The following is a 57,671-nucleotide window of genomic DNA, read 5'->3' as shown; positions in this document are numbered from 1 at the left end:
CGGCCCACGGGATGTCGTTGATGCCCTTGCCGGCTGCGGCGGCATCGCGCTCCATCTGCTCGAAGCCCTTCTTGATGGCGTCCTGGTGGGAGCCGGAGAAGGCGGTGAAGACCAGGTCGCCACCGTAGGGCGAACGCTCCGGGACGGGCAGCTGGTTGCAGTATTCGACGGTCCTGCGGATCTCGTCCATGTCGGAGAAGTCGATCATCGGGTCGATGCCCTGGCCGAAGAGGTTCATCCCCAGGGTCACCAGGTCCACGTTGCCGGTGCGTTCCCCGTTGCCGAACAGGCATCCTTCGATCCGGTCGGCGCCGGCCATGTAGCCCAGTTCGGCGGCGGCGACCCCGGTCCCCCGGTCGTTGTGGGGGTGCAGCGAGAGGATGATCGAATCGCGGTGTTCCAGGTTGCGGTGCATCCACTCGATGGAGTCGGCGTAGACGTTGGGCGTCGCCATTTCCACCGTGGCCGGCAGGTTCAGGATCATCTTGTTCTCCGGCGAGGCCTCGAGGACCTCGGCCACGGCGTCGGAGATGCGCTGGGCGAATTCCAGTTCGGTGCCGGTGTAGGACTCGGGCGAGTACTCGTAGGTGATCCGGGTACCGGTGAGCTGTTCCTCGTACTTCTTGCACAGCCGGGCACCGGTGAGGGCGATGTCCACGATACCGTCCTGGTCCTGGTTGAACACGACGCGGCGCTGGAGCACCGACGTGGAGTTGTAGAGGTGGACGATCGCCTGCTTGGCGCCTTCGAGGGCCTCGTAGGTGCGCTCGATCAGGTGTTCGCGGGACTGCGTCAGGACCTGGATGGTGACGTCTTCGGGGATGCGGTCGCGTTCGATCAGCTGGCGGACGAAGTCGAAGTCCGTCTGGGAGGCCGAGGGGAAGCCGACCTCGATCTCCTTGAAGCCCATCCGCACCAGCAGGTCGAACATCTGGTGCTTGCGTTCGGGGCTCATCGGATCGATCAGGGCCTGGTTTCCGTCGCGCAGGTCCACGGCGCACCAGCGCGGTGCCTGGGTGATGACCTGGTCCGGCCACGTGCGGTCCGGCAGCTCGACGGTGATCTGGTCCTGGAACGGGACGTACTTGTTCACGGGCATTCCGGAGGTTTTTTGCATGTTCTGCATGGTTCTAGGGGGCCTTTTCAGTGGTCGTTGAAAATTCAGGCCGGCAGCACGAAACTCCGCAGCGGGGGGTCGGCCCTAGTGACTGGTGTCCAGATTCGTCCCGCCGCGGCTGCCTAGTAGAAGGATTCCCGCATGCATGGTCCTCACCCTAGCATTCCGCGGCGCGGGGTCCACCGGACGTGCTTAATGTTTCGCCGGACCCCACGGCACCGGTGATCTGGCACCCTGCCCCGGCTAGAATCCGAGCCGACCGAGCTGCTTGGGGTCGCGCTGCCACTCCTTGGCGATCTTCACGTGCAGGTCCAGGTAGACCCGGGTGCCCATGAGCGCCTCGATGCCCTTGCGGGCGTTGGTCCCGACCTCCCGCAGCCGGGCCCCGGCGCGGCCGATGACGATCGCCTTCTGCGAGGAACGCTCCACGAAGAGGTTCACGTGGATGTCCAGCAGGGGGTTGTCTTCCGGCCGGCCTTCACGCGGGATGATCTCCTCCACGACGACGGCCAACGAGTGCGGCAGCTCATCGCGCACCCCTTCCAGGGCTGCCTCGCGGATGAGCTCGGCGATCATGATCGCCTCGGGCTCGTCGGTGAGTTCACCGTCGGGATACAGCGGCGGCGACAGCGGCATGGCGGCGGCCAGCACATCGGACACTGCTTCGACCTGGAAGTCACCGGTCGCGGAAACCGGGACGACGGCGGCCCATCCCCCCTCGCCGAGGGTCTCGGCTCCCAGCTCCGTCACGGCGACCAGTTGCCGGGCCAACTCGGAGCGGTCCACCAGGTCGGCCTTGGTCACGATGGCGACGATCGGCTTGCGCCGCAATTGGGCCAATTGGGTGGCGATGAAGCGATCGCCGGGGCCGATCTTCTCGTTGGCCGGGATGCAGAAGCCGATCGCGTCGACTTCGGACAGCGTCTCGGCGACCAGGTCGTTCAACCGCTGCCCGAGCAGGGTGCGGGGTCGGTGCAACCCGGGGGTGTCGACCAGCACCAGCTGGGCGTCGTCGCGGTGGACGATCCCGCGGATGGTGTGGCGGGTGGTCTGTGGCTTGGCCGAGGTGATCGCGATCTTCTGGCCGACCAGGGCGTTGGTCAACGTGGATTTCCCCGCGTTGGGCCGGCCCACGAAGGAGGTGAAGCCGGCACGGAACGTGTCCGGCCATTCACGGGCCAGCGCGTTCCCGGTGCTGGACGGGCCCACCTGGGGCTCGCGCACCACGGAGTCGGAGGTATGGGCCTTCTTGCCTGCCGCCGATGCCGCCGGGGGACGCTGGCCCGCGCCGTGGCTATTCTTCGGTGCACGCCGTGCGGCTGCACCGGGCGCCTTCCCGGGCGTCTTGCCGGGCGCTTTGCCGCCCGGGCCGCGTCGTGGGGCGCCGTTGTTCCGGGGCTTCTGTTCTGCCATGGGTTCAGTCCTTGCTGTCGCGGGGGACGTCTTCTGCGGCCAGACGGCCCAACGATCCCTCATCATTGTCTGCGGCCTCGGGGTATTCGTCGACCCAGGCCAATACGTAGCCGATGCGGTTGCGGCGCCCGGCGAGCCGTTCGGCATGGATCCGGATGCCGTCGACGGTGACCTCGGAACCGACGATCGGCACGCGGCCCAGCGTCTTGGCCAGCAGGCCGCCGACACTATCCACCTCGTCGTCATCGATGCGGCGGTCGAAGAGTTCGGCGAAATCGTCGATGCCCATCCGGGCGCTGACCCGGAAGACACCGTCCTCGAGTTCCTCCGACTCCACGGAGGAGTCGTCGTACTCGTCGTCGATCTCGCCGACGATCTCCTCGATGAGGTCCTCGAGCGTGACCAGACCCGCGGTGCCGCCGTATTCGTCGATCACGATGGCCACGTGGGTGGACTCGCGCTGGAGTTCCTGGAGCAGTTCCGCAACTGACTTCGACTCCGGGACGTAGCGGACGTCGCGGCACACCTGCTCGACGGTGTGCTCATCCCCGGGGCGGGAATGCAGTCGGGCAGCGATGTCCTTGAGGTAGACGATGCCGACGATCTGGTCGGGGTTGTCCCGGATGACGGGAATGCGTGAGCACCCCGAACGCAGGAACAGGCTCATAGCCGCCGAAAGAGTGGTCCCGTAGTCAACGGTGACCATGTCGGTCCGCGGGACCATGACAGCACGGACCCGGGTATCCCCCAGTTCGAACACTGAGTGGATGAGGTCGGCTTCAACATCTTCGATGATGTCCGCCTCGTGCGCACGGTCGACCATGTCACGGAAGAGCTCCTCGGTGAAGAACGCCTCCTCCTGGACAGGAGCATCCTTCGCGACACTGCTACCGGCACGTACCAGCCATCCGGGGATCGGACCCAGCGCCATGCGCAGCACCCGGACCAGAGGTGCGGTCAACACGACGACGCTGCTGCTGCGTACGCGCCCGTACCGCCGCGGCGATACTCCAACGAGGACGAATCCGACGGCGGCCATGGTGACGGTGGCCAGGAGTCCCGCCAGCCAGATGTTCTCCAGCAGGTCGTGGTAGAGCAGGGCAATGGCCACCGCACCGGCGGTCTCGAACCAGATCCGCCAAAAGCGGACGGCGTGGGTGTGCGCGGTGGGCTCCGCCAGGATGGCCCGCAGGTTCTTGCGGGGCCGTTCGGCCAGCATGTCCTCGGCCTCTTGGCGCGGCAGGACCAGAAAGGCTGCCTCGGCGGCGGTCAGGATCGCTGCACAGCAGACGAAGGCCAGCGCCAGGATGAGGAGGAGCGCGGCGATCATTCGGTGGTCTCGCGCGGCGCGTCCCGACCGAGGAACGATTCCAGCAGGGCGCGCTGCAGCGAGAACATCTCTTCCTTCTCGTCGGGCTCCTCATGGTCGTAGCCGAGCAGGTGCAGCATTCCATGGGTGGCCAGCAGCAGGATCTCGTCGGCCGTGGAGTGTCCACCTCGCTTCGCCTGACCGGCGGCCACCTGCGGGCAGATGACGATGTCGCCGAGCATGCCGGCAGGGCTGGTCGAAGACGGACTACCGGGGCGCAACTCGTCCATGGGGAAGGACATCACATCGGTGGGACCCTCGAGGTCCATCCAGTCAATGTGCAGGCGTTCAATGGCTGCCTCGTCCACCAGGATGATCGAGGCTTCGGCCTGGGGATGGACATACAGGGCGTCCAGGATGTGCCGCCCGAGCCGCGAGAGCTCCTCGAGGTCGGCGTCCACGCCCGATTCGTTGTTGACTTCGATGCTCATGGACTCAGGACTCCGGATCCGTGGTGGGCTGCATGCCTGGTTGCGAGGCACGCTGGCGACGGGCTTCCATCCGCTCACGTGCAGCGACGTTGTTGGTCTTGGCTGCGCGTCGACGCGCCGCCTCGGGATTCGTTTCCGCCGCAGCAGACCAGCGCTCATAAGCGGTGACGATGTCGCCGACGAGCCGGTGGCGGACGACGTCGGTGGCGTCGAGCTGGCAGAAGGCGATGTCGTCGACGGAGTCGAGGATTTCCGAAACGACCTTCAAACCCGAGCGCGAACCGCCGGGGAGGTCCACCTGGGTCACGTCACCGGTGACGACGATCCGGGAGCCGAATCCCAGGCGGGTGAGGAACATCTTCATTTGTTCCGGCGTCGTGTTCTGTGCCTCGTCCAGGATGATGAACGCGTCGTTCAGTGTCCGCCCCCGCATGTAGGCCAGCGGGGCGACTTCGATGGTCCCGGCGGCAATGAGGCGCGGGATGGATTCGGGGTCGATCATGTCATGCAGGGCGTCGTAGAGCGGGCGCAGATAGGGGTCGATCTTGTCCGTGAGCGTGCCGGGCAGGAATCCCAACTTCTCCCCCGCCTCGACGGCCGGACGGGTGAGGATGATCCGGTTGACCTCCTTGGCCTGCAGCGCCTGGACGGCCTTGGCCATGGCCAGATAGGTCTTGCCGGTGCCGGCGGGGCCGATGCCGAAGATGACGGTGTTGGCGTCGATGGCATCGACGTAGGCTTTCTGGTTCACCGTCTTGGGCCGGATCTTCTTGCCTCGGCCGGAGAGGATGTTCAGCCCAAACGTTGCGGGGCCCGAGGACCGGACGGAACCTTCCGCATCGACCATGCGCACCAGTTGCTCGACGAGCTGGGCCGACACGCGAGTGCCCTTCGTGGCCAACCCGCGGGCCTCCTGGACGACGTGCTCGGCGCGCGAGGCTTGTCCGGGATCGCCGGTGATACGCAGTTCGTTGCCGCGCACATGCAGTTCGGCCAATGGGTAGATGCCTTGCAAGATGCGCAGCACCTCGTCGTTGGCGCCCAATGAGGCGACCATCTGCTCGGTGCTGGAAAACGTGATCACCGTGCCGTCGGTGGCATCCGGAGCGGTGTTGTTGTCCTCGTCGGTCATCCTGGTGGGCTGTCCTCCCGTTACCGTGGTGGTTTCGTGCGTCGGGGCCGATGATGGGTGGCCATCCGGCGCGTTACCATCCTACGGGACGTCCCCAGAGGGCTCCGTTATTCATGCAACTGTATATATCGGTCCTGCAACAGTCCGGCATTTGATGCCCCCGGGGGTGCCCACTGCCTGCCGGCGTGTGCCAAGCTAAATGGTCGGTCAGGTGCAAGCGCGCCCGAAAGCCGACCCCTGACTTCACCCACTCAAGGATTCCCGTGACCGTTCCACCCCTGAGCCAACGCACCAGAATGCGCCTGGCCATGTTGGCTGCGATGGCAACGCTCGGGACCTTGGCGGCCTGTGTTGGAGCGCCGGCGGGGTCCACCAGCAGCATGCCAGAGGCCTCCACCCAGGCCCCTGCAGTCTCCAGCCAGGGCAGGGCGGCACCCATGGAGACGCTCAGCGCCCCCCGGCTGTCACCGGTCTACTGGCTGGGCGAACGCGATTCGACCGTTTACCTGTACCGGCAGTACACCAAGCCCGAGGACCAGGGCGACCCGGTCACGACGGCCATCAAATACCTCACCGAAAAACAGCCCAGCGACCCGGACTACTTCAACCTGTGGAGCAAGGCCTCCCGCATCGGCACCTCCATCAGTTCGGGCAACGTGATCACGGTGGACATCTCGGCCGACGCCTTCTCGCGACGTGTCGACGCAGGGCTGGCTGAACGCGCGATCCAGCAGCTGGTCTACACGGCGACTGCGGCTGCGTCGTCCTCCGGGCTGTTGAGCCCGAATACGCCGGCCAGTGTGGAAATCCTGGTGGACGGGCATGCGGGCTACAACGCGTTTGGCCACGTGACGTTGTCTGGGCCCCTGCAACGCGATGCGTCCTTGCAGGCGCCCATCTGGATCATCGACCCGCAGCAGGATGCCGTGCTCACCGCGGGCAAGATCACGATCCACGGGGTCTCGGCAACTTTTCCGGGCGGTACCCGGTGGTTGCTCAAGAAAGAGGTCGCTGGCAAGGCAACCCGGGTCGACGGCGGTTCGTTGACTGTGGGCGCCGGCCAGCTCGCAGACAATGAATACCAGATGTCCACCGACCTGAAGCCCGGTACCTACACGCTGGCCGTGTGGGGGCAGAAACAGAACGATGCGAAGCGGCTGAGCCAGGACTCCAAGACCTTCACGGTCAAGTAGCGCCCCGCCGCGTCATCAGACGTCGAGGAGTCCGGCCAGATGGCGGGTGAGCACCAGTGCGGCAGGTCCAGCGGTGGAGGCGCGCAGGACATTGCGCCCCAACAGCGCCGTGCGGGCGCCGGCGGCAACCAACCGTTCGATCTCCCCGTCGGAGATGCCCCCTTCCGGGCCCACGATCAACAGGATCGACGGCTTCCGGGACGTCCCCACTCCCCTGGCGGACTGCGGGGATGCCCCATCCATGAAGGTGCGGACAACGTCGGGAAGCGATTGCGTCGCTGCCTCATGCAGGATGATCGCCTGCCGGACGTCGCCCTCCGCCGTGGGCCGCAGCAGTTGTTCGGCTAGTTGGGCAGTCGTGACGACACCCGAGACTTCGGGCAACCGGGTCCTACGGGACTGCTTCACGGCGGAGCGAACGGTGGAAGCCCACTTCTGCCGTCCCTTTTCCGCTTTCGCGGCTGGCCACCGAACCACGGAGCGGTCCGCCTGCCACGGGATGACGGCGTCGATACCCAGCTCAACAGCGGCCTCGACTGCCTGCAGGTCGCGGTCGCCCTTCGACAAAGCCTGGACCAACACAGTTTCCACCGCCGGGGCATCCTCGTGGGACACCCGGTCCACGCGGGCCGACAAACTGGCCTTGTCCGTGGAGAGGACCGTGCAGCTGGCACGGGTGCCCGCGCCGTCGAGCACATCGATCTGCTCGCCGGCGCGGACCCTTTTGACGGTCACCGCATGATGGCCCTCGGCGCCCTCGAGCACGAGGATGCCACCCGGCACGGGGTCCGGAGACAGCCCTTCGTCCATCAGGAACGCCTGGTTGCTCATCAGGCGCGGTGGCCCAGCTTGTCGCGGAGGCGGGAGAAGACGCCGCCCCGTTCGGCCAAGCGGCCCTCGGCCAATTCCTCGTCGCGCAGGCTGGCGAGGCGCTCGAGCAGCTCGCGCTGTTCGGCGTCGATCTTCGTGGGAGTCTCCACGTGGACATGCACGAGCAGGTCGCCACGGGAGCCGCCGCGCAGGCGCGGCACGCCGAGCTGAGGGAGCTTGACCGTGTCGGAGGACTGCGTGCCCGCTTCGATCCTGATCTCCTGCTCGCCGTCGAAGGTATCGAGCTTCAACTCGGTGCCCAATGCGGCAGCAGTCATCGGAATGCGCAGCGTCGCATGCAGGTCGTTGCCCTCGCGCTCGAAAACCGGGTGGCGCTTGACGTTGATCTCCACGTACAGGTCACCGGCGGGGCCGCCGCCGGGACCGGCCTCGCCCTGGTTCGCCAAGTGGATGCGCGTCCCGGTGGCGACACCGGAGGGGATCTTCAGCTGCTTGCTGACCCGTTCACGGACCCGCCCCTGACCCATGCACTCGTTGCAGGGGCTGGGCAATGTGGTGCCGAACCCGCGACAGGCGCTGCAGGTCTCCACCGTCATCATCTGGCCCAGGAAGGAGCGCACCGGGCGCTGGACTTGTCCGTGGCCCTGGCAAATCGTGCAGGTTTCCGGGGATGTGCCCGGTTGGCAGCAACTGCCATTGCACACGGTGCAGGTGACGGCTGTTTCGATATCCAGGGTGTAGACGGTGCCTTGGACCGCATCCTTGAGCTCGATGGATGCCGTCACCAGGGCGTCCCGGCCACGCTGGGTGCGCGATGCCGGTCCCTGGGCCTGTCCGCCGCCGAAGAACTGCTCGAAGATGTCGCCAAAGCCACCGAAACCGGCGCCGCCGCCGCCTCCGCCGCCTGCCGTCCCGTTCTCATTGCCCGTGGCGTCGTAGACCTGCCGCTTTTGCGGGTCGGAGAGCACCTCATAGGCATGGGTGACCGCCTTGAATTGTTCGGCGACATCCTCCCCCGGGTTCACATCCGGGTGGAGTTTGCGGGCCAGTTTCCGGTAGGCCTTCTTGATTTCCTCGGCGGAGGCGTCGCGCGCGACGCCGAGGGTTTCGTAGTGGCTGCTCACAGTGTGTGCTGTGTCCTTTCCGACATTCTGTACATGCTGTTTCCCCGTGCTCCCGGGCCGTTATCCGGCCAGGATGCGGGAAAGGTATCGGGCCACCGCGCGAACGGCGGCCATGCTGGTGGGATAGTCCATCCGCGTGGGACCCAGGACGCCGATCTTGGCGGAGGATCCGGGGCCGTAGCCGCTGGCGACCACCGAGGTCTCGGCCAGCCCTCCGTACGGGTTCTCGTGCCCAATCTGCACCGTGATGCCCCGGGCGTCCTGCTCCATCTCGGAGAAAAGCCGTAACAGGACGACTTGCTCTTCCAGGGCCTCCAAGACCGGGGTGATGGTCAGGGGGAAGTCGCCGGTGAATCGGGCCAGGTTCGCCGTCCCGGCCATAATGATCCGATCGATCACCGAGTTGTCCCCCAGGGACCCCAACGCCGCGGCAAGGATCCTGGCCGGCGCCCGCAGCGTCTGCGGCAGGTGCTCGCAAACGGTGGCGGAGAGCTCCCCGATGTTCTCCAGCCGCTGACCCGACGTGGCAGCCAGGAAGGCGGCCTTGAGACTGGCCAGCGCGTCGTCGGTGGTCTCCGGCGGAACCAGGACGACCCGCTGGTCGACTTTGCCGGTGTTGGTGATCAATACGGTGAGCACTTGCCCTGACCCCAGCCCGACCAGTTCGATATGCCGCACCGTGGCATCGCTGAACTGGGGAACCTGCAGGACCGCAACCTGGTTGGTCAGTTGGGCCAGCAGCCGAACGGTGCGCTCCAGGACCTCGTCGAGATCGTTGGTTCCCTCGAGCATCTGCTGGATGGCACGGCGCTCGGCACCCGAGAGCGGGCGGACCGCGTCGATCTGGTCGACGAAGTAGCGGTAGCCCTGTTCGGTGGGGATGCGGCCGGCGGAGGTGTGCGGGGCGATGATCAGCCCGTCCTCCTCCAGCGCGGCCATGTCATTGCGGATGGTTGCCGCCGACACCCCCAGCTGATGCCGTTCAACCAGCGCCTTGGAACCCACGGGCTCACGGGAGTGGACATAGTCCTCGACAATGGCCCGCAGGACCTCGAGGCGTCGTGGGACAGTCATGCGATCCTCCTGGCTCTGATCGTGGACGGATGTGAGGCACGTGTCGCTTAGCACTCGACACGCCTAAGTGCTAAGTCTAATACGATCCACCCCTTGTTAGCATGGTGGCCGCGCGCTCCGGTGCCTTCGGGCTGCCACAGCGACCGCCCGATCCCAGTGAAAGGCCGTGTCAGGAATTGAATATCCACCAGTGGGGTGCCCAGGATCTGTCGGCACCGAAACCGCGTGAACTGCGCCAGGTGCCCGCTTCCGTGGGAATGCTCCTGGAAGACGTCCAATCAGGTTGGGTCGGGGAGATCGTGCGGATCGAGCGTTCGGGCGGCATGCGTCTGGTCGTGCTGGAGGATCGGCGCGGGAAGACCCGTTCCTTCCCGACGGGCTTCGGGTTCCTGCTCGAAGGCGAACCGGTGGAAGTCACCGGACCCACGACGACGACGGCTCGGCCTTCGGGTGCACGAACTGCCTCCGGTTCGGTCAAGGTCCAGAACCTGAAGGCCCGTACTGCGGTGGCCAGCCGCATCTGGGTCGAGGGCAAACATGATGCAGAGCTTGTCGAAAAGGTATGGGGACACGACCTGAGGGTGGAGGGCATCGTCGTCGAGCCCCTGCACGGAGTCGACGACCTCGCCTCGGCGGTCAAGGAGTTCTCCCCCGGCCCCGGACGGAAACTGGGGATCCTGGTGGATCACCTGGTCCATGGCACCAAGGAGGAGCGGATTGCCAACGAGGCGATGCGTGTTCCGGGCGCCGCCTCCAACGTGCTCATCGTCGGCCACCCCTACGTGGATGTCTGGCAATCGATCCGGCCTCAGGTCTTGGGCATCGCGGCGTGGCCGGTGGTTCCGCGCGGAACCGATTGGAAGACGGGCATCCTGCGCGGTCTGGGATGGCCTCACGCCACGCAGGCGGACGTCGCCATGGGGTGGAAGCGGCTGCTCAGACAGGTCAACAGCTACGCAGACCTGGAAGCCAGCCTGCTGGGTCGCGTCGAGGAAGTCATCGATTTCCTGACCACGGGCCGACACTGAGCCGTCCGGCGACCTGACGCCGCGCCGCAGCTTTGCCGTTCGGCGATCCAAACCGCTACCGGCCTATAAACTATTGCTGTACACCACATCGGACGGGAGGAACGTCGGACCATGAACGGCATAGATCGCAACCCGCAGGACGGCCCGGCTGACGGTGGACGGTTTGAGGGCTCTTCGGCCGCACCACTGCCTCTGACCCCGTCGGAGGACCGGCAATGGGCAACGATCGCCCATTTCGGGGGAATCCTTGGATGCATCCCTTCCGGCATCATCTATCTGGTCTATCGCGACCGGGGTCCGTTTACGGCCCAGGAGTCCAAGGAAGCACTGAACTTCACCCTGCCCCTGACGGTTCTGGCACTGCTGTCGAACCTGCTCATGCTCATCCCGGTGATCGGCGGCATCTTCGCGATCATCGCCGTGGCCATCTGGGTCTACATCACGGTCAGTGGCGTGGTGGCTGGCATCGAGGTCAACCGGGGTCGGCCCTACAGGTATCCATTCAACCTGCGCCTGATCGCCTGATCCACCACTGACATCAAGCAAAAGGATCCCCGGGCCAATGTGTCCCGGGGATCCTTTTGTTGGCGCGGCGCCGCTCAGAAATCGAGCAGCCGCCTCACGATCGTATCGGCGAGCAAGCGGCCGCGCAGGGTCGGGATCACGGTTCCACGAACCGCTTCCGGTCCCTCGACCAGGCCGTCGGCAATGAGTCCTGCCACCGCCTGTCGCCCGGATGCCGGCAACTCGCTGGTGGGTAGCCCGTCGACGATCCGGGTCAGCAGCATGGTCCGCTCCAGCAACCGTGCCTGCTCATCCGGTGTCTCCCGGCCGGCGGCCGGGGAAACGCCCGCATCCACTCGCTGCTGGTACGCAGCAGGGTGCTTGACGTTCCACCAGCGCAGCCCCCCAACATGCGAATGCGCCCCCGGTCCGGCTCCCCACCAGTCGGCGCCCTTCCAATAGGCCATGTTGTGGCGGCACCGGGTGGCTTCGCTGCGGCTCCAATTGCTGACCTCGTACCACTGGAAGCCTGCGGCCGTGAGCAATTCGTCGGCCAGTAGGTATTTGTCTGCGTGGTCGTCGTCATCGATATCGGGCACTTCGCCCCGGCGGATCTGCGCGGCCAGGCGGGTGCCGTCCTCGATGATGAGTGCATAGGCCGAGATATGGTCCGGTTCATAGGAGAGTGCGGTCTCCAGGGAGGTGCGCCAGTCAGCCAGAGACTCCCCCGGTGTTCCATAAATCAGGTCGACGCTGACATCAAGGCCTGCCTCGCGGGCCCACTGGACGGCTTGACCCACCCGTTCGGGGCGGTGGGTCCGGTCGAGGGTCTTCAAGACGTGGGGAACCGCCGACTGCATGCCAAAGGAGACACGGGTGAAGCCCGCCTGGGCCAGTGTCGCCAACGATTCGGGGGTGACGGAATCCGGGTTGGCCTCAGTCGTGACCTCAGCGCCCTCCCGCAAGCCCCAGGTGGTGCGGATCGTCGACAACACGGCGACCAGGTCGGCGGCTGGAAGCAACGTTGGCGTGCCGCCGCCGAAGAACACCGTTGAGACTTCTCGTGGGGGAAGTCCGCTCGTTCGCAGGACACCTGCACCGAATTCCAACTCCGCCGACGCGGCTGCGGCATACGTGTCCTGGCTGGAACCGGAGCCGAGTTCGTGCGCGGTGTAGGTGTTGAAATCGCAGTAACCGCACCGCACCGCGCAGAAGGGGATGTGGACGTAGATGCAGAAGTCGCGCTCCGTTGCACCGTCAAGGGTGCTGGCAGGAAGCAGTCCATCGGCCGGAGCCGGGTCCCCGAGGGGTAATACAGAGGGCATGGACGCTACTTCTTGGCCTTGTCCTTGGACCCGTCGGACGACAGCGCCGCGATGAATGCCTCCTGGGGGACTTCGACACGTCCAACCATCTTCATGCGCTTCTTGCCCTCCTTCTGCTTCTCGAGCAGCTTGCGCTTACGTGAGATGTCACCGCCGTAGCACTTGGCGAGGACGTCCTTGCGGATGGCCCGGATGGACTCGCGCGCGATGATGCGCGATCCGATGGCCGCTTGGATGGGGACCTCGAACTGCTGGCGTGGGATGAGTTCGCGCAGCTTGCTGGTCATCAGCACCCCATAGGCGTAGGCCTTGTCTTTGTGCGTGATCGCACTGAAGGCGTCGACCTGCTCGCCCTGGAGGAGGATATCGACCTTGACCAGGTCTGCCACCTGTTCGCCATCCGCCTTCCAGTCGAGGGAGGCATAGCCGCGGGTCTTGGACTTCAGGATGTCGAAGAAATCGAACACGATTTCTGCCAGGGGAAGCCAGTACCGCAGTTCCACCCGGTCCTCGGAGAGGTAGTCCATGCCACGCATCTGCCCACGCCGGGTCTGGCAGAGCTCCATGACCGCACCCACGAATTCGTTCGGGGTGAGAATGGTCGCGGCAACCATCGGCTCACGGACCTCCATGATCTTGCCGGCCGGAAACTCGCTCGGGTTGGTCACAGTGACCATGGACTTGTCTTCGGTCATCACCTCGTAGACGACGTTGGGTGCCGTGGAGATCAAATCGAGGTTGAACTCGCTCTCGAGTCGCTCGCGGGTGATCTCCAGGTGCAGCAGGCCCAGGAAGCCGACGCGGAAGCCGAATCCCAGGGCGACAGAGGTCTCGGGCTCGAAGGTCAGTGCCGCGTCATTGAGCAGCAGCTTGTCCAAGGCGTCACGCAGAACCGGGTAGTCAGAGCCGTCAATCGGGTAGAGACCCGAGAACACCATGGGCTTGGGGTCCTCGTATCCACCCAGGGATTCCTGGGCAGGTTTGTTGAAGGTGGTGACGGTATCGCCGACCTTGGATAGGCGGACATCCTTGACGCCGGTGATCAGATAGCCGACTTCACCAACCCCAAGTCCCTTGCTGGGCGTCGGCTCCGGCGAGGACACACCGATCTCGAGCAGTTCATGGGTCGAACGAGTGGACATCATCTGGATCTTCTCGCGGGGCGAGAGGTGGCCGTCGACGACACGCACATAGGTGACGACGCCACGGTAGGTGTCGTAGACGGAGTCGAAGATCATGGCGCGCGCTGGTGCATCGACGTTGCCGACCGGCGGCGGAAGATCCCTCACGATCTTGTCCAAAAGGGCCTCAACGCCAACGCCGGTCTTGCCTGAGACCTGCAGGACATCCTCGGGCTTGCCGCCAATCAGGCCGGCGAGCTCCGCAGCATACTTCTCGGGCTGGGCGGCCGGCAGGTCGATCTTGTTCAGGACGGGAATGATCGTCAGGTCGTTTTCCATGGCGAGGTAGAGGTTGGCCAGGGTTTGTGCCTCGATGCCCTGGGCAGCGTCGACCAGCAGGATGGCGCCTTCGCAAGCGGCCAGGGAGCGGGATACCTCGTAGGTGAAGTCAACGTGGCCGGGAGTATCGATCATGTTCAGCGCGTAGGCCGACCCGTCGACCTCCCAGGGCATGCGCACGGCCTGCGACTTGATGGTGATGCCGCGCTCGCGCTCGATGTCCATGCGGTCGAGGTACTGTGCCTTCATGTCCCGATGGGAGACAATGCCCGTGGATTGCAGCATCCGATCGGCCAGGGTGGACTTCCCGTGGTCGATGTGGGCGATGATGCAGAAGTTCCTGATGATCGCCGGATCGGTGGCGGCAGGCACCGGGGCGGTGCGGGCCATGGGTGACACGTGGGTGACCTCGCTCTGGGGCTGTTGGATGTCGAACTGCTTGCGGATGGACCGCAAAACACCATTCTTCCATGATTCGGACGCACCGGATTCCGTCCTCGCGGGTGTGGCGTCCCGCTGTTACCGTGGCCCCATGCAGATCAATCCACGAATGATCAGCCGGTTGGTGCGACTGGGCACCAAGGCTTTCCGGTCCTACCAGTCCAGCCAGAAGCGCGATCAGGGGCCCTCCCAAGGCGGACAACCGCCTGCCGGCCCCACCGGTTCCGGACAAGGCAGCCCCGGCCAGAAGCCCAGTGGAGACGGCTCCGGCGGTTGAAGAGATCGGGCCTACCCGGGCGACTACACCGGCCCGGTCAGGCCCGTGTACGACCCCAAGCCCGACGGCCACCCCGATCCGGGAGAAATCGTGTGGGCCTGGGTCCCCTATGAAGAGGACCATTCCCAGGGGAAGGACCGCCCAGTGCTCCTGATCGGGCACGACGGCGGAACCCTGCTCGGATTGATGCTCACCTCCAAGGACCACGATCGTCCGGGACACCAGGACCAGGACTATGTGGACGTGGGTACCGGCCCCTGGGATCGGCAGCGGCGGCCCAGCGAGGCCAAGGTGGACAGGATCATCCGCATCGATCCCGAGGGGATCCGCCGGGAAGGCGCAGTCCTCGGACGTTCCGCCTTCGATCAGGTGGCCGCGGCCCTCTCCCGCTCCTGAGCGCAGGTCATCTTCGGCGGACCGTGGGCATCCGCCCGCGACCCGCCGGGTTGGTTCTCGAATCGCGGGGATCGGGCATCCCTGCTAAGATTGCTTGCTGTGTGTCCGCGCAGGTCGACGGGCACTTCTCCCGGGTCGCCATAGGTATCCCCACGCCGCTCAGTCGATGGCTCGGGAGGGATCCCTCACCGACCATTTTCCGCGATAGCAAGAGAGTTTATACAAGTGGCTAATATCAAGTCCCAGAAGAAGCGCATTCTCACCAACGAGAAGGCCCGCGCCCGCAACGCCGCCGTGCGTTCGGAGCTGAAGACCGCCATCCGCTCGGTCGACAAGGCCGTTGCAGCCTCCGACAAGGATGCAGCTTCGGCTGCCCTTGCCACCGCCGGCCGCAAGCTGGACAAGGCTGTCAGCAAGGGTGTCGTGCACAAGAACAACGCTGCCAACCGCAAGTCGGCCATCTCCAAGAAGGTCAACGCGCTCTAAGGCACGTCAAAGTTTGAACGGCTGAGGCCGCCACCAGATATCTGGTGGCGGCCTCAGCTGCTTAACCAGCGTCAATACTGACGCCCGCCTGGCCGGCGTGGGGGTTAGCGCCTGGCCGCTAGTGCAATACCGGTGACGGCTCGTTCCACGGCGTACTGCGGATCGCGTGAGGCGCCCTTGACCTGTGCATCGGCCTCGGCCACCAGGCGCAGGCACCGTACGAGGTCATCGTGGGAGAAGTACCGCGCCTGCTCTTGGGCCTGCTGCACTTGCCAGGGGGCCATTCCGAGTTCCTTGGCCAGCATTCCGGAGGACTTGCGCTGTCCGGCCACCTTCGCGACTTGACGCAACTTCATGGCCAGTGCCGCCACGATGGGAACCGGGTCGGTTCCGGTTGCCAGGGCATGCCGCAGGGTGCCCAAAGCCGTCGGACCGCGTCCCGAGAGAGCCGCATCCGCAACTTTGAAACCCGTTGCCTCGACACGTCCGCCAAAGTACCGGTCCACGGTTTCCTGGTCGACCTCACCGGTGGTGTCCTGCACCAATTGGGTGCAGGCGGCAGCGAGCTCCGCCAGGTCCGAACCCACCGCCGAGACGAGTGCACGAGTTGCGTCGGGGAGGATGCGGCGGCGGGCCACCTTGAATTCCTGCGAGACGAATTCGGCCTTCTCCGCGTCCTTCTTGAGTGGTTGGCAGTCGATGACGTGTGCACCGGCTGCCTTGAGTGCGTCGAGGACCTTCTTCCCGCGGTTGCCGCCGGAATGGTGCAGGACCATGACGACGTCGTCCGCCGGGGATGCGGCATACGCGAGGATGTCCTCGAGGAAGTCCTCGTTCATTGTCGCCAGTGCCGTCGCCTCGATCACCTTGGAATCACCGAAAAGTGAGGGGCTGGCTGCCAGGAGGAGTTCGCCGCGCTGGTAGGTCGAGGCGTCGAACGCGGTGACCTCGGCGCCGCCATCTCGTTCCTTGACCTGCTGGCGAATGGAGTCGAGGACCCGCCCCGCGACGTAGGCTTCCGGCCCCTGCAACAGGACTAGCGGTGCGGGGACGGCCTGGCGCCACTGTGTCCCGGGACCCGATCGGGCTCCCGAGGACCGAGAGCTGCCTGCAGGCTTGGTGGCCACCATGTTCCGCCTTCCGTTGGAGTCTGACATTGAATCCTATCGTCCCCTCAGCCTGCACTGTGCCCATGGACGACGAGTTGGCCAGTGGCCGTTTCCTGCAACCGGATGGTGCCGTGTAGGTCGGTGCGGAAAGCTTCGATTCCGGCGGTTCGCAGGGCCTGCAGGATACTGGGAGCGGGGTGCCCGTAGGTATTATCCGCTCCGACACCGATGAGAGCCACGCGGGCACCGCTGGCAGCAATGACTGCACTACCGCCGTTCTTCGCTCCGTGGTGGCTGACTTTCAGAACGTCAACATGGAGGTCCTCATGCGCCCGGAGCACTGCCCCCATCGCCTCGGATTCCATGTCGCCGGTGGCGAGCATCGTGAACGGACGCCCGACGTCGCCTTCAAGGGTGAAGACGACGACCAGGGAGGCATTGTTTTCTTCTTCTCCGACGGGGTCCTCAAGGGGGCCGAGGATCTCCCAGCTAACAGTTCCGGCAGTACCCCTGGTGCCGGCCGGCGGTTCACTGGTTTCGTGGTCCGGAGACAGACCAGGAAGCGTGGTGCGTTCCGTTCCCGTGGAAAAATACGCAGGTCCTACCGTCCGGTCGTTGACGGCTCCGGACAGTCCACCGGCGTGGTCCGCGTGCAGGTGGGTAATGAACAGCGCATCGATGTCCCGGATCCCCAGCTCCGTCAGGCAATTGTCGACCATGGCGGGATCGGGACCGGTATCCACCAGGACCGCGCTATGGGCACCAGAGCGCAGGACGAACGCATCGCCCTGGCCCACATCGCAGGCAGCAAGCTGCCACGGGCCCGAGGGTGCGGGCAACAGTGCGGTAGTCGGCATCGTCAGCCCGGCGAGGAGTCCCAGGCCGGCGGCCCCGACGCTGATCGCCGCGCCACGACGCCCCCAGCCAGACAGGTCGCCTGAGAGAGGCACCCTGTTTATCAGGGCACGAGTGCGCCTTCCGATGGTGCCCACGTCGCCCAGCCAACCGTGGGATGCGGCGTTCTCGTCCACGGGCGGCGTGGAAGCCAGCCACACCGCCATCAGCGCCAGGACGGAAACGAGGACTCCGGCTGCCCGCCCGGCTGGCCCCTCGGGCCAGGCCAGCGCTGATCCGGGCAACCCGGCGACCAGGTGGCCCAGGCTACCGATCCAGCTGGCCGGAACTCCTGCCACCCAGATGAATGGTTGGAGCCATGGGCCGGGCAGCCCTGCCAACAGCAGGGCTGCGGTCCCGGCAACGGTCACCACGGGTACCAGGGGTGCGGCGAGGACGTTGGCGGGGACGGAATAGGGGCTGAACGTGGAGCTCATGCCCAAAAGCACCGGCAAGCAGAACAATTGTGCGCTGGTGCTGATTCCAACACCGTCGGCGAGCCAGCCGGGCATGATGTGACGGCACAGCCCAGCCAGGCGCTGCCCCATCAGAACGATTCCGGCCGTTGCCAAGGCGGAGAGCTGGAAAGCTGGCTCGCGGGCGTACCAGGGGTCCCACGCCAGGATCAGGACTACACAGATGCAGAGCGTCGTCAGCGCCTGTTTTCCGCGCCCAGCGTAGACGGCCAATGCGCCGATGGCCCCCATGATTGCGGCACGGATGACGCTCGGTTCGGGATGCACCAGAATCACGAAGCCCACCAGCAGGAGCAGTGATAGGCCCAGTGACGGCCACCGCCTGATGCCAAAGAACCGGCAAGCGTAGAGGACGGTTCCGAGGATCATGGCGACGTTTGCTCCACTGACGGCTGTGAGGTGGGCCAGGCCTGTAGTTTTCATGTCGGCGGAAAGTTCCTCGGACTGGGCGGTTCGATCTCCCATAACCATCCCGGGAAGTAGCGCCGGTCCCTCCCCCGGAAGGATGGTGGCTGCGCCTGCGAGGCGTTCACGCCAGTCCTCCGTGGGTAGTCTCCGGCCTTCTCCGTCGACTGGGGCAAGAGTGGTGGAGGCCTGTAACCAATAGCCCTGCCTGTCACCAGGCTCGGCGCGAGCGAGGCGTCCCAGCCCGCTCACGGTTTGTCCGACAGTTGGCCTGCCGTCCTGCTGCCACTGCTCCGACCTCAGGACCAGGACGGCCTCCGCTGCCCCCGCGTGCCAATGGCCATCAGCGGTGTACCGGTCCACGCGGACGTCGACGAGCATCAGTGGTTCGCTGGCGTCCGAGGACGGTTCCGCACCGACGAGCGACTCCCCTGACACGTTGCCGTACGAGGACTGCATGGTTCGGGCATCACCAGTGACCGCGGCCGTGAAGCGAATAGTCGCCCCTGCATCGGCCAGCGCACCAAATGTCGGATCGCGTTGCGCCAAAACGTGGGTTGAAATCCCGGCGGCCACCAGGAAGGCCCCCACCGCGGCTGCGGCCACCGGGGCCCACCAATGATGGGACCACGCGATGATCCCGCGGTTTCGAAGTAGCAGCCAATACAACATCGCCAACATGGCACCCAAAATGGCCGTCAACAACAAAGAAACACCAGGGTCCATTTGCACGAGAACCCAGGCGGAAGTCCACGCCGTTGCCGCGATGGACAGGCTGCGCAGATCGAGTCGTCCGTCGCCCTCGGCCCCCTCTTGTCCCCCGGGGCGCGAGGTGAACGAACGGAGGATGGGCCGCAGGAGGAGAAGCAATGAGTGGATCCGACGTGACGATGGGACCGATCCGCCAGCTCTCATCTGGGGAACGATGCCCCGGTTGTCCCCGCGTGGTTCCGTGGTGGGCGCGGACGCACGATGATCTGGGCTCACCGGAACCTGACCAGAGGTTCGAGACGGGCCATCATCGCCGGTCCGATACCGGGCACGGCGTCGAGCTCCTCCAGGGATGAATAGGGACCGTTGGCGCTGCGGAATTCCACAATCCGCGCCGAAAGTGCCGGACCAATGCCGGGAAGCTGCTCCAACTCGGCTGCATCCGCGCTATTGATGTCGATCCCCTCCCCCGGGCCAACGTCTCCCCCGCCGGCCTTTGGGGCGACTGACGATGATCCTGCGTGGGGAGTGGCGCCCGGAGCACCGACCTCGTCCCGTGTCGGCAAGTACAGCTGTTCACCGTCCTGCAGGGGCGCGGCCAGGTTCACGGCCGATGCGACGGCGTGTGGTGCCAACCCGCCGGCCCTCTCGACGGCATCGCCGGCCCGGGCACCGGACGCGAAACGATATACCCCCGGCTTTTTCACGGCTCCGGCGACGTGGACGACGACTTCCTGCGGCGGTTTGCTTGCTTGGTTCTCGCTATCGGCCCGCTTATCAGCGGTCGTAGTCGGCGAAGCACGGGCCGGTGTCGGGTTCGTGGCCGGGACGGACATGGAGGAACCCGTGGCGGCACTTGGGTCCATATCCACCGCGCCCAGTTGTTCGCCCGCGCCTTCGGGCGGGTGGAACAGCAAACTGGCGGCAATCCAGATGACGGCGGTGAACAGGAGGCACATGATCGCTCCCCGGCCGATTCTGAAGCGAAAACGGGGGCCCCCATCGCGGCCCGGTGTCGGGTCGGTGCGTAATTCCCAACGGTGTCGAACCATGCCTGAAGCCTAGGAACGCGTGCCAGCTATCTCGGGTCTGCGGCGTCACTGTGTGGATAGATGGCAGTCGGGTGTGCCTGTGGAGGGAAGATCCGTGAACCACGGCGAACTGGCGGCCCCGTCAGGGATCCGATGGGGACTATTCCCGGGTTCCGGCCTCAGCCGAAGTACCGGTCGAGGGATGTGTTTCCGCGTCCGGGGCTTCGGTATCGTCACTAGGCGTCGTGGCCGTCTCCGGAGTGGCCAGCGGGGCGATCACCACGGCCAGCACGCCTGCGCCTGCATGTGCTGCCAAGACCGAGGGCAGGGGTTCACACAGGATGTCCTCGCCGGTGGAGCTTTCCAATTCGGCCCGGAGCTCGTCTGCCTGATCAGGATTGCCAAAATAGTGAACCGCGACCCGTACTCCGGCTGGAGCGGCATCTGCGGCCTCGCGCGAGATCTCGACCAAACGTGCCATTGCCCGGGGCGTGGTCCTGACTTTTTCCCGGACCACGACACGACCGTTCTGGACGGCGAGCAGGGGCTTCACGGCCAACAAGGTGCCCAACATGCTGGCCGCCGTTCCGATCCGGCCTCCCTTGCGTAGTTGCTCCAGGCTCGGCACGACGAAGCAAATGGCATAGCTCTCGGCTTGCCTTGCGACGGCCTCCACGGCAGCGAGGGGAAGTCCCGCTTCGGCGGCCAAGACAGTGTCCATGACGGCCAGCCCCTGTGCCAAGCCCACCGTCCGACTGTCGAGGACAGACACCGGTACCGCGACCTGTTCAGCGGCCCAGCGGGCAGCATCCACGGTCCCGGAGAGCTCCTTGGACAGGTGCAACGAAACGATCTGGTCATAGCCGGCGCGTTCCAGGGACTCGTAGGCGCGTTGGAACGCCCCGGGTGCAGGTCGAGATGTCTTCACGGTGCCACCGGTGGCCAGCGCCAGTGCCAGCGCTGTCTCCACATCATCCAGGCCTTCGGTGTAGATCTGTCCATCGATCATCACGGGCATGGGGACGACCCGCAGCCGGTCAGCATGTGCGTCTGCCCACGCCTGGGGCAATGCTGCCGCCGTATCGGTGACGACAGCAATCCGGGACCGCTGAAGGCGCTCACGCGCGCGTCGCTCACGCGGAAGCAGCCGATCCAGAAACCCGGGATGCCGCTCGGGGCGGGCCCCGGCTGGATCCTCGTGTCGCTGGGCTGGTGCCATGTCCCTACCCTAGGAGGCCGGGACGAGATTCACGAGTTTCGGTGCGCGGACGATGACGGTGCGCAGTTCGCGACCGTCCAATGCCCGCTGCACCGACTCCGAGGCGAGCGCCAGTTCGCGCAGCTCGTCTTCGGTGATATCTGCTGGCACTGTCAAACGATCGCGGACCTTGCCCTTGACCTGCACGATGGCCACCACCGTGTCCTGGACCAGCAGGTCTGGATCAACGACTGGCCAACCAGCGTTGGCTACTGACGGTTCGTGGCCAAGCTGCTCCCACATGCCTTCGGCCGTGTAGGGCGCGAAAAGGCTCAAGATCACGGCCACCGCTTCAGCAGCCTCCCGGACTGCGGGATCTGCCGGACCGGCTCCCGAGTCAATGGCCTTGCGGGTGGCATTGACCAGTTCCATCAGCTTGGCGACCACGACATTGAACTTGCCGGCATCCAGCAGTTCGGCGGATTCAGCCACGGCGCGGTGCGTCACCGCACGCAAGGCCCAGTCACCGGTCTCCGGCGGGGTGCCGACGGAACTTGCCACGTCCTGGGCCATGCGCCAGGCCCGGGCAAGGAACTTGCCGGCGGCAGCTGGCGAGACGTCGGCCCAGTCGACATCGTCTTCCGGCGGGGACGCGAAAATCATGGTCAAACGCACGGCGTCGACGCCGTAACGGTCCAGCTGCTCGCCCAGATCCACGCCGTTGCCCAACGACTTGCTCATGGCCTTGCCGCCGTTGAGAACCTGGCCTTGGTTCAAGAGGGCGGAGAAAGGCTCGGTGGCCTCGAGCAAGCCGAGATCGTGGATCACCTTGGTGAAGAAGCGGGCATACAGCAGGTGCAGGATCGCGTGTTCCACCCCGCCAACGTACTGGCCGACGGGCATCCAATTCCGTGCCGCTTCGGGGTCGAAAGGGCCCTCGGTGCAATCCGGGGAGACGAAACGCAGGAAGTACCAGGACGAGTCCACGAACGTGTCCATGGTGTCGGTGTCGCGCCGCGCCGGTCCGCCGCAGGACGGGCAGGAAACGTTGACCCAGTCTGCAGCCGCTGCCAAGGGGGACGTGCCCTTGGGGGCCAGGGCCTCTCCACGCAGGTTATCTGGCAGCCGAACGGGCAATTGGTCGTCGGGGACCGGGACTTCACCGCAGTCTGCACAGTGGATGATCGGGATCGGGGTGCCCCAGAAGCGCTGGCGGGACAGCAGCCAGTCACGCAGACGGTAGTTGACCGTGTGTCGGCCGGTGCCGGCCGCTTCGACAATTTCCACGGCGCGGGCAATCGCCTGTGTCTTGCCCAGCCCGTCGAGTTCCCCGGAATTGACCAGGGTCCCCTCTCCCGTCGCGGCGACGCCGCTGACCGCAGGGTCCTCCTCACCGGTTTCAACGACCACCCGGACGGGCAGGTCAAAAGTGCGTGCGAAGTCCAGGTCGCGTTGGTCGTGCGCGGGAACCGCCATGATGGCTCCGGTTCCGTAGTCGGCCAACACGTAATCGGCAGCCCAGACGGGAAGCCGGGCTCCGGTGAGCGGGTTGATGGCATAGCGGCCCAGGAAAACACCGGTTTTGGTGCGTTCGGTCGACTGCCGTTCGATTTCCGAGAGCGCCTTGACCTGCTCTTGATAGGCGGCCAGTGCCTCACGGTGTTCCGGCGCCACGATCTCGTCGGCGAGGGCCGCGTCAGCGGCCACCACGAAGAACGTTGCTCCGTGCAGGGTGTCGGGACGCGTGGTGAAAACGGTCACCGCGCGCTCTTCACCGGATTCCTGCGGGGCCTCGATGACGAAGTCCACGTGGGCGCCTTCGGACCGCCCGATCCAGTTGCGTTGCATGGCCAGCACCCGCTCGGGCCAGTGTCCCTTCAGCGCCTCCATGTCATCGAGCAGCCGGTCGGCGTAGTCGGTGATCTTGAAATACCACTGGTTCAGCGACTTTTTCGTCACCTCGGTGCCACATCGCTCGCAGGTGCCGTTCACGACCTGCTCGTTGGCCAGGACAGTCTGGTCCTTCGGGCACCAGTTCACCGGGTGGTCCTTGCGGTAGGCCAGCCCCTTCTCATAGAAGCGCTTGAAGAGCCACTGTGTCCAGCGGTAGTACTCGGCATCGGACGTGTGCAGGCGTCGGGACCAGTCCGCACTGATGGCATAGCGCTTGAATGAAGCGGCCTGCGTGTCGATGTTCGCGTACGTCCACTCGGCGGGGTGGGCGTTACGTTTGATGGCAGCATTTTCCGCCGGCAGTCCAAAGGAATCCCAGCCGATCGGATGCAGTACGTCGTATCCCAGCTGACGCCAATACCTGGCCACCACATCGCCCATGGCGAAGGCTTCTGCGTGACCCATGTGCAGATCACCGGAGGGGTAGGGGAACATGTCCAAGACGTACCGGCGTTCGGCCGATCCATCATCTTTCGGGGTGAAGACACCCAGTTCCTCCCACACGGACTCCCATCGGGCTTCAAGTTCCCTGAAGCTGTAGCTGATGCCAGTATCCGCGGTTCCGGGTGCCTCTGTGCTCACGATGTGTACGCCTTCTGGTAGTGCAGAATATGTGGGTCGTCCAGTCCCGGCCAACGACACCTTGGAAAAGGCGACGGAAGCCTGACACGAAAAAGCCCCTTGGCATACAAGGGGCAGCCGGGAAGGTGATCCCGGCTAGGAAAGACGTAGGACTGCTGACATGGGGCCAGTCTACAGCACAGCAGGACCCCGGCACCGCAGGGGTGCCGGGGTCCTGCCTTGCAGTTGAAACGTCGTTACTGCACGTCCTCGTCGACCCAGTCGAACGTCTTGGTCACGGCCTTCTTCCACAGGCGCATCTGCCGTTCGCGCTCTTCCTGCTCCATGGACGGCTCCCAGCGGGTGTCTTCGGCCCACTTGGCCCGCAGTTCATCACGGTCCTTCCAAAAGCCCACGGCCAGACCAGCAGCATAGGCGGCACCCAAAGCGGTCGTCTCAGTGACTTCCGGGCGGACGACGGGCACCCCGAGAAGGTCGGCTTGGAACTGCATCAGGCTCTCATTGGCGACCATGCCCCCGTCGACGCGCAGTTCGGTCAGCGGGACCTCGGCGTCGGCGTTGACGGCGTCCAGGACCTCACGGGTCTGGAAGGCGGTGGCCTCCATGGCGGCGCGGGCAATGTGGGAGCGATTGGCAAAACGCGTCAGGCCCACGATGGCCCCGCGGGCATCCGGACGCCAGTACGGGGCGAACAATCCGGAGAACGCCGGGACGATGTAGACGCCCCCGTTGTCCTCCACCTCGGCGGCCAGCTCCTCCACCTCGGCAGCCGAGGAGATCATGCCGATGTTGTCGCGCAACCACTGCACCAGGGATCCGGCGACGGCGATGGACCCCTCGAGGGCATACACCGGCTTCTCGTCACCGAGCTTGTAGGCAACAGTGGTCAGCAGCCCGTTGGAGGACTTCACGATCTCCTCGCCGGTGTTGAAGATCAGGAAGCAACCCGTGCCATAGGTGTTCTTGGCTTCGCCGGCCGAGAACGCCGCCTGTCCGAAGGTCGCAGCCTGCTGGTCGCCGAGGATCCCGGCGACGGGGACTTCGCGCAGCAGCTGGTTGGTATGGACGGTTCCATAGACCTCCGAAGAGGACTTGATGTCGGGCATCATCGACACCGGGACACCGAAGTCCGCCAGGATGCCCTCGTCCCACGTCAGCTTTTCCAGGTCCATGAACAAGGTGCGGGAGGCATTGGTGACGTCGGTGATGTGGATGCCGCCGTCTGTTCCCCCGGTGAGGTTCCAGGTCACCCAGGTATCGGTGTTGCCGAAGAGCAGGTCACCGGCCTCGGCCCGCTCCCGTACGCCTTCGACGTTGTCCAGGATCCATTTGACCTTGGTGCCCGAGAAATACGGTGCCAGCGGCAACCCGACGCGGTCCTTGTAGCGGTCCCCACCCCCATCGGCGGAGAGTTCGTCGACGATTTTCTGGGTCCGGGTGTCCTGCCAGACGATGGCGTTGTACACGGGCTTTCCGGTGTTCTTGTCCCAGACGACCGTGGTTTCGCGCTGGTTGGTGATGCCGACCGCCGCGATGTCGTGCCGGGTCAGGTTGGCCTTGGAGAGGGCACTACCGACGACTTCACGGACATTGGTCCAGATTTCCGTGGCGTCATGCTCGACCCAACCCGCCTTGGGGAAGATCTGCTCGTGTTCCTTCTGCCCGACCGAGACGATGGAGCCATCGTGGTCGAAGATGATGGCACGTGAACTCGTGGTGCCCTGGTCGATGGCGATGATGTACTGGCTCATGGGTTTTCCCTTCGAGATACCGGTTGTGGGGAGTGCTGCCGCGGTCATGCGCACCCCATGCCTCGTCTGCTGCGAGTCTGGGACACCGGCGATGCGCGGCGGGCCGTGCTGGGTCTAGAAGAGCCCTGCGCCGGCCACTCCGCCGATGGCCCCACCGATCAGGGGTCCGACGACGGGTACCCAGGAATAGCCCCAGTCACTGCCGCCCTTGCCCTTGATCGGCAGGATGGCGTGGGCGATGCGCGGGCCGAGGTCACGCGCCGGGTTGATGGCGTATCCGGTGGGTCCACCCAGGGAGGCGCCGATGGCGACCACCAGCAAACCGACGGCCAGGGGGCCCAACTGGTGCGGGGTCTTGCCGAGCCCGGAGATCACGAAGACCAGCACGAAGGTGGCGATGATCTCGGTCACGAGGTTCCAGAATTTGCCCTTGATGGCCGGTCCGGTGGAGAAGACGCCCAACTTGGTGGCAGGATCCGGTTCGGCATTGAAATGCTGCCGGTAGGACGCCCAGCACAGCACGGCACCGAGGAAGGCCCCGATCATCTGCGCTGCGAAGTAAAGCATCGTGGTGATGAAGGTCTTGTCCACTCCGGGGGCATATTCGGTGACGTCGGGGTTCACGAGCAGCCCGATGGTGACGGCCGGGTTCAGGTGGGCGCCGGAGGCGGCGGCAACGAAGACACCGGCGAAAACGCCGAGACCCCAACCGAAGTTCACCATCAGGGTGCCACCCCCATGGCCTTTCGAACCGGACAGGGAGACGTTGGCAACGACTCCCCCGCCCAGTAGCAACAGCATCATGGTGCCGAGCATTTCGGCGGTGAAGACATGCAGAGACATCGTTGACTCCTATGTTGTGAGGCGAGGCCCGGGGCACCTGGTGATGCCCCGCGGCTTTCCGACTCACCGGTCGTTGCCGGCGCGGAAATTCTGGGGCCGGGCGGCGCTTCTGTGCGCCGCCCGACGGGGAGGAGGCCTAGGCAGCCGCCTGGGTGAAGTTGACGCCGTGCTCTTCGGACAGGACACGGCGGGCATCGGAGCGCTCGGCTTCGCTGCGCTCGGCATCCCAGCCGAGCAGCGGCGCCAGGATCTCCGCGCATTCGTCAATGAGCCCGGCGGTGACCAGGCCCCGGAAGGCCAGCGAGGTGCGGCGGATGAACACATCGACCAGCCGTCCGACCTGTTCGTTCCGGGCCATGTGCCCGAGCTCATCGACACTCAGTTCGGCGCAGTGGCGCAGTGGGGCATCATCCGGACCGCAGACGGCCAGGACCTCGTCGGCGCGGGTGCCATAACGTTCGAGCAGGACGGAGACACGCTCGCGCGGTGCCCGGTCCGTCCGCGCCGAGATCCAACGTTCGCGTTCAACGTCGTTGCGCGGGTAGTCGACCCCACCGCCGATGGCCAGCGACCGGGTGTCCGGTCCCGCGGACCGGCCGAGGGCGCCCAGCGCCTCGGCTCCGAGGTGCTCGGCGAGGGCCCTGAAGGTGGTCCATTTTCCGCCGACGAGGCTGAGCACCGTGGTGCCCCGCCCTCCGGTGCGCTGTTCGATCCTGTAGTCACGCGAGACGAACCCTGGTTGGGTGTCGTCGTGACGCGGCAGTGGCCGGACGCCGGAGAAGCGGTAGACGATTTCGTCGCGGGAGACGGCAACATCGGGGAAGACGTGGTTGATGAGCTCGAAGAAGTAGTCGACTTCCTCGGGGGTGCAACGTGCCGGCTGGGTGATGTCGGCTTCGAGGTCGGTGGTGCCGACCAACACCCGGTCCCCCATCGGGTAGATCAGCACGATACGTCCGTCGCTGTGCTCGAAGAAGATCTCCCGGCCACCGCAGGCGGCAAGCAGTTCGGGGCTGTCCAGGACGATGTGGGATCCCTTGGTCCCCCCCATGAACCGGCTCTCCTGCCCCAGGGTTTCGTTGGTCTGGTCGACCCAGGCGCCGGTGGCATTGACGATGACCGGCGCAGTGAAGTCGAATTCCCCGCCGGTGAGCTCATCGCGCAGCCGGGCAACGCCGTCGTGCTCGGAGACGAGTGAGAGGTAGTTGGAAGCACGCGAGTCCGGGTTGGCTGCCAGCCCGTCGTGCAGCACATCCAGGGTCAGTCGTTCGGGGTTGTGCACGGAGGCGTCGAAGTAGGTGGCCGCGTACTTCACGTCGCGGCGCAGCGCGGGCAGGTCGGCCAGGGCGCGGCGCCGGCCGTGGAAGCGGTGGCGTTCGGTCAGGCGGCCGGAGCCGGCGAAGGCGTCGTACATCATCAGGCCGGCCTTGATGAGCAGCGCACCGCGTTCCTGGGGTTTTCCGTTGCGGTGGGTGAGGAATCGGGCCGGGGCGCTGAGGATCCCGGAGAACGTGGAGAAGACGGGGATGGTGGTGCGCAGCGGCTTGACGTAGTGCGGGGCGATGGCCAGCAGGGTGTTGCGTTCCTGGACCGACTCGCGGACCAGGCGGAATTCGCCGTTCTCCAGGTAGCGGATGCCGCCATGGATCATGTGTGAGGAGGCGCCCGAGGCGCCCTGGCAGTAGTCCCCCCGTTCAACCAGTGCGACGTCGATGCCCTGCAGGGCCAGATACCGGAACGTGGCGACACCGTTGATGCCGCCGCCGACGACGAGGACCTGGGCCTGGGGCCGGTCGCGGAGGGTGGAAACTGACGGGCGGACTGCTGGGGTGGATGGCACGCTGATCGATCCTTTGCTGCGAGGTGGTGCTGGGAATCCCGTATCGGGCTACCGCCAAGTAGTCTGGTGAGTGCAGCACCTAGCGGTCAATTGAGATGCACATATGTGCAAAAGGGAGCCATTCCATGGGTCGTGATGACCATCCCGCGGGCTCGACGGCCCGGGGCAGTGAACCGATTGTGCATGGCGTACGCCACACGAACGGCGACCGGCGGGAGCGCGACGCGCTGCGTGCCGCCCAGCTCTACTACGTCCAGGACCTGACCATGGAGGCGATCGCCCGTGACTTGGGCGTTTCCCGGTCCACGGTGTCGCGGCTGCTCTCCCTGGCCAAGCGCACCGGGCTGGTCAAGATCGAACTGAACCCGCCCCGGGGGCGGGCCACCTCGCTGGTAAGGGACCTCGAGGAGCGGTTCGGGGTGCGCGCCCAGGTGGTGCCCACTGATGGTTCGCTCAGCGAGGCGGAGGTGCTCGAACGGGTCGCCGCCCACGCTGCCCACGTGGTGCAGCCGTTGATCTCCTCCGGCATGACGGTGGGGCTGGCGTGGGGCTCGACGCTTAGTGCGTTGAGCAAGCACCTGGTGCACAAGCCCACGCATGACACGGTCTTCGTCCAGCTCAATGGCGCTGCGAACCCGCAGACCACCGGCATCTCCTACGCCAGCGACATCCTCTTCCGCTTCGGCACCGCCTTCACTGCCCGGGTGGAGCAGTTCCCCGTGCCGGCGTTCTTCGACCGGGCCGAGACGCGCGCCGCCATGTGGAAGGAGCGTTCCGTGATCCGGGTGCTGGACACCCACCGGGACATCAGCCTGGCGGTCTTCGGGCTGGGGTCCATCGACTCGGCAGTGCCCAGCCAGATCTACCGCGGCGGTTACGTCAGCACCCAGGAGGCGCGGGCGCTGCGGGAGCAGGGAGTCGTCGGTGACGTGGCAACTGTGTTCTACCGCAGCGATGGCAGCGACGAGGACATCGCCATGAACGACCGGGCGACCGGACCGCGTCTTGCCGAGTTGCGCCGGATTCCCCAGCGCCTGGCGGTGGTCGCAGGCCGTGGCAAGCTGCCGGCCCTGCGCGGGGCGCTGGAGGGGCGGCTGATGACCGACCTGGTCGTCGACGAGGGCACCGCCTGGCGGCTGCTGCGCTGAACCACGGACCGCCTGGCGCCTCCGGCACCGACCGGGGGCACCGGCCCGATAGGCTCGACCCATGAGCGAATCCCCCGCCCGCCGCGTGCCTTTCACCACCCGTCACCACCACCTCGGATCCGAGATGGTGGTGAGGACCTATCCGGCGTCGGGCCCCTCACACGGGATCATCCTGGCCATCCACGGTTTCCGCGGCGACCACCACGGCCTGGACCTGCTGGTCCGTCATCTGCCCGGTTACACCGTCGTCGTACCCGATCTGCCGGGCTTCGGGGACTCCACCGCATTCACCGCTTCCGTCCACGACGCCGCAACCTACGCGGGGGTCATCGAGGTGTTGCGCGCCGATCTGGGGCTGCCGGAATCCACGACGCTGCTGGGCCACTCCTTCGGCTCCATCGTGGCGGCGTTTCATGCAGCGGCATACCCCGGGGCCTTTGCCCGCCTGGTCCTGGTCAACCCCATTTGCGAGCCCGCGTTGGAGGGCCGGCAGGCGTTGTTCTCCCGGCTGGCCGCCGGCTACTACGCCGCCGGACGGATGCTGCCCGAGCCACTGGGACTGGCAGTGCTGCGCAGCCGACTGGTGGTGGACGTCATGTCGGCCATGATGGGGACCTCCGGTGATCCGGCCACGCAGGCGTACGTGGTGGATCAGCACCGGCGCTACTTCAGCAGGTTCGCGAACCGGAGCAGCCTGCAGGAGTCCTTCGCGTCCTCGATCCGGGACACGGTGCGCGATGTTGCACCGGAGATCACCGCCCCGACGCTGCTGGTGGTCGGTGAGCTCGATGACCTCGGCTCGGTGCCCGGGCAGTATGCCCTCGCCGCCGCCTTCCCGCAGGCGCGGATCGAGATCATCGCCGGCGTGGGCCATCTCATCCACTACGAGCGCCCGGCGGAGGCCGCGCACTTCATTGAATTGTTTCTTGTCGACTAGGCGACAACTCTCCTAGAGGAGTCCCTGCGCGTCGACCCGGACGTTGACCACCGGGTCGCGGTTGGCCGAGGCGCGCGCCTTGACGCGGCGCAGCTCGGCGGTGACCTGCGCCCCCTGCCCGTAGGGGAAGAACAGCAGCCACCGGTGCACCCCGTCCTCCTCGATCACCGGTCCGGTCAGCCGCACCGTCTCGTGGAGTTCCAGTGCCCCGGCGAAGGCGTCCGCAGCGGTCGCCGGCCCGGACAGGGCAGCGGTGCGCACGGCCGGAGGCAGCCCCAGGTCGCGGCGCAGGCCCAGCTCCCGTTCGGCGAAGCCCGCGGCATCCCACCGCACCAGGGCCTTGACCGGATCCGAATCGGCGGCGGCGACCACCACGACCCCGCCCTCACGGGACGGCTTGGCCAGGGACGCCGCGGCGAGCCAGCGGTGCAGCACCTCCTCGCCGGTGCGCAATTCATCGCGGGCCAGCATGCGGTCCCCGTCCAGCAGCAGCACGGCAGCATATCCCCCGACGGCGACCGGTTCGGCCCCCGGGGTGGCGACCACCAGCGACGGGGACGAGGGAACGGAGAGGCGTGGGTGCTCGCCGGTGGCGCTGATGACCGGGACCTTCGGAAAAGCCCTCCCCAGTTCCTCGGCGGTGCGGTCGGCGCCAATCGCCGCGGCACGCAACTGGTGCCCGCCGCAGGTCTGGCAGGTCCAGCCCGGTGCCTGCCTGCCGCACCAGCGGCAGCCGGGGACCGCGTGCGTGTGCTCGAGCGCCAGGGGGCCCGCACATTCGGTGCAGCGGGCCGGCTCCCGGCAGCGTTCGCAGCGGACCGCCGGCAGGAAACCTGTCCGGGCGACCTGGACCAGCACCGGCCCGTGTTCCAGAGCGCGGGCTGCCGTCGACCAGGCGATACGGGGCAGCCGGGCGGCGTGCAGCACGGGGTCGCGTTCCTGCTCGAAGGAGTCGGAGCTGGCGGTCACCCGGGGTGCCTGGGCACGCAGCACCGCCCGGGGCGCCATGAGTTCGGGCGCCCAGCCGGTGAGCACCAGGCGCTGGGCCTCGGCGCTGCGCGAGCTGGAGGCCACGAGGAGCGCACATCCAACCTGCGCGGCACGCAGCAGCAGGACCTCGCGGGCGTGTTGGTAGGGCGCCCTGGCCTCGGCGTGGCTGGAGTCCTGGTCCTCCCAAAGCACCACCAGGCCCAGGTCGTGGACGGGCGCGTAGGCTGCCGAGCGGGTCCCGACGGCCACCGGGGCATGGCCGCGGGCGATCCTCAGGAAGGCCCGGTATCGGGAGGTGGCGCCGTCCTCGGCGCTGAGCCGTGCGACGTCGGCCTCCCCCAACGCGGCGGACAGCGAGGCCGCAGCACGGTCCAGGTCCCGGGCATCGGGCACCACCACCAGGGCACCCCGACCGGAGTCACGGCAGGCACGCACCGCCTCGGTGATCAGGGCCGGCCAGCCCCCGGGCTGGTTGGGGATGACGGTGAGCACTGCCCGGGGGGATCCCCCGGTGGCAAGCTGCTGCAGGTAGGAGGCACCGCCGTCGTAGGCGGGAAGGCACGACGGCGGTTCCCGGGTGCCCGGGTCGGCGTCGGGGACGCTGGTGCCGGCCGACACTGCGTCCTGGGTTTTTTCGGTTTCCACCCGGGCCATGCGCGGCGGGATGGCGGAGCGGATCACGTCGGGGACGGTGCCGGCGTAGCGTGCCGCGACCGCCTGGCAGAGCGCCAGGACGTCCTCGCGCAGGACGATCTCGGTGGAGACGACCTTGCCCAGTGGCTGCAGTTTCACCCCGGGGTCGGTCTCGGCGAGCCGCTCGAGGAGGTACCCGGACAGTTCCTGCCCGCCGAACCGGGCCCGGATCCTCACGCCCGGGACGGCGGTGGCGTCGAGCTCGGCCGGGACCAGGTAGTCATAGAGCCGGTCCAGATGGGGCACCTGGGTCTCGAGCAGCACCCGGGCCACCGGCAGCGTGGCGGCGGCGGTGATCCCGCCGGGCAGCGGTCCGCGGAGGTCGAAGCCCTGCAGCAGCGTGGGCTGCCCGGGTTCGTCCGCGGACCGGTCCACCGGGGCCCCCTAGAGGTTGAAGTAGCTGCGCAATGCGTCGACGCGGGTGGTCTGCTCCCAGGTGAAGCCGGGCTCCTCGCGGCCGAAGTGGCCGTGGGCCGCAGTGCGCTGGTAGATGGGGCGCTTGAGGTCCAGATCCTCGATGATGCCCAGCGGGCGCAGGTCGAAGACCGCCTCGATGGCGTCGGCGATGCGCAGCGGGTCCACGGTCTCGGTGCCGAAGGTCTCGACGTAGAGCCCGACGGGGCGGGCGACGCCGATCGCGTAGGCGACCTGGATTTCGGCACGGCGGGCCAGGCCCGCGGCGACGACGTTCTTCGCGATCCAGCGCATGGCATAGGCCGCGGAACGGTCGACCTTCGAGGGGTCCTTGCCGGAGAAGGCACCGCCGCCGTGGCGGGCGAAGCCGCCGTAGGTATCCACGATGATCTTGCGTCCGGTCAGCCCGGCATCGCCCACGGGGCCGCCGATGATGAACGGGCCTGAGGGGTTCAGGATGATGCGCGTGTTGGAGATGTCCAGCTCGGTGCCGGCCAGAACCGGCTTGACGACCAGTTCGAGCAGGTCGGTGCGCAACTGGTCCAGTTCGAGTTCGCGGGCGTGCTGGGCGGAGACGACGACCGTCTCGACCGAGACGGGGATGTCGCCGTCGTAACCGATGGTGACCTGGGTCTTGCCGTCCGGGCGCAGCAATGGCTGCGATCCGTCCTTGCGGACCTGGGTGAGCTTTTCGGAGAGCCGTTGGGCCAGCCAGATCGGGGTGGGCATCAGCACGGGGGTCTCGTCGGACGCGTAGCCGAACATGATGCCCTGGTCGCCGGCACCCTGGGCGTCACGCGGGTCAAGCCCGGACCCCTCACGCATCTCCCAGGAGTTGAACACGCCGTCGGCGATCTCCTGCGACTGCTGTCCGATGGAGACCGAGACACCGCAGCGGGCGCCGTCGAAGCCATTGGCCGAGGAGTCGTAGCCGATGTCCAGGATGGTCTGGCGGACCAGTTGCGGGATCTCGACGTATCCGGCAGTGGTGACCTCCCCGGCCACGTGGACCAGCCCGGTGGTGGTCAGGGTTTCCACGGCCACCCGCGAGTTCGGGTCCTGGGTGAGCATGGCGTCGAGGATGGCATCACTGATCTGGTCGCAGATCTTGTCGGGATGGCCCTCGGTCACCGATTCGGAGCTGAACAGACGCAGGGCGGGATTCTGGGAAGTCACCCGTCCACTCTACCGGTTCAACGCGGCGGCCAGCGCCGTGACAACGGCCTCGGCGACCTCGTCCTTGGTGCCGGCCACGTGGACCTCCGGGGCGTCATCGGCGGAGAGGATGGTCACCGTGTTGTCCTCGGTGCCGAAGCCCAACGTGGCGCCGACCTCGTTGACGACCAGCAGGTCGCACCCCTTGCGGGCCAGCTTGGACCGGGCATGGTCCATGACGGAGCCGTCGTCGTCCCCGGTTTCGGCGGCGAATCCGACGATGACCGCCGGTCCGGAAGCGGGATCCTCGCGTCGCTGGTCCACCAGCGAGGCGAGGATGTCAGGGTTGCGCACCAGGGTGAGCGTGGGGGCCCCGTCGTCGCCCTTCTTCTTGATCTTGGAGTCGGCATAGTCTGCCGGGCGGAAGTCGGCGACCGCAGCGGCCATGACGACGGCGTCTGCCCCCTCACAGGCAGCGGTCACCGCGTCACGCAGCTCCAGTGCCGTGGAGGCGGTCACCAGTTCGACGCCGGGGGGAACGCCGGTCTCCAGATGGGCGGCGATCAGTTTCACGGTGGCACCTGCGGCCAGGGCGGCACGGGCGACCGCTGTGCCCTGTTTTCCGGAGGAGCGGTTGCCCAGGAAACGGACCGGATCCAGGGGTTCGCGGGTGCCGCCGGCGGAGACGACGACGGTACGCCCGGACAGGGGCAGGTCGGTGCGCGGGCCCACCAGGTGGCTGGCGGCCGCCAGCAGGCGTTGGGCCGCGTCGAAGAGCTCCTGGGCTTCCGGCAGGCGGCCGGGGCCGGAGTCCTTGCCGGTCAACCGTCCGACACCGGGGTCGACGACGGTGATGCCCCGGGAGCGCAAGGTGGCGATGTTGGCGGTGGTGGCGGGGTTCTCCCACATCTCGGTGTGCATGGCCGGGGCGATCATGACCGGGGCGCGGCTGGCCAGCACCGTGTTGGTGAGCAGGTCGTTGGCCATCCCCGCGGCGAGGCGGGCCACCAGGTCGGCGGTGGCCGGGGCGATGACGACCAGGTCGGCCTCCTGCCCCAGGCGCACGTGGTTGACGTCCTCGACCGCCTCGAACACACCGGTATGCACCGGACGGCCCGAGAGGGCCTCCCAGGTGGCGCGGCCGACGAACTGCAGCGACGCCTCCGTGGGGACGACGTCGACGTGACGTCCCGACTCCTTAAACAACCGCAGCAGCGCCGCGACCTTGTAGGCGGCGATGCCGCCGCCTATTCCAAGGACGATGCGCTGCTGGGCCGTCACGGCTTCGGTGCTACTCGGCGGCTTCTGCGGCGATCGGGTTGACCTGCAGGAGCCCCTCGTTGATTTCGCGCAGGGCGATGGACAGCGGCTTCTCGTTGAGCTGGGTGTCGACCAGCGGGCCGACGTACTCGAACAGGCCCTCGTGCAGCTGCGAGTAGTACGCGTTGATCTGGCGTGCGCGCTTGGCCGAGTTGATGACCAGCGCGTACTTCGAATCGGTGGTGGTCAGCAGCTCGTCGATCGGCGGGTTGATGATGCCTTCAAGGTTCGTGGACACGAATCCTCCAAATTCTGTGTGGTGTTCGTCGGTGCCGGCGGGTACTGCCTACCGCTGGTGCGGTGTCAGCCCCATCTGGGAAACCAGCTCGTCGGCTGCACGCTGGATGTCGTCATTCACGATGGTGACGTCGAATTCCCGTTCGGCAGCAAGTTCCAGTTTAGCGGTATCGAGCCGTCTTTGCTGTTCGTCTGCCGTTTCGGTGCCGCGACCGATGAGTCGGCGGACCAGTTCGTCCCAACTCGGAGGTGCCAGGAAGACGAATTTCGCCTCCGGCATCGACTTCTTGACCTGGCGTGCCCCCTGCAGGTCGATCTCCAGCAGGACGCTGCGCCCGGCGGCGACCGCCTCCTGGACCTTGGTGCGGATGGTGCCGTAGCTGTTGCGCCCGTGGACGACGGCCCATTCGAGCATGTCCCCGGAGTCCACGAGTTCCTGGAAGGCCTCGGGGCCGACGAAGAAGTAGTGCACACCGTCCTGCTCGCCGGGTCGCGGGTCACGGGTGGTCGCCGAGACGGACAGCCAGACCTCCGGGTAATGGTCACGGATGTAGGTCGAGATGGTCCCCTTGCCCACGGCTGTGGGGCCCGCGAGTACGGTGACGGTCGGATGGCTGGAAGCCGGCATGGTGTCCTTTGTTACTTTTTTGCGTGCGGCGGCGTGTCGGCGAAGTGGGCCAGCAGGGCACCTTGCTGCTTGCGACCCAGGCCACGCAGCCGGCGATTCGCCGAGATGCCGATGCGATCCATCAGTGCTGCGGCCCTGACCGTCCCGACTCCGGGCACCGACTCGAGCAGGTCCGCGACACGTAAGCGTCCCACGGCCTCATCGGTCCGGGCGAGTTCGAGCAGGTCGGTGATCCCGAGGTTGCCGCTGCCGAAGTTCTTTTTCACTTCGGCCCGCCGCGTCCGCGAGACCAGGGCCTTGGCCCGCGCCTTGGCGCGGTCCTCCTCCGATAATGACTTCAAAACCATAGCGTAATCCCCTGCCGGCTAGGAATCGGTCGTGACTAGGCACCACACGCCATCTTCGACGACGTGATCCGAACCTAGCGAACCCGGGCACCGGGCGCAATGGCCCGGCGCCCGTCGGCTTCAGGAACGCAGGTCCTCCTGCACCCGTGAGGTGGCGTCCTGCAGTGCCCGCTGCGTGGGTCCGTGGCGGAGGATATCGCGGCTGGAGGTGGGGACCAGCTGGTCCCAGACGGCCCCGAAAACGGCCCGCAGGTCTGCCCCCGTGGCCCCCTGGGCGCCGAGCCCCGGGGCGAGGATCGGTGCGTGGCTGGCGGCCAGGTCGATGCCCAGCTCCCGAAGTGCAGGTCCGACGGTGGCGCCGATGACCAGGCCGGTGGACCCGAAGGGGGTGGCGCCGTCGTTCTCGGCAGCGGTGGCCTCGACGATGGACCGGGCCACCGAGGCGGCTCCCCCGACGTGTTGGACGCTGGCTCCCTCCGGATTGGAGGTCAGCCCCAGGACGAACACCCCGCGTCCGGTGGCCGCTGCGGCGTCCAGTGCCGGGCGCAGCGACCCGAAGCCCAGGTAGGGGCTCAGGGTCACGGCGTCGGCGGCCAACGGCGAACCGTCGGCGAGCCAGGCGTCCGCATAGGCGGCCATGGTGGAGCCGATGTCCCCGCGCTTCGCGTCGGCCAGCGAGAGCAGACCGGCGTCGGCGCAGGCAGCCAACGTACGCTCCAGTGCAGCGATGCCCGCGGAGCCGTGGCGTTCGAACAAGGCGACCTGCGGCTTGACCAGGGCCACCTGTCCGGCCAGTGCCTCCACGACGCGCAGGGCGAAGCGTTCCACCCCGCTGGCGTCATCGGGCAGCTCCCAGTCGGCCAGCAGGCCCGGATGGGGGTCGATGCCCACGCACAGCGGGCCGTGCGCTTCCATCGCGCGCCCCAGCCGGGTCCCGAACGGGTCCCGGGTACCGGCGTCGTGCCCTGTGCCCATGCCTCAGGCCCCCGCGCGGGAGGCGTTGAGGCGTGCCGCGTGCTCCTGCAGGCTGGTGACCGACCACTCGTATTCGCGCATGGCCTGGATCGCCTGGATGGCCGCACCGAATTCGGCCACCGTGGTGATCACCGGGGTGCCGACGGAGGTGGCCGCGGCGCGGATCTCGTAGCCGTCGCCGCGGGCGTCGCCGCCCGAGGGGGTGTTCAGGATCATGTCGATCTTGCCCTCGGTGATCAGGTCGGTGATGGTCGGCTCGCCGTCCTCGGTGCCCTCGCGGACCTTGCGGACCACCGTGGCGGAGATGCCGTTGCGGCGCAGGACCTCGGCGGTGCCGCCGGTGGAGACGATCTCGAAGCCGAGATCGGCCAGGTGCTTGACCGGCAGCACGATGGAGCGCTTGTCCCGGTTGGCGACCGAGACGAAGACACGCCCGCCGGTGGGCAGCGGCGAGTTCGACGCCGCCTGGCTCTTGGCGAAGGCGGTGTCGAAGTACTTGTCGATGCCCATCACCTCGCCGGTGGAGCGCATCTCCGGGCCGAGCAGCGAGTCGACGACCTTGCCCTCCGGGGTGCGGAAGCGGGCGAAGGGCAGGACGGCTTCCTTCACGGAAACCGGGCAATCGGCCGGCAGCTGCGAGCCGTCGCCGGTGGCCGGCAGCAGGTGGTGCACCTCGCGCAGCTCGGCAATGGACACGCCGGTGCCGATGAGCGCGGCGCCCTTGGCCAGCTGGACCCCGGTGGCCTTGGAGACGAACGGGACGGTCCGCGAGGCGCGCGGGTTGGCCTCGATGACGTAGAGGACGTCGGAGGCCAGGGCGAACTGGATGTTGATCAGTCCGCGCACCCCCACGCCGCGGGCGATGGCCAGGGTGGCCTCGGCAACCCGCGCCTGCACGTCGGTGCCCAGGGTGATCGGGGGCAGCACGCAGGCGGAGTCCCCGGAGTGGATGCCGGCCTCCTCGATGTGCTCCATGATGCCGCCGATGTAGATGTCGGTGCCGTCGTAGAGGGCGTCGACGTCGATCTCGATGGCGTCCTCGAGGAACCGGTCGACCAGGACCGGGTGGTCCTCGGTGATCTCGGTGGCGTGGGTGATGTAGCGCTCCAGGTTCGCCTCGTCGTAGACGATCTCCATGCCGCGTCCGCCCAGAACGTAGGACGGGCGGACCAGCACCGGGTAGCCGATCTCGTCGGCGATCTTCTTCGCGTCCTCGAAGGAGACGGCGGTGCCGTTCTTCGGGGAGATCAGCCCGCCTTCCTCCAGCACGCGGGAGAAGGCACCGCGGTGTTCGGCCAGGTCGATGGCCTCCGGGGAGGTCCCCAGGATCGGCACTCCGGCGTCGGCGAGCTCCTGGGCCAGCTTCAGCGGGGTTTGGCCGCCGAGCTGGACGTAGACGCCGAGCACTCCCCCGGTTTCCTGTTCGGCGTGGATGACCTCCAGCACGTCCTCGAGCGTGAGCGGCTCGAAGTACAGGCGGGTGGAGACGTCGTAGTCGGTGGAGACGGTTTCCGGGTTGCAGTTGACCATGACGGTCTCGTAGCCGGCCTCGCGCAGCGCCATGGTGGCGTGGACGCAGGAGTAGTCGAACTCGATGCCCTGGCCGATGCGGTTCGGGCCGGAGCCCAGGATGATCACCGAGGGCTTGGCGTGGGCCCGGACCTCGGTCTCCTCGTCGTAGGAGGAGTAGTGGTACGGGGTGTAGGCGGCGAATTCCGCGGCGCAGGTGTCGACCGTCTTGTAGACCGGACGCACCCCCAGCGCGTGGCGTACCCCGCGCACGACGGCCTCGGGGGTGTGGGTCAGTGCACCGATCTGCTCGTCGGAGAAACCGTGGCGCTTGGCCAGGCGCAGCACGTCCTCATTCAGTGATCCTGCGTCGCGGATCTGCGCGGCGATCTCGTTGATGAGCACCAGCTGGTCCAGGTACCAGGGGTCGATCCCCGTGGCCTCGTAGGTCTCCTCGATGGAGGCCCCGCCCAGCAGCGCCTGCTGGACCATGGCCAACCGGCCGGTGGAGCCGACGCGGCTGCGGGCCAGCAACCCCTGGACCTCCACCGGGTCCGGAGCGGTGAACGTCAGCTGGGCGTCGCGCTGCTCGAGCGAGCGCAGTGCCTTCTGCAGCGCCTCGGTGAAGTTGCGCCCGATCGCCATGGCCTCGCCGACCGACTTCATGGTGGTGGTCAGGGTCGGGTCGGCCGCCGGGAACTTCTCGAAGGCGAAACGCGGGACCTTCACGACGACGTAGTCCAGCGTGGGCTCGAAGCTCGCCGGGGTCTTGAGCGTGATGTCGTTGGGGATCTCATCGAGCGTGTAGCCCAGGGAGAGCTTGGTGGCGATCTTGGCGATGGCGAAGCCGGTGGCCTTCGACGCCAGGGCGGAGGACCGCGACACGCGGGGGTTCATCTCGATGACCACCACGCGGCCGGTGTCCGGTTCGATCGCGAACTGGATGTTGCAGCCGCCGGTGTCCACCCCCACCTCGCGGATCACCGCGATGGAGATGTCACGCAGGTTCTGGTACTCGCGGTCGGTCAAGGTCATGGCCGGGGCGACGGTGATCGAGTCACCGGTGTGCACGCCGACCGGGTCGAAGTTCTCGATGGAGCACACGACGACGACGTTGTCGTTCTTGTCGCGCATCATCTCCAGCTCGTATTCCTTCCAGCCCAGGATGGACTCCTCCAGGAGCACCTCGGAGGTCGGCGAGTACTGGATGCCGGCGCCGGCGATGCGGCGCAGGTCCTCGGCGTTGTAGGCCATGCCGGACCCCAGGCCGCCCATGGTGAAGGAAGGGCGCACGACGACGGGGTAATTCAACTCCTCGACGGCGGCGAACGCCTCGTCCATGGAGTGCACGATGAGCGACTTGGCCGACTCGGCACCACAGCGTTCGACGACGCCCTTGAACTTCTCGCGGTCCTCACCGAGTTCGATGGCCTCGATGTTGGCACCGATGAGTTCGACGTTGTAGCGCTGCAGGGCACCGGACTTGTCCAGGGCGATGGCCGTGTTCAGGGCGGTCTGCCCACCGAGGGTGGGAAGGATGGCGTCCGGGCGCTCCTTGGCGATGATCTTCTCGACGACCTCGGGGGTGATCGGCTCGATGTAGGTCGCGTCGGCGAACTCCGGATCGGTCATGATGGTGGCCGGGTTCGAGTTGACCAGGATGACCCGCAGGCCCTCCTCGCGCAGCACACGCAGCGCCTGGGTGCCGGAGTAGTCGAACTCGGCGGCCTGGCCAATGACGATCGGGCCCGACCCGATGACCAGGACTGACTTGAGGTCTTCGCGCTTGGGCATTAGTTCCCTTCCTGGGAGGTCGTGGTGGTGGCGCCCTGGGCGGCCATCAGGTCGATGAAGCGGTCAAAGAGGTACGCGGAATCGTGGGGTCCGGCCGCGGCCTCCGGGTGGTACTGCACGGAGAAGGCCGGCAGGTCCAGGCAGCGCAGGCCCTCCACGACGTTGTCGTTCAGCGAGATGTGGGAGACCTCCACCCGGCCGAACCGGGATTCGGGGGCCTCGTGGGCACCGTCGCGCGGTGCGTCCACGGCAAAACCGTGGTTCTGGCTGGTGATCTCCACCTTGCCCGTGCCCAGGTCCATGACCGGCTGGTTGATCCCGCGGTGGCCGTAGGGCAGCTTGTAGGTGCCGAACCCCAGCGCGCGGCCGAGGATCTGGTTGCCGAAGCAGATGCCGAAGAACGGGATCCGGGCCTCGAGCACCTGGCGCAGCGTGGCCACCTGCTCGTCGGCGGTGGCCGGGTCGCCGGGGCCGTTGGAGAGGAAGACGCCGTCGGCGCCGACCGCTGCGATCTGCTCGAACGTCGAGGTGGCGGGCAGCACGTGGACCCGGACGCCGCGTTCGGCGAAGCGCACCGGGGTCATGCCCTTGATGCCCAGGTCGATCGCGGCGATGCTGAAACGCGGTTCCCCGGTCCACCCGTGGTCGGCGGGCTCGACGGTGTAGGCGGCGTCGACGCTGACCTCTTCGGCGAGCCGGGCACCGGCCATGGGGGCCTGGCCGGTGACCTGCTCGAGCAGTTGTGCGGCCGTGGCGCGGGCTGCGTCGCCGGAGAAGATGCCGGCCTTCATGGCCCCCCGCTCGCGCAGGTGGCGGGTGATGGCGCGGGTGTCCACGCCCTGGATGCCCACGACGCCCTGGCGGGCCAGCTCGTCGTCCAGGGTGCCCTCGGAACGCCAGTTCGACGGTCGGCGGGCCGCGTCGCGGACGATGTAGCCGGCGACCCAGATGCGACGGGATTCGTTGTCCGCCGCGTTCACCCCGGTGTTGCCGATGTGCGGTGCGGTCTGCACCACCAGCTGGCGGGCGTAGGACGGGTCGGTGATGGTCTCCTGGTATCCGGTCATGCCGGTCGCGAACACTGCTTCGCCCAGGGCGGTGCCGCCGGCGCCGTAGGCGCGGCCGCGGAACATGCGCCCGTCCTCCAGGACCAGGACTGCGGGTTCGGTGGTCGTCATCGCGCTCATTCGTTGTCCTTCTTCGGTGCTGTGTGGTCGTGGGCCGGTCCGGTGGCGCCGGCTCCGGGGATCAATGCTTCGGTGGCGGCCACGAGGGTGGCCATGTCCTGGGCTCGTCGGGGGCGGAATCCGGTGTCGAGGTGGTGTTCACCCAGCCGCCAACCCACCACCAGCAGCCCGCCGGCCTCGACGAACTTGCCGGCCATGCCGGCCTCGCGGCGGCACGATTCGAGGTCGGCGACCGGGAGGAAGACATCGGGTGCGCCGCTGCGGGTGAACAGCACGCCCTCGGCGTGGACGGTGAGCGTGGCATTGGATTTCATGCCCAGCCCGTGGACGCTGATCCGGTCCAGCCAGTCCCCCGCAGTGGTGGTCGAGACGTATTGTCCGCCGGCCTCGGCGAGGGGGGCGGTGAGTTCTCCGGGGATGGCGGCGGGGGCCACGACGTCGGACTGGCGTCCCTGGCGGTGCCGCCAGCCGACGCGCATCAACGCGATGGCCACTGCGGCCACGGCGATGATCCCGATGATGTAGGGGACGTATTCGTTCACGAGGCGGCTCCCGTGTAGGCGCGGGGGGTGTTCAGTGCGCCGTCCAGGACCGTGGGGTGGCCGTGGAAGAAGGTGGCGCGCACGCTACCCGGGAGCTCCATCCCGGCGAAGGGCGAGTTCCGCCCCTTGGTGGCCATCTCCTCCGGCTTGACGGTCCAGCGGGCTGCCGGGTCCACCAGGATGAGGTTGGCCGGTTCCCCGGCAGCCAGCGGGCGTCCCTGGTCCTGGAGCCGGCCGATGGCCGCAGGCGTCGTGGAGGTGATCCGCGCGACGTCTTCCCAACCGATCAGGCCCGTCTCGACCATGGTGTGCTGGACGACGGAGAGCGCGGTTTCCAGCCCGGTCATGCCCATCGCCGCCTGCGCCCATTCGCAGTCCTTGGCCTCGGAGGGGTGGGGTGCATGGTCGGTGCCGATGACGTCGATGGTGCCGTCCGCCAGCCCGGCCCGCAGCGCCAGCACATCGGCTTCGCGGCGCAATGGCGGGTTGACCTTGTAGACCGGGTCGTAGCTGCGCACCAGTTCATCGGTGAGCAGCAGGTGGTGCGGGGTGACCTCGGCGGTGACGTTGATGCCCAGGGACTTGGCCCAGCGGATGATCTCCACCGAACCGGCGGTGGAGACGTGGCAGACGTGCAGGCGGGACCCGACGTGCTGGGCCAGCAGGACATCACGGGCGATGATCGATTCCTCGGCGACCGCAGGCCAACCGGCCAGCCCCAACACCGCAGAGACCTCGCCCTCGTTCATCTGGGCGCCCTCGGTCAGCCGGGGTTCCTGGGCGTGCTGGGCAATGACCCCGTCGAACGCCTTCACGTACTCCAGGGCACGGCGCATCATCACCGGATCCCAGACGCACATGCCGTCGTCGGAGAAGACGCGCACGCGGGCCCGCGAATCCGCCATGGCCCCGAGTTCGGAGAGCTGGGTGCCGGCCAGGCCGACGGTGACCGCACCGACGGGGCGCACGTCGACCCAGCCGCTGCGCTGTCCCAGGTTGTGCACCTGTTCCACGACGCCCGCCGTGTCGGCGACCGGTGTGGAGTTGGCCATGGCGTGCACCGCGGTGAAGCCGCCGCGGGCCGCTGCCCGGGTTCCGGTTTCAACGGTTTCGGCGTCCTCCCGGCCGGGTTCGCGCAGGTGCGTGTGCAGGTCGACCATGCCGGGCAGGGCGATGAGCCCGGCGGCATCGATGACCTCGGCTGACGTGGCGGCGTTGTGGGTGGAGGCTTCCGCTCCGGTGGCCACGACGGTCCCGCCGTCGAGCAGCAGGTCGGTGGCGGGACCGCCGGCGAGGGCGGCGCCGCGGATCAGGTAGGTGGTGGTGCTCATGTGGTTCTCGATTCTCAGAGGGCGCCGGGACGCTGCGGGTCCGCGGAAAGCAGGAGGTACAGGACGGCCATGCGCACGGCGACACCGTTGGAGACCTGCTCCAGGACGGTGGAGCGCGGCGAATCCGCGGCGGCGGAGGAGATCTCCAGGCCGCGGTTCATCGGGCCGGGGTGCAGGATCACCGTCTCGCGTCCGGGCTGGGTTTCCAGTGCTGCCAGCCGGGCATCGTCGAAGCCCCACCTGCGGGAGTACTCGCGGGCACTGGGGAAGAACGAGGCATGCTGGCGCTCCCCCTGGACACGGAGCATCATGACCGCGTCGATGCCGCCGGCCAAGGTGGAATCCAGGTCGTAGCTGATCGTGCAGGGCCAGGACCCGGCGCCGATGGGCAGCAGGGTCGGCGGGGCGACCATCGTCACCTCGGCGCCCAGGGTGCGCAGCAGCCATAGGTTGGACCGGGCGACCCGGGAGTGCAGGATGTCCCCCACGATCGCCACCCGCAGCCCGGACAGGTCCGAGCCGGTGGACTCCACGCCGCGGACCGCGGCCCAGTGGTTGCGCAGCGTGAACGCGTCCAGCAGCGCCTGGGTGGGGTGTTCGTGCGTGCCGTCCCCGGCGTTGACCACCGGGGCGTCGATCCAACCTGCGGCCGCCAACCGGGCGGGGGCCCCGGAGGATCCGTGGCGGATGACCACCCCGTCGGCGCCGATGGCCTTGAGCGTCTGCGCGGTGTCCTTCAGCGACTCGCCCTTGGAGACCGAGGAACCCTTGGCTGAGAAGTTGATGACGTCGGCGGAGAGACGTTTGGCTGCCGCCTCGAAGGAGATCCGGGTGCGGGTGGAGTCCTCGAAGAAGAGGTTCACGACAGTGCGGCCACGCAGCGCCGGGAGCTTCTTGACCTCGCGGGTGCCCACCGCTGCCATGTCCTCGGCGATGTCCAGGATGCGGATCGCGTCGTCGCGGGCCAGATCGGCGGTGGAGAGCAGATGCCTCATGGCTGCCCCACGATCACGACGTCGTTGACCGGCACGCCCTCGGCGCTGTCGATTTCGCCCAGGCGGACCCTGACCTTTTCCGAGGCGGCGGTGGGCAGGTTCTTGCCCACGTGGTCGGCGCGGATCGGCAGTTCGCGGTGTCCGCGGTCCACCAGCACGGCCAACCGCACGATCCGGGGCCGGCCCAGATCCGAGAGCGCGTCCAGCGCCGCGCGGATGGTCCGCCCCGAGTAGAGCACGTCGTCGACCAGCACCACGACCTTGCCGTCGATGCCCCCTGCAGGAAGCCGTGTCGGCGACGGCGTGCGGGTGGTCGAATGGCGCAGGTCATCCCGGTACATGGTGATGTCGAGTTGACCGGTGATGGCCGCCGGATCGGTGCCGGGCTCGGCGCGGGCGATGCGCTCCGCGAGCCGCTGCGCCAGGGGGAAGCCGCGGGAGGGGATGCCCAGCAGGACCAGGTCCCGGGTGCCCTTGTTGGCTTCGATGATTTCGTGCGCGATGCGGGTGAGCACGCGCGAGATGTCGGCTTCTGAAAGTACAGTGCGAATACTGGTGGAACCGGTGGGCCCGGGTTCCTGGGTGGCGCCTGGTGTTTCCATGATGCCGCCTCCTTCCCCGCCTCACTGGACGGAACTTAAAGGGTGACTGCCCGCTCAAAATTATCACAGGACGACGACGGCGCCTCAGTCGCGTCCCTCGGCCCACCCATTGCGACTCCACTGTGACGGAAGCACGGTGACGTGTGCCACCACGATCGGCGGGCGCCGCAAGGCACCGACGCTGGCTATGCTGATTCCATGAGCGCATACCCACCCGGGGATCCGCAGCGGCGCAGTGCGGATCCTTCCGCTCCGCTCACCCCTGCCTGGCCCCGCGACGAGCCGGCACCGGACGTTTCCCTGGCTGCCCGCCTGGCCAAGGCGCGGCCACCGCGCCGTTACAGCCCGTGGCTGGTCGTGGTGGCGGCGCTCAGTGCCCTGGTGCTCCTCGGAGTGGCCATCTGGCTCGGCACCGTGTTGGGCGCCGAAACACTGTTCGTGGTGGGCCTGTTGGCGCTGTTCCCGCTGGCCATCTGCCTGCTGGCGCTGCGCTGGGTGGACCGTTGGGATCCCGAACCCCGGCTCGCGCTGGTCTGCGCCTTCGCCTGGGGTGCTGGCGCTTCCATCGCCGGCAGCCTGATCTTCGGTGAGGCCTTCGGCAAGGCGTTTGCCGCGCTGGCTGCGGCCACCGGGCCCGACTTGTTCAGCGCCGTCGTCCAGGCGCCCATCGTCGAGGAGACGATGAAGGGCATCGGGGTGCTGCTGATCTTCGCGGTGGCACGTTCACATTTCGACGGCCCTGTGGATGGCATCGTCTACGGCGGCACGATCGCCGCGGGGTTCGCCTTCACCGAGAACATCCTCTACTTTTCCGATGCCTATTCCCAAGCCGGCACCGCCATGATCCAGGTGTTCGTGTTGCGCGGGTTGTTCTCCCCATTTGCCCACGTGATGTTCACCGCGTGGACCGGTTTCGCCCTCGGGCTGGCAGCCCAGCGCGGTGCGCGGCGGCTCTGGCCGGTGTATTTCCTGCTGGGGTTGGTCCCGGCCATGATCGGGCACTTCCTGTGGAACGGCGGGATGGGCCTGATCTTCCAGGACTTCTGGACGTTCTACCTGCTGCTGCAGGTCCCGTTGTTCATCAGTGCGGTCATCGCCGTGCTGCTGCTGCGCCGCGGAGAACGCCGGCTGATCAACCGCAGGCTCGGCGACTACGCCGACGTCGGCTGGTTCAGCCGGGAGGAGATCGCCATGTTCTCCACCCGCACCGGGCGCAAGCAGGCGGCCGGTTGGGCGGCGGCCACCGGCCGGCGGGCGGCCATGAAGGGCTTCACCCGGACCGCGATGCGGCTGGCTGCCACGCGCAACCAGATCATCTCCGGCAGCCGCCGCGAGGCGGCGCTGCGTGATGAGGCCCGGCTCCTGGCACTGCTGCTGAAGTACCGCACCGACCTGACCGGCAGCCCCCAGGCCCCGGGCGTGGCCTGAGAGGTCCGTGGCCGGCGGGTGTGGTGGCCCGGCAGGTGCCCCCCACGCACGAACGGATGCCGCCCTGTCCAGGGTGGCATCCGTCGTCGTACTCGGTGCTTTGCGGGGCGGACCCGCCGGTGGCCTCAGGCCAGCAGCGTCGGCTTGAGCTGCTGGATGCGCCCGAGCAGGCCGTTGATGAACTCCGGCGAATCGTCGGTGGAGAAGATCTCGGCGGTGGCGACGGCCTCGGACACGGCGACCGCGTCGGGGACATCGTCGTTGTACAGCAGTTCCCAGGTCCCCAGGCGCAGGATGGTCCGGTCCACGGACGGCATCCGGTCCAGGGTCCAGCCCTTGGCGTAGGTGCCCAGGATCTCGTCGATCCGCTCGCCGTGGGCCATGACCCCCTCGATCAACGTCAACGTGTATTCGTTGACGGTGATGTCGGTGGTCTCACGGCGCAACCTCATGGCCTCCAGGGGCGAGACGTCGCGCTGTTCGGCCTCGAACAGGACGTCGAGCGCCCGTCGCCGGGCCTTGGTGCGGGCACTCACTAGTTGACACGCCCCAGGTAATCGCCGGTGCGGGTGTCGACCTTGACCTTGGTGCCCTGTTCCAGGAACAGCGGGACCTGGATCTCGAATCCGGTCTCCACGGTGGCCGGCTTGGTGCCGGCGGACGAGCGGTCGCCCTGCAGGCCGGGCTCGGTGTAGGTGATCTCCAGGGTCACCGACGGCGGCAGCTCGACGTAGAGGACCGCGCCTTCGTGCATGGCGATGGTGACCATCTCGGATTCGAGCAGGAAGTTCGACGCGTCGCCGACGACCTTGCCCTCGACCGTGAGCTGGTCGTAGTCGGAGGTGTTCATGAACACGTAGTCCACGCCGTCCTGGTACAGGTACTGGTAGTCGCGGCGGTCCACGGTGGCGGTCTCGATCTTGAGGCCGGCGTTGAAGGTCTTGTCCACGGTCTTGCCGGAGAGCACGTTGCGCATCTTGGTGCGCACGAACGCGCCGCCCTTGCCGGGCTTGACGTGCTGGAACTCGGTGATGGTCCACAGCTGGCCGTCGATCTTCAGGACCGTGCCGTTCTTGATGTCGTTGGTCGTAGCCACGGGTACTCTCTCTGTTCAGTCCCGGTCCGGGCCCGTCACCGCGCCATGGCACGGTGCGGCGGTCCAGGTCGCAATTGTCAAAAAACCATAGCCATTCTAGCGCACGGCGGTGGCCCTGGCCTGCGCCACCGCGAGCGAGCGGCTGGAGATCTCGATGCGGAAGGACTCGTCTCCGGCGGCGGTGCGCAAGTCCAGGGCCCGCCGGAAGCGGGTCGCGGCGGCGTGGTAGTCGCTGACCGCGAAATAGAGGACGCCCAGCTGCTGCTGCAGGACCGCCTCATGGGCGGTGTCCTTGAACTCGTCCAGGAGGTTGCGCAGGCGCTTGATGGCGCGCTCCGGGTCGCCGCTGGCACGCACGACGTCGGCATCGACCACGCGCAGCGGGAAGTTCTGCGGATCCACCAGGCGGGTCTCGGTGACCAGTTCGGCCGCCGCCGCGACGTCGCCGCGGGCCACATGGATCATGACCTGCTCGACGGGGTTTGCCGAGGCGAAGGCCTCCTGTGCCGCGTCGTCGTCGACGACCTGGGCGACCAGCGTGTCCGGGTCGATGGACAGACCGGGGATGCCGGTGGGGATCCAGTCGGTGGGCGTGTTCATTCGGCGATCTCCTGGTAGGCGGCGAAGAGCAGCGAGGTATCGGGGACCTCCAGCATGCCGGGCTTGGCCAGGTCGTCCAGGACCACGAAGCGCAGCAGGTCGCCGCGGGCCTTCTTGTCCCGGCGCATCCCATCGAGCAGGGCCGACCAGCGGTCCCGGCGATAGGTCACCGGCAGGCCGAGTGACGCGAGGATGTTGCGGTGGCGGTCGGCGAGTTCGTCGGTGATCCGCCCCATGGAGCGGGCCAGCTCGGCGGCGAAGACCAGGCCGATGGACACCGCAGCCCCGTGGCGCATCTGGTAGCGCTCGGCCAGTTCGATCGAGTGGGCCAGGGTGTGGCCGTAGTTCAGGAATTCGCGCTGCCCGGATTCGCGCAGGTCCGCCGAGACGATGCCGGCCTTCACGGCGATGGAGCGCTCGATGATCTCCCGCAGTTCCGGGGTGCGCGCGGTGGACGCCGCCTGCGGGTCGGCCTCGATGATCTCCAGGATCCGCGGGTCGGCGATGAAACCGCATTTGACGGCTTCGGCCAGCCCGGTGACCAGCTCGTTCGGGGGCAACGTCGCCAGGGCGTCGAGGTCCACGAGCACACCGGCCGGCGGGTGGAAGGAGCCCACCAGGTTCTTGCCCTCGGCCGTGTTGATGCCCGTCTTGCCACCGACAGCAGCGTCCACCATGCCCAGCAGACTGGTGGGGACGTGGATGACCTTGACCCCGCGCAGCCAGGTGGCTGCCACGAAGCCGGCCAGGTCGGTCACGGCGCCGCCGCCCACGGCGACGATGGCGTCCGAGCGGGTGAAGTCGTTCTGGCCCAGGACCTTCCAGCAGAAGGAGGCGACCTCGATGTGCTTGCCCTCTTCGGCGTCCGGGATCTCGGCGGTCATGGCGGTGAAGCCGGCGGCCTCGAGGTCTGACTTCACGGTGTCACCGGTGCTGCGCAGGGCGCGCGGGTGGATGATCAGGACCTTGCGGACGCGTTCCCCGAGCAGGGTCGGCATCTCCCCCAGCAGGCCCTCGCCGATCACGACGTCGTAGTTCTGCTCGGGGGCCGAACCCGTGATGGCGATACGGGTTGAAGCGCTGCTCATGTGGTGATGCCTCCAGTGGTTGATGCACGACGCCGGTAGGCGCCGAGGATGTTCTCTGCCAGTTCGGCCACGGTGCCGGTGCGGGCGTCGACGATGACGGTGGCGCACGAGCGGTAGTGGGCCTCGCGGGCCGCGAAGATCTGGACCCAGCGGTCCAGCGGGTTGCCCTCCAGCAGGGGCCGTCCCGGGACGCCGGCGATGCGGGTCCGCACGGTCTCCAGGTCGGTTTCCAGATAGACGGTGTAGCCGTCGCCGAGGATCCCGCGGTTCTCCTCGCTCAGCACCGCCCCTCCCCCGGTGGCGATGACCGCCGGTTCCGGACGCTCGGCTGCGGACCGCAGGGCTGCAGTCTCCAGCGCCCGGAACGCGGGCTCACCCCCGGCGGCGAAGATGTCGGCAATGCTTCCATGCACCGACGTCACCTCGGCGTCGGTGTCGATGAAGCCGACGCCGAGCCGGGCCGCCAGTTGGCGGCCCACCACGGATTTGCCGGTGGCCATGGGGCCGATCAGGAAGATGTCTGCAGACATCAGGGGCGGCCCGTGCCCAGCTCCGCGGGGATGGCTGCCAGGTAGGCCTCCAGGTTCCGCCGGGTCTCCGCCAGGGAGTCGCCACCGAACTTCTCGGTGACGGCTTCGGCGAGGACCAGGGCGACCATCGCCTCGGCGACGACCCCTGCCGCCGGGACGGCGCAGACGTCGGAACGCTGGTGGTGGGCGGTGGTCGATTCGCCGGTGGCGACGTCGATGGTGCGCAAGGCGCGCGGAACGGTGGCAATCGGCTTCATGGCGGCGCGCACCCGCAACGGATCACCGATGCTCATGCCGCCTTCGATGCCGCCGGCCCGGTTCGAGGCACGGCGGATCGTGCCGTCTTCGCCGCGGATGATCTCATCGTGTGCCGCCGAACCCCGGCGGGTGGCGGTGAGGAAGCCGTCACCGACCTCCACGCCCTTGATGGCCTGGATGCCCATGAGCGCGGCGGCCAGCCGGCCGTCCAGACGACGGTCCCAATGCACGTAGGACCCCAGGCCCGAGGGCAGGTTGTAGGCGATGACCTCCACGATGCCGCCGAGCGTCTCGCCGTCCTTGTGGGCGGCGTCGACCTCGGAAACCATGGCGTCGGAGGTATCGCGGTCGAAGCAGCGCAACGGGTCAGCGTCCAGGGCCACGACGTCGGAGGGAATCGGCAGCGCGGCACCCTCGGGCACCGACACGGAACCGACGGCGACGGTGTGGCTGACCAGTTCGATGCCCAGACCGGCGAGGAAGCGTGCGGCTGCGGTGCCCAGGGCAACCCGGGCGGCGGTCTCGCGGGCACTGGCCCGTTCCAGGACCGGGCGGGCGTCGTCGAAGCCGTACTTCTGCATGCCGGTGAAGTCCGCGTGCCCTGGACGCGGCCGGGTCAGCGGCGCATTGCGGGCCATCGACTCGAGTTCGGCCGGATCAACGGGGTCCGGGTTCATGACCTTTTCCCACTTGGGCCATTCGGTGTTCGCAACCTGGATGGCGACGGGGCCGCCCTGGGTCAGCCCGTGGCGGACTCCACCGACGAACGTGACCTGGTCCTTTTCGAACTTCATGCGGGCACCGCGGCCGTAGCCCAGCCGGCGTCTGGCCAGCGCATCCTGGACATCGGTGGTGGTCAGGGGCACGCCCGCGGGCAGGCCCTCCAGGATTCCAACGAGTGCGGGGCCGTGAGATTCGCCCGCCGTCAACCAACGCAACATGAAGTCCATACTGCCATGCCCAAGGGTCAACGGATTGGGTGGGGAAGCCCTACTGCGTCACACATCACATTTGTGACTTGGGGCCAATCCGCCCCGGTGATGCCGGTGAACAGACGTACTTGTTCCACGGCCTGATGCAACAACATGGTCAGTCCGCCGACCACCGACCCGCCGGCGGCCGACCAGGCGGAGCCCAGGGCGCTGGGCCACGGGTCGTAGGCCACGTCCAGCAGTGGGGTGCCCTCGCGCAAGGATTCCAGGCCCAGCAGGGGGGCCAGTCCATCGGCGGCATGGGGTGGGAGCGTGGAGATGACGGCGTCGTATCCGCCGATCCGCGCGGAGGCGGCTGCGGCATCGATGGCCTGCGCGGTGCAGCCCCATCCGGTGGCCAGGTCGATGACCGTGGCCGCGCGGTCTGGATTGCGCACGATGAAGTCCAGCTCACTGGCACCGAGGGCCTGCAGGGCGGCCGTCGCCGCGCTGGCCGTACCGCCGGCACCGAGCACGGCGACCCGCTCCAGCCGGGTGGCCCCAGCATCAGCCAAGGCGCGGACGATCCCCTCGACGTCGGTGTTCTCCCCTTGCAGGTGGAGCGAACCCGGGGTTCCGGAGACGACGATGGTGTTCAGCACGCCCAGGCGGCGCACCAGATCGGAGACGCCGTCCATGTGCGGAACCATGGCCTGCTTCAGCGGCATCGTCACCGAGGCCCCACGCCAGCCCGGCTCCGCGCGCAGCATCGACGCCAGGCGCCCTGCTTCGGCGACGCCTGCGTCCACGGCGCCGTAGTCGATGTCCACGCCGAGTTCGGCGTAGGCGGCCCGGTGCAGCGCCGGGGATTTGGAGTGGCTGATCGGTTGCCCGAAGACAGCAGCGCGACCGGGGACGGTCACTTGCAGACCTTCTGGTTGGCATCGCACCAGTCGCGGAACTCCTGCTGGTAGACCTTGTGCTGCTCGTAGGTCTTGGCGAACTTCGTCTCACCGGTCTTGGTGTTGACCGTCACCCAGTAGTAGTAGTCGTTCTTCTCCGGGTGGATCGCCGCTTCGATCGCCTGGTCCGCCGGCGAACCGATGGGGGTCGGCGGCAGACCGGTGTGGGCGTAGGTGTTGTACTTGTTGCCCTTGTCTGCCTTCTCCTCCTTGGTGAACTGCAGCGAATACTGGCCGAGACCGTAGATGACGCTGGAGTCGACCTGGAGGTATCCGCCCGTTTCGGTGTTGTCGGGCTTCAACCGGTTGTCCAGCGCACCGGAGACCGTCTTGTAGTCCTTCGGATTGGCCTCGGCCTGCAGGATGCTGGCGATCTTGAGCATCTTGTACTGCTCCGCGGGATCGGTCACCCCCTGGCTGGTGAGTTCCTTCTCGGTCGCATCGACCATCTGCTGCAGGATGTCCTTGGCACTGGCCTTCAGCGGGAACCGGTATTCACCGGGGTGCAGGAAGCCCTCGAGGTTGCTGACGGGGGCCTTGAGCCCGAATTGCTCGGGCTTCTTGTTCAGCGCCTCCAGTTCGGACACCGGGATGCCCGTCGCCTTGTTGATCTCATCGAAGACGGCGGTGGTGCGCACATTCTGCTTGAGGGCCACGTAGTTGACCTTCTCGGCAGCCTGCCCGACCAGGACGCTCGCGGCGTCCAGGGCCCGCATCTTGTACTTGAGTTCGTATTTGCCGGGGTGGATCGTCTTGTTCTTCGAATCCACCTGCTGGACGGAGTCGATGAAGATCTGCTTGTCGGAGACGATGCCCTCGTCGGCCAGATGCCCGCCTATCTGGGCGGGACCCCATCCGGGTTGCACCGTGAAGCTGACCTTGCCTTCGCCGGGGCCCGGGTAGTCCTCGGGGGCCCACATGCCCAGGAGGTTCTGCAGGATCAGGACGGTGCCGGCCAGGATGACGGCAAAGATCCCGATCATGATGGCCATGACGATGTTGCGGCGCCGGCGGCGGAGCTTGCGCACCCCGGGAGTCGTCCGCTTGCCCTTGAGCAGGAAATCGGTGGTCGACTCCGGATCCTCGGAGTCTTCGGTCCCTCCGGCACCTTGCTGCTGGCCTCCCTGGCCGGCGGCCACGGATCCGGAATCCGACGCGATGCTTGCGGCGGCCGCCCCGGTGGTGTTGTCCGGTCCCCGAGGGGCCTCGCTGTCCACGGGATGTGCCTGCAGGACTTCTGCGTGGTGGTGTGTGCGGTCCGGCAGGTCGGCCAAGGGGTCGATGGGCGCTGGCGCTTTCGGAGCCTCGTCCGAGGCGGCAGGCTCCGGGGACGCGTCGTCGCCGGCGGATGGCTCCGCAATGCGGGGCGTGTCCTCCGGCGGTGTTTCCTCAGGGGGGCGCGGGTCCAGCGGGGCGGAGCCTTCGGCGCGGCGTCGGCCGGAGCGAAGGCGGCGGAACGGCGCGTGCCCGTGGGGCGCGTCGACGCTCTCCTGGGGGTCGCCGGATTCGGCGCCGGCACCTCCGGGATGCTTTTCGTTCATCAGGTGATGTCCTTCAGTCAAGTTCCGTGCTCACGGGCAGTGCACCATGCACCACGGCGTCTCCGACGTCCCGCTGTAGTGATTTTTGCATGTCCAGGGCTTGTTGCAGAATATCGGCCGCGGCAACCTGGTCCACGACCAGACGGTGTTTGCGCCCGTCGAGTCCCGATTCACGCAGCGACCGGTGGGCGGAAACCGTGGTGAGACGCTCGTCGATCAGACGTACGGGAACCTCCGGGGACTCGCCGCGTAGCTCGCCAGCCAGCAGGTCTGCGTACTCGCGGGCCATCTGGGTCGAGCCGGTCTCATGGCCCTTCAGGGCACGCGGCAGGCCGACGAAGACCTGGACGGCTGCGTGCTCACGGACCAGGCGCGCCAGGTCGCGGACGTCGCTGTTCTTCTTCAGGTCCCGCCGCAGGGTCTTCAGGGGCGTGGCCAGGACGCCGTCGGGGTCGCAGAGTGCGACCCCGACGCGGGCCATTCCCACGTCGACGCCCAGCTTGACGCCGCGCGGGTAGCCCGCGACGTCCGGGACGCTCAGGACCGCTCCGAGATCTGGCGGACCACGGCGGCCAGGGCGTCCGATGTCTTGGAGACGTCGGAGCCTCCGCCTTGGGCGACGTCGTCCTTGCCGCCGCCACCACCGCCGAGGATGCCCGCAGCGGTGCGCACCAGCGCCCCGGCCTTCACGCCGGCGGTACGTGCCGCCTCGTTGGTGGCGACCAGGACCAGCGGCCGGTCGTTGGACACGCCGGTCAACGCCACAGTTGCCGGTTCGGAGCCCATCCGGGCCCGCAGATCCAGCGCCAGCGCCCGCAGGTCATCCGCGGAGGATACCGGTCCGGCGTCATGGGCCAGGACCTTCACCCCGGCGACGTCGCGTGCCTGCGAGACCAGGGCGCCGGCCTGGGCACGGCGCTGCTCGGCCCTCAGCTTCTCGATTTCCTTCTCGGCGGCCTTCAGCTTGCCGAGGGTCGCATGGATCCGGTCCGTCAGCTCGCCGGAAGGCACCCGGAAGAGGTCGGTGAGTTCGTTGACCAGTGCCCGTTCTGCGGCGCCGTGGCGGAACGCCTCCATCCCCACCAGGGCTTCGACGCGCCGGTTGCCGGAGCCCACCGATTGCTCGCCGAGCAGCGTCAGGGTACCGATCTGCGCGGTGTTGGCGACGTGGGTGCCGCCGCAGAGTTCACGCGACCAGGCTCCGTCGATCTCCACGACGCGGACCGTGTTGCCGTACTTTTCACCGAAGAGGCTCATGGCCCCCAGGTCCTTGGCCTCGGCCAACGGCATCACGGTGGTCTGGACGCCGAAGTCGTTGCGGATGGCCAGGTTGGCAACCTCCTCGACCTCGGAACGGGCAGCAGCTGAGAGCGCCTCGGTCCAGCTGAAGTCAAAGCGCAGGTAACCGGCCTTGTTGAACGACCCGGACTGCAGTGCCTCCGGGCCGAGGATCTGGTGCAGTGCCGCGTGGACCAGGTGGGTCGCGGAGTGGGCCTGTTCGCCCGAGCGCCGACGCTGGGTGTCCACCCGGGCGGTCACCTGCGCGTCCGCGGGCAGCTCCCCCTCGCGCACGATGGCGCGATGCACCGAGAGACCCTTGACGGGGGCCTGGACGTCGAGGACCTCGACGACGAATCCGTCGCCGGTGATCAGCCCGACGTCGGCGGCCTGGCCACCTGCCTCGGCGTAGAACGGTGTTTCGTTGAGCACCAGTTCGACTTCCTGGCCCTGTTCGGCGAACCGGACCAGTTCCCCGTCCCGGACGATGCCGCGGACGCTGGATCCACTGGTCAGTTCGTCGTAGCCGGTGAAGATCGTGTCCCCGGCGCCGTGCAACTGCGAGAAGACGGTGAGATCGGCGTGCCCTGCCTTCTTGGACTTGGCGTCCTTCTGGGCGCGTTGGCGCTGTTCGGTCATCAACGACCTGAAGGCAGCCTCGTCGACGGCCAGACCGGCCTCGGAGGCCATCTCCAGGGTCAGGTCGATCGGGAATCCGTAGGTGTCATGCAGGGCAAAGGCCTCTTCACCGGACAGGTTGGTGCCGGCAGCCTTGGAGGCGGTCACCGCCTGTTCCAGGCGTGCGGTACCGCTGGCGATGGTGCGCAGGAAGGCGCGCTCCTCGGCGTAGGCGATCCGCGAGATGCGGGCGAAGTCGGTCTCGACCTCCGGGTAGACGCCCTTCATGGCGTCCCGGGAGACCGGCAGCAGCTCCGGAAGCACCGGATCCTCGACGCCGAGCAGGCGCATGGCGCGCACGGCGCGGCGGATCAGCCGGCGCAGCACGTAGCCGCGGCCCTCGTTGGAGGGGGACACCCCGTCACTGATGAGCATCAGGGCCGAACGGATGTGGTCCCCGACCACGCGCAGGCGCACATCGTCGGTGTGGTTCGGGTCGGCGGGGTCCTCGGTGGAGGTGTATTCACGCCCTGCCAGTTCCGCGGCACGGTCCAGTACGGGGCGGACCTGGTCCGTCTCGTACATGTTCTCCACGCCCTGCAGGATCATCGCCAGCCGCTCCAGGCCCAGGCCGGTGTCGATGTTCTTCTGCGGCAGCTCCCCCGCGACGTCGAAGTCGGTCTTGGACCTGACCGCGGAGAGGCGGTACTGCATGAACACGAGGTTCCAGATCTCGATGAAACGGGTCTCGTCCACCGCGGGACCACCCTCGAGACCGTAGGCAGGACCACGATCGTAGTAGATCTCCGAGCAGGGGCCACCGGGCCCGGGCTGGCCGGTGCTCCAGTAGTTGTCTTCCTTGCCGGTGCCCACAATCCGTTCATCGGGGATGCCGACGACGTCGCGCCAGACCCGACGGGCCTCGTCGTCGCGCTCGTCGCCGTCCTCGTAGACGGTGACCCAGAGCCGTTCCGGATCCAGGCCGAATCCACCGTTCTCGAGGGAGCCGGTGAGCAGCTCCCAGGCGTAGGTGATGGCCTCGGCCTTGAAGTAGTCGCCGAAGGAGAAGTTCCCGGCCATCTGGAAGAAGGTGCCGTGGCGGACCGTCTTGCCGACCTCTTCGATGTCGGCGGTGCGGATGCACTTCTGGACGCTGACCGCACGGCTGTAGGGAGCGGTTTCGCGCGCGGTGAGGTACGGGATGAACGGGACCATGCCGGCCACGGTGAACAGCAAGGAGGGATCGCTGGAGACCAGCGAGGCGCTGGGCACCGGGGTATGGCCCTTGGCGGCGAAGAACTCAATCCACCGGCTGGCGATTTCCTGCGATTTCATGACTGCTGATGATCCCTTCGTGGAATGGGTGGGAGGCGGTGCGCGGGGGCCTCAGCCGCGGTGGCTGGGAGCCCCGGCCGCTGGCTGGTCGAGACCCAGTGCTGCGCGCAGCTCGGTTTCGCGGCCATGCATGCCGTCGCGGAACGCGTCGGCGGAGTACGAGAGTGCGTCGGCGAGCCGGCCGACCGAGCGGTTCAGGCCGTCACGGCCCAGGCTCTGCTTGACGCTGCCCAGCTTGCGGGTGGCCAGGACACCGACGCCCACGCCGATGCCTACCCAGAAAATCTTCTTGATCATGCTGGCCTCCTAGCGGCTGCGGCGGCCGGTGCCGCCCGATCGTGCGTTCAGGGCGCTGCGGACCCCGTGGGTGAAGGCCGCGACCTTGATCAGCGGCCCGCCCAGGACGGTGGCTGCCAGCGAGGACAGTGCCGTGACGTTGGCCGAGGCGTCGGAGACGTTGTTCGTGATGCCGTCGACCTTCTGCAGTTGGGCGTTGGTGGAAGCGACCGTCGTGGTCACTTCCTCGAGCAGCGGGCTGGTGCCGTCGGAGAGCTCACGGACGGCCAGGCGCAGTTCGTCGAAGACCTTTCCGAGCTTCAGGACGGGCACTGCCAGCAAGGCAACGAGGATCGCGAAGACCCCTGCCGCGATGAGGCCGGCGATATCTGACCCGGTCATATGGAACTGCTCCTCCTGCTAGGTGCTAATCAACAATGACCTACAGTACCGTTTCCGCGTCCCCACGGCCTGCGGCACACTCCGGTTGCCCGGAAAGTGGCCGTTGGCTGCACCACCGCGATGGCGGGGATCCGCGGGGACGACGCCGGC

The 57,671-nt window shown here is 67.3% G+C and carries 52 protein-coding genes (1 of these 52 cut by a window edge); 9 read left to right on the top strand and 43 right to left on the bottom strand.

Features of this window, described 5'->3' with window-relative positions:
- From leuA to ABD088_RS06570, 5 genes are all read right to left on the bottom strand, one after another.
- Window positions 1-1,126: the 5' portion of a 2-isopropylmalate synthase gene (leuA, locus tag ABD088_RS06590; RefSeq protein WP_343900925.1), read on the bottom strand. 623 nt of this gene lie to the left of the window's left edge; only the first 1,126 of its 1,749 coding nucleotides appear in the window; the start codon lies at window positions 1,124-1,126; its stop codon lies beyond the left edge, outside the window.
- A 234-nt stretch (window positions 1,127-1,360) separates the two neighbouring features.
- Window positions 1,361-2,530 (bottom strand): GTPase Era, encoded by a 1,170-nt coding sequence (gene era / locus ABD088_RS06585; RefSeq protein WP_343900924.1) that lies wholly within the window; start codon window positions 2,528-2,530, stop codon window positions 1,361-1,363.
- A gap of 4 nt (window positions 2,531-2,534) precedes the next feature.
- Window positions 2,535-3,860, bottom strand: coding sequence for a hemolysin family protein (locus ABD088_RS06580; RefSeq protein WP_343900923.1), 1,326 nt, complete (start codon window positions 3,858-3,860; stop codon window positions 2,535-2,537).
- Complete coding sequence (gene ybeY / locus ABD088_RS06575) at window positions 3,857-4,330, bottom strand: rRNA maturation RNase YbeY (RefSeq protein ID WP_343900921.1); 474 nt, start codon at window positions 4,328-4,330, stop codon at window positions 3,857-3,859. The genes ABD088_RS06580 and ybeY overlap by 4 nt, the downstream gene beginning before the upstream one ends.
- Before the next feature lie 4 nt (window positions 4,331-4,334).
- Entirely contained in the window at window positions 4,335-5,462 is a 1,128-nt protein-coding gene (locus ABD088_RS06570; RefSeq protein WP_343900920.1) for a PhoH family protein, read from the bottom strand.
- A 263-nt stretch (window positions 5,463-5,725) separates the two neighbouring features.
- Between ABD088_RS06570 and ABD088_RS06565 the strand changes: the two genes are divergently transcribed.
- Complete coding sequence (locus ABD088_RS06565) at window positions 5,726-6,655, top strand: GerMN domain-containing protein (RefSeq protein WP_343900918.1); 930 nt, start codon at window positions 5,726-5,728, stop codon at window positions 6,653-6,655.
- Between the two features lie 15 nt (window positions 6,656-6,670).
- Here the strand turns inward: ABD088_RS06565 and ABD088_RS06560 are convergent, their stop codons facing one another.
- The 3 genes from ABD088_RS06560 to hrcA are packed head-to-tail and all read right to left on the bottom strand — an operon-like array spanning window position 6,671 to window position 9,684.
- Entirely contained in the window at window positions 6,671-7,486 is an 816-nt protein-coding gene (locus ABD088_RS06560; RefSeq protein WP_343900916.1) for a 16S rRNA (uracil(1498)-N(3))-methyltransferase, read from the bottom strand.
- On the bottom strand, window positions 7,486-8,610 hold the full coding sequence (gene dnaJ, locus ABD088_RS06555; protein WP_343900915.1) for a molecular chaperone DnaJ: 1,125 nt from the start codon (window positions 8,608-8,610) through the stop codon (window positions 7,486-7,488). Before dnaJ ends, ABD088_RS06560 begins: the two co-directional genes overlap by 1 nt.
- A 60-nt stretch (window positions 8,611-8,670) precedes the next feature.
- The gene (hrcA, locus tag ABD088_RS06550; RefSeq protein ID WP_343900914.1) at window positions 8,671-9,684 is read right to left on the bottom strand and encodes a heat-inducible transcriptional repressor HrcA; all 1,014 of its coding nucleotides are present in this window, start codon (window positions 9,682-9,684) and stop codon (window positions 8,671-8,673) included.
- Window positions 9,685-9,860: 176 nt separating this feature from the next.
- Between hrcA and ABD088_RS06545 the strand changes: the two genes are divergently transcribed.
- Both ABD088_RS06545 and ABD088_RS06540 read left to right on the top strand, forming a co-directional pair.
- Window positions 9,861-10,712, top strand: coding sequence for a DUF3097 domain-containing protein (locus ABD088_RS06545; protein WP_343900912.1), 852 nt, complete (start codon window positions 9,861-9,863; stop codon window positions 10,710-10,712).
- A 111-nt stretch (window positions 10,713-10,823) separates the two neighbouring features.
- Complete coding sequence (locus ABD088_RS06540) at window positions 10,824-11,237, top strand: DUF4870 domain-containing protein (RefSeq protein WP_343900910.1); 414 nt, start codon at window positions 10,824-10,826, stop codon at window positions 11,235-11,237.
- 74 nt (window positions 11,238-11,311) lie between these two features.
- Here the strand turns inward: ABD088_RS06540 and hemW are convergent, their stop codons facing one another.
- Window positions 11,312-12,541, bottom strand: a complete 1,230-nt coding sequence (gene hemW / locus ABD088_RS06535) for a radical SAM family heme chaperone HemW (RefSeq protein ID WP_343900908.1) — start codon at window positions 12,539-12,541, stop codon at window positions 11,312-11,314.
- A gap of 5 nt (window positions 12,542-12,546) precedes the next feature.
- Window positions 12,547-14,400, bottom strand: coding sequence for a translation elongation factor 4 (gene lepA, locus ABD088_RS06530; RefSeq protein ID WP_343900953.1), 1,854 nt, complete (start codon window positions 14,398-14,400; stop codon window positions 12,547-12,549).
- Window positions 14,401-14,533: 133 nt separating this feature from the next.
- On the opposite strand from lepA, the gene ABD088_RS06525 reads away from it, so the two are divergent.
- The 3 genes from ABD088_RS06525 to rpsT all read left to right on the top strand — a co-directional run bounded on the left by ABD088_RS06525 (window position 14,534) and on the right by rpsT (window position 15,601).
- Window positions 14,534-14,719 carry a hypothetical protein gene (locus ABD088_RS06525; protein ID WP_343900907.1) on the top strand — a complete coding sequence of 62 codons (186 nt, stop codon included), beginning with the start codon at window positions 14,534-14,536 and terminating at the stop codon, window positions 14,717-14,719.
- Between the two features lie 45 nt (window positions 14,720-14,764).
- Window positions 14,765-15,115, top strand: a complete 351-nt coding sequence (locus tag ABD088_RS06520; RefSeq protein ID WP_343900905.1) for a type II toxin-antitoxin system PemK/MazF family toxin — start codon at window positions 14,765-14,767, stop codon at window positions 15,113-15,115.
- A 225-nt stretch (window positions 15,116-15,340) separates the two neighbouring features.
- A complete protein-coding gene (gene rpsT, locus ABD088_RS06515) occupies window positions 15,341-15,601 on the top strand; it encodes a 30S ribosomal protein S20 (protein WP_343900903.1) in 261 nt (86 codons plus the stop codon).
- A 104-nt stretch (window positions 15,602-15,705) separates the two neighbouring features.
- Here the strand turns inward: rpsT and holA are convergent, their stop codons facing one another.
- From holA to ABD088_RS06475, 8 genes are all read right to left on the bottom strand, one after another.
- Complete coding sequence (holA, locus tag ABD088_RS06510) at window positions 15,706-16,731, bottom strand: DNA polymerase III subunit delta (RefSeq protein ID WP_343900901.1); 1,026 nt, start codon at window positions 16,729-16,731, stop codon at window positions 15,706-15,708.
- Window positions 16,732-16,775: 44 nt separating this feature from the next.
- A complete protein-coding gene (locus tag ABD088_RS06505; RefSeq protein WP_343900899.1) occupies window positions 16,776-19,355 on the bottom strand; it encodes a ComEC/Rec2 family competence protein in 2,580 nt (859 codons plus the stop codon).
- Window positions 19,356-19,468: 113 nt separating this feature from the next.
- Window positions 19,469-20,155: a ComEA family DNA-binding protein gene (locus ABD088_RS06500; protein ID WP_343900898.1), complete on the bottom strand. Its 687-nt coding sequence runs from the start codon at window positions 20,153-20,155 to the stop codon at window positions 19,469-19,471.
- A gap of 232 nt (window positions 20,156-20,387) precedes the next feature.
- Window positions 20,388-21,446, bottom strand: a complete 1,059-nt coding sequence (locus ABD088_RS06495) for a DegV family protein (protein ID WP_343900897.1) — start codon at window positions 21,444-21,446, stop codon at window positions 20,388-20,390.
- 9 nt (window positions 21,447-21,455) lie between these two features.
- Window positions 21,456-24,014, bottom strand: coding sequence for a leucine--tRNA ligase (gene leuS / locus ABD088_RS06490; protein WP_372711138.1), 2,559 nt, complete (start codon window positions 24,012-24,014; stop codon window positions 21,456-21,458).
- A 182-nt stretch (window positions 24,015-24,196) separates the two neighbouring features.
- Window positions 24,197-25,711 carry a glycerol kinase GlpK gene (gene glpK, locus ABD088_RS06485; RefSeq protein WP_343900894.1) on the bottom strand — a complete coding sequence of 505 codons (1,515 nt, stop codon included), beginning with the start codon at window positions 25,709-25,711 and terminating at the stop codon, window positions 24,197-24,199.
- 114 nt (window positions 25,712-25,825) lie between these two features.
- Window positions 25,826-26,554, bottom strand: a complete 729-nt coding sequence (locus ABD088_RS06480) for an MIP/aquaporin family protein (protein WP_343900893.1) — start codon at window positions 26,552-26,554, stop codon at window positions 25,826-25,828.
- Window positions 26,555-26,690: 136 nt separating this feature from the next.
- Complete coding sequence (locus ABD088_RS06475; protein ID WP_343900892.1) at window positions 26,691-28,394, bottom strand: glycerol-3-phosphate dehydrogenase/oxidase; 1,704 nt, start codon at window positions 28,392-28,394, stop codon at window positions 26,691-26,693.
- 125 nt (window positions 28,395-28,519) lie between these two features.
- Here ABD088_RS06475 and ABD088_RS06470 point away from each other — a divergent pair, with 125 nt between their 5' ends.
- Together ABD088_RS06470 and ABD088_RS06465 are read left to right on the top strand one after the other, a co-directional pair.
- Entirely contained in the window at window positions 28,520-29,542 is a 1,023-nt protein-coding gene (locus ABD088_RS06470; protein ID WP_343900891.1) for a sugar-binding transcriptional regulator, read from the top strand.
- A gap of 61 nt (window positions 29,543-29,603) precedes the next feature.
- Window positions 29,604-30,479 (top strand): alpha/beta fold hydrolase, encoded by an 876-nt coding sequence (locus tag ABD088_RS06465; protein ID WP_343900889.1) that lies wholly within the window; start codon window positions 29,604-29,606, stop codon window positions 30,477-30,479.
- A 12-nt stretch (window positions 30,480-30,491) separates the two neighbouring features.
- Here the strand turns inward: ABD088_RS06465 and ABD088_RS06460 are convergent, their stop codons facing one another.
- The 13 genes from ABD088_RS06460 to pyrR form a co-directional block, all read right to left on the bottom strand.
- Complete coding sequence (locus ABD088_RS06460; protein ID WP_343900887.1) at window positions 30,492-32,537, bottom strand: primosomal protein N'; 2,046 nt, start codon at window positions 32,535-32,537, stop codon at window positions 30,492-30,494.
- Between the two features lie 9 nt (window positions 32,538-32,546).
- Window positions 32,547-33,752 (bottom strand): methionine adenosyltransferase, encoded by a 1,206-nt coding sequence (metK, locus tag ABD088_RS06455; RefSeq protein ID WP_343900886.1) that lies wholly within the window; start codon window positions 33,750-33,752, stop codon window positions 32,547-32,549.
- Window positions 33,753-33,761: 9 nt separating this feature from the next.
- Window positions 33,762-35,012 (bottom strand): bifunctional phosphopantothenoylcysteine decarboxylase/phosphopantothenate--cysteine ligase CoaBC, encoded by a 1,251-nt coding sequence (gene coaBC / locus ABD088_RS06450; RefSeq protein ID WP_343900885.1) that lies wholly within the window; start codon window positions 35,010-35,012, stop codon window positions 33,762-33,764.
- A gap of 10 nt (window positions 35,013-35,022) precedes the next feature.
- Complete coding sequence (rpoZ, locus tag ABD088_RS06445) at window positions 35,023-35,289, bottom strand: DNA-directed RNA polymerase subunit omega (protein WP_343900884.1); 267 nt, start codon at window positions 35,287-35,289, stop codon at window positions 35,023-35,025.
- A 48-nt stretch (window positions 35,290-35,337) separates the two neighbouring features.
- The gene (gene gmk, locus ABD088_RS06440; protein ID WP_343900883.1) at window positions 35,338-35,916 is read right to left on the bottom strand and encodes a guanylate kinase; all 579 of its coding nucleotides are present in this window, start codon (window positions 35,914-35,916) and stop codon (window positions 35,338-35,340) included.
- Window positions 35,917-35,927: 11 nt separating this feature from the next.
- Window positions 35,928-36,263, bottom strand: a complete 336-nt coding sequence (gene mihF / locus ABD088_RS06435) for an integration host factor, actinobacterial type (protein WP_343900882.1) — start codon at window positions 36,261-36,263, stop codon at window positions 35,928-35,930.
- A gap of 120 nt (window positions 36,264-36,383) precedes the next feature.
- Entirely contained in the window at window positions 36,384-37,238 is an 855-nt protein-coding gene (gene pyrF, locus ABD088_RS06430; RefSeq protein WP_343900881.1) for an orotidine-5'-phosphate decarboxylase, read from the bottom strand.
- 3 nt (window positions 37,239-37,241) lie between these two features.
- Complete coding sequence (carB, locus tag ABD088_RS06425) at window positions 37,242-40,541, bottom strand: carbamoyl-phosphate synthase large subunit (protein WP_343900880.1); 3,300 nt, start codon at window positions 40,539-40,541, stop codon at window positions 37,242-37,244.
- Complete coding sequence (carA, locus tag ABD088_RS06420; RefSeq protein ID WP_343900878.1) at window positions 40,541-41,728, bottom strand: glutamine-hydrolyzing carbamoyl-phosphate synthase small subunit; 1,188 nt, start codon at window positions 41,726-41,728, stop codon at window positions 40,541-40,543. Before carA ends, carB begins: the two co-directional genes overlap by 1 nt.
- A complete protein-coding gene (locus ABD088_RS06415) occupies window positions 41,725-42,207 on the bottom strand; it encodes a PH-like domain-containing protein (RefSeq protein ID WP_372711151.1) in 483 nt (160 codons plus the stop codon). Before ABD088_RS06415 ends, carA begins: the two co-directional genes overlap by 4 nt.
- A 59-nt stretch (window positions 42,208-42,266) precedes the next feature.
- Window positions 42,267-43,601, bottom strand: a complete 1,335-nt coding sequence (locus ABD088_RS06410; RefSeq protein WP_343900874.1) for a dihydroorotase — start codon at window positions 43,599-43,601, stop codon at window positions 42,267-42,269.
- Window positions 43,602-43,615: 14 nt separating this feature from the next.
- On the bottom strand, window positions 43,616-44,596 hold the full coding sequence (locus tag ABD088_RS06405) for an aspartate carbamoyltransferase catalytic subunit (RefSeq protein WP_343900873.1): 981 nt from the start codon (window positions 44,594-44,596) through the stop codon (window positions 43,616-43,618).
- Window positions 44,593-45,198 carry a bifunctional pyr operon transcriptional regulator/uracil phosphoribosyltransferase PyrR gene (pyrR, locus tag ABD088_RS06400; RefSeq protein ID WP_343900871.1) on the bottom strand — a complete coding sequence of 202 codons (606 nt, stop codon included), beginning with the start codon at window positions 45,196-45,198 and terminating at the stop codon, window positions 44,593-44,595. Before pyrR ends, ABD088_RS06405 begins: the two co-directional genes overlap by 4 nt.
- Before the next feature lie 198 nt (window positions 45,199-45,396).
- Here pyrR and ABD088_RS06395 point away from each other — a divergent pair, with 198 nt between their 5' ends.
- Window positions 45,397-46,626: a PrsW family glutamic-type intramembrane protease gene (locus ABD088_RS06395; protein ID WP_343900870.1), complete on the top strand. Its 1,230-nt coding sequence runs from the start codon at window positions 45,397-45,399 to the stop codon at window positions 46,624-46,626.
- A 125-nt stretch (window positions 46,627-46,751) separates the two neighbouring features.
- On the opposite strand, the gene nusB is transcribed toward ABD088_RS06395, so the two are convergent.
- The 12 genes from nusB to ABD088_RS06335 all read right to left on the bottom strand — a co-directional run bounded on the left by nusB (window position 46,752) and on the right by ABD088_RS06335 (window position 57,521).
- Complete coding sequence (gene nusB, locus ABD088_RS06390) at window positions 46,752-47,162, bottom strand: transcription antitermination factor NusB (protein WP_343900869.1); 411 nt, start codon at window positions 47,160-47,162, stop codon at window positions 46,752-46,754.
- Entirely contained in the window at window positions 47,162-47,722 is a 561-nt protein-coding gene (gene efp, locus ABD088_RS06385) for an elongation factor P (RefSeq protein ID WP_343900868.1), read from the bottom strand. Before efp ends, nusB begins: the two co-directional genes overlap by 1 nt.
- Window positions 47,723-47,818: 96 nt before the next feature.
- Window positions 47,819-48,322, bottom strand: a complete 504-nt coding sequence (locus ABD088_RS06380) for a tetratricopeptide repeat protein (RefSeq protein WP_343900867.1) — start codon at window positions 48,320-48,322, stop codon at window positions 47,819-47,821.
- On the bottom strand, window positions 48,319-49,410 hold the full coding sequence (aroB, locus tag ABD088_RS06375) for a 3-dehydroquinate synthase (RefSeq protein WP_343900866.1): 1,092 nt from the start codon (window positions 49,408-49,410) through the stop codon (window positions 48,319-48,321). The genes ABD088_RS06380 and aroB overlap by 4 nt, the downstream gene beginning before the upstream one ends.
- Window positions 49,407-49,940: a shikimate kinase gene (locus ABD088_RS06370; RefSeq protein WP_343900865.1), complete on the bottom strand. Its 534-nt coding sequence runs from the start codon at window positions 49,938-49,940 to the stop codon at window positions 49,407-49,409. The genes aroB and ABD088_RS06370 overlap by 4 nt, the downstream gene beginning before the upstream one ends.
- Entirely contained in the window at window positions 49,940-51,139 is a 1,200-nt protein-coding gene (gene aroC / locus ABD088_RS06365; protein ID WP_343900864.1) for a chorismate synthase, read from the bottom strand. Before aroC ends, ABD088_RS06370 begins: the two co-directional genes overlap by 1 nt.
- Window positions 51,140-51,165: 26 nt before the next feature.
- Window positions 51,166-52,032, bottom strand: a complete 867-nt coding sequence (locus tag ABD088_RS06360; RefSeq protein WP_343900863.1) for a shikimate dehydrogenase family protein — start codon at window positions 52,030-52,032, stop codon at window positions 51,166-51,168.
- Window positions 52,029-53,612: an endolytic transglycosylase MltG gene (gene mltG, locus ABD088_RS06355; RefSeq protein ID WP_343900862.1), complete on the bottom strand. Its 1,584-nt coding sequence runs from the start codon at window positions 53,610-53,612 to the stop codon at window positions 52,029-52,031. The genes ABD088_RS06360 and mltG overlap by 4 nt, the downstream gene beginning before the upstream one ends.
- A 13-nt stretch (window positions 53,613-53,625) precedes the next feature.
- Window positions 53,626-54,153 (bottom strand): Holliday junction resolvase RuvX, encoded by a 528-nt coding sequence (gene ruvX / locus ABD088_RS06350; protein WP_343900952.1) that lies wholly within the window; start codon window positions 54,151-54,153, stop codon window positions 53,626-53,628.
- Window positions 54,150-56,843 (bottom strand): alanine--tRNA ligase, encoded by a 2,694-nt coding sequence (alaS, locus tag ABD088_RS06345; RefSeq protein ID WP_343900860.1) that lies wholly within the window; start codon window positions 56,841-56,843, stop codon window positions 54,150-54,152. Before alaS ends, ruvX begins: the two co-directional genes overlap by 4 nt.
- Window positions 56,844-56,894: 51 nt before the next feature.
- Complete coding sequence (locus ABD088_RS06340; RefSeq protein WP_343900859.1) at window positions 56,895-57,140, bottom strand: hypothetical protein; 246 nt, start codon at window positions 57,138-57,140, stop codon at window positions 56,895-56,897.
- 9 nt (window positions 57,141-57,149) lie between these two features.
- On the bottom strand, window positions 57,150-57,521 hold the full coding sequence (locus tag ABD088_RS06335; RefSeq protein ID WP_343900857.1) for a DUF948 domain-containing protein: 372 nt from the start codon (window positions 57,519-57,521) through the stop codon (window positions 57,150-57,152).
- Window positions 57,522-57,671 lie beyond the last annotated feature (150 nt).

This window comes from Arthrobacter rhombi (assembly GCF_039526245.1).
GTDB classification, from domain to species: Bacteria; Actinomycetota; Actinomycetes; order Actinomycetales; family Micrococcaceae; genus Arthrobacter_H; species Arthrobacter_H rhombi.
Note: the sequence above shows the minus strand (reverse complement) of the source record. Positions and strands in the feature narration are given on the sequence as shown.

Coding starts and splice junctions, on each gene's coding strand:
- era (WP_343900924.1), bottom strand. CDS start 2,530: ATGGCAGAACAGAAGCCCCGGAACAACGGCGCCCCACGACGCGGCCCG.
- ABD088_RS06580 (WP_343900923.1), bottom strand. CDS start 3,860: ATGATCGCCGCGCTCCTCCTCATCCTGGCGCTGGCCTTCGTCTGCTGT.
- ybeY (WP_343900921.1), bottom strand. CDS start 4,330: ATGAGCATCGAAGTCAACAACGAATCGGGCGTGGACGCCGACCTCGAG.
- ABD088_RS06570 (WP_343900920.1), bottom strand. CDS start 5,462: ATGACCGACGAGGACAACAACACCGCTCCGGATGCCACCGACGGCACG.
- ABD088_RS06560 (WP_343900916.1), bottom strand. CDS start 7,486: ATGAGCAACCAGGCGTTCCTGATGGACGAAGGGCTGTCTCCGGACCCC.
- hrcA (WP_343900914.1), bottom strand. CDS start 9,684: ATGACTGTCCCACGACGCCTCGAGGTCCTGCGGGCCATTGTCGAGGAC.
- ABD088_RS06540 (WP_343900910.1), top strand. CDS start 10,824: ATGAACGGCATAGATCGCAACCCGCAGGACGGCCCGGCTGACGGTGGA.
- hemW (WP_343900908.1), bottom strand. CDS start 12,541: ATGCCCTCTGTATTACCCCTCGGGGACCCGGCTCCGGCCGATGGACTG.
- ABD088_RS06525 (WP_343900907.1), top strand. CDS start 14,534: ATGCAGATCAATCCACGAATGATCAGCCGGTTGGTGCGACTGGGCACC.
- holA (WP_343900901.1), bottom strand. CDS start 16,731: ATGGTGGCCACCAAGCCTGCAGGCAGCTCTCGGTCCTCGGGAGCCCGA.
- ABD088_RS06500 (WP_343900898.1), bottom strand. CDS start 20,155: ATGTGCCTCCTGTTCACCGCCGTCATCTGGATTGCCGCCAGTTTGCTG.
- ABD088_RS06495 (WP_343900897.1), bottom strand. CDS start 21,446: ATGGCACCAGCCCAGCGACACGAGGATCCAGCCGGGGCCCGCCCCGAG.
- glpK (WP_343900894.1), bottom strand. CDS start 25,711: ATGAGCCAGTACATCATCGCCATCGACCAGGGCACCACGAGTTCACGT.
- ABD088_RS06480 (WP_343900893.1), bottom strand. CDS start 26,554: ATGTCTCTGCATGTCTTCACCGCCGAAATGCTCGGCACCATGATGCTG.
- ABD088_RS06470 (WP_343900891.1), top strand. CDS start 28,520: ATGGGTCGTGATGACCATCCCGCGGGCTCGACGGCCCGGGGCAGTGAA.
- ABD088_RS06465 (WP_343900889.1), top strand. CDS start 29,604: ATGAGCGAATCCCCCGCCCGCCGCGTGCCTTTCACCACCCGTCACCAC.
- gmk (WP_343900883.1), bottom strand. CDS start 35,916: ATGCCGGCTTCCAGCCATCCGACCGTCACCGTACTCGCGGGCCCCACA.
- mihF (WP_343900882.1), bottom strand. CDS start 36,263: ATGGTTTTGAAGTCATTATCGGAGGAGGACCGCGCCAAGGCGCGGGCC.
- pyrF (WP_343900881.1), bottom strand. CDS start 37,238: ATGGGCACAGGGCACGACGCCGGTACCCGGGACCCGTTCGGGACCCGG.
- carB (WP_343900880.1), bottom strand. CDS start 40,541: ATGCCCAAGCGCGAAGACCTCAAGTCAGTCCTGGTCATCGGGTCGGGC.
- carA (WP_343900878.1), bottom strand. CDS start 41,728: ATGAGCGCGATGACGACCACCGAACCCGCAGTCCTGGTCCTGGAGGAC.
- ABD088_RS06415 (WP_372711151.1), bottom strand. CDS start 42,207: ATGCGCGTCGGCTGGCGGCACCGCCAGGGACGCCAGTCCGACGTCGTG.
- ABD088_RS06410 (WP_343900874.1), bottom strand. CDS start 43,601: ATGAGCACCACCACCTACCTGATCCGCGGCGCCGCCCTCGCCGGCGGT.
- ABD088_RS06405 (WP_343900873.1), bottom strand. CDS start 44,596: ATGAGGCATCTGCTCTCCACCGCCGATCTGGCCCGCGACGACGCGATC.
- pyrR (WP_343900871.1), bottom strand. CDS start 45,198: ATGGAAACACCAGGCGCCACCCAGGAACCCGGGCCCACCGGTTCCACC.
- ABD088_RS06395 (WP_343900870.1), top strand. CDS start 45,397: ATGAGCGCATACCCACCCGGGGATCCGCAGCGGCGCAGTGCGGATCCT.
- ABD088_RS06380 (WP_343900867.1), bottom strand. CDS start 48,322: ATGAACACGCCCACCGACTGGATCCCCACCGGCATCCCCGGTCTGTCC.
- aroB (WP_343900866.1), bottom strand. CDS start 49,410: ATGAGCAGCGCTTCAACCCGTATCGCCATCACGGGTTCGGCCCCCGAG.
- ABD088_RS06370 (WP_343900865.1), bottom strand. CDS start 49,940: ATGTCTGCAGACATCTTCCTGATCGGCCCCATGGCCACCGGCAAATCC.
- aroC (WP_343900864.1), bottom strand. CDS start 51,139: ATGTTGCGTTGGTTGACGGCGGGCGAATCTCACGGCCCCGCACTCGTT.
- mltG (WP_343900862.1), bottom strand. CDS start 53,612: ATGAACGAAAAGCATCCCGGAGGTGCCGGCGCCGAATCCGGCGACCCC.
- alaS (WP_343900860.1), bottom strand. CDS start 56,843: ATGAAATCGCAGGAAATCGCCAGCCGGTGGATTGAGTTCTTCGCCGCC.
- ABD088_RS06340 (WP_343900859.1), bottom strand. CDS start 57,140: ATGATCAAGAAGATTTTCTGGGTAGGCATCGGCGTGGGCGTCGGTGTC.
- ABD088_RS06335 (WP_343900857.1), bottom strand. CDS start 57,521: ATGACCGGGTCAGATATCGCCGGCCTCATCGCGGCAGGGGTCTTCGCG.